Raw genomic sequence first — 55,373 nt, forward strand, 5'->3', positions numbered from 1 at the left:
TCGGGCGCCGGTGCGTATGCCGTGAGCAGTGCTTTGGTCTCCGGTGCGAGGCCCGTCCGCACAAGGGCACGTGGGGCGGCCTCAACGAGGTCCTGCACGCCCACAACTGAGGTTCCGAACTCGGGGCTCCGCCCCGGACCCGGCCCTCGATCGCCGGACGGGCTTGATGATCAAGCCCGTCCGGCGATCGTGCTTTCGTACGCCTCCAGCAGGGCCTTCGTCCGGTCCGGGGACGCCGCGCGCAGGGGGGAGCGGACCGGGCCGGACGGGAGGTCCAGGGCGTTCAGGAGGGCCTTGGCCGTTACCGTGCCGGGCAGGCCGGCGGCCATCATCAGCTCGATCAGCGGCAGCGCCCGCTGGTGGTGGCGCGTCGCCTCCGCGTTCGCGCCGCGGTCGTAGGCGTCCAGGGCGGCGGCGATCGCCGGGCCCGCGACGTTGGCCACGGTGCTGACGTAGCCGACGGCGCCCACCGCCCGCAGCGGAAGGTTCAGCTCCTCCGAACCCGAGTAATAGGCGAGGCCGGTCGCCGCGATGACCTTCGCGCTGCCCAGCAGGTCGTTCGCGCAGTCCTTGACCCCCGCGATGCGCGGGTGCTCCGCCAGCCGCAGCATGGTGTCGGGCTCGATCCGGGTCCCGGTGCGGGCCGGGATGTCGTAGAGCATCACCGGCACCCCGACCGCGTCCGCCACCGTGCGGAAGTGCTCCGCGACGTCCTCCTGCGGCGGTCGGCTGTAGTAGGGCGTCACCACCAGCACCCCGTGCGCCCCCGCCGCCTCGGCCGCGCGTGCCAGCTCGACGGTCTGCCGGGTGTCGGCGGATCCCACCCCCGCCGTGATCCGCGCCCGGTCGCCCACGGCCTCGGCCACCGCGGTGACGAGCGCGGTCTTCTCCGCGGCGCTGGTGGTCGGCGACTCACCCGTCGTCCCGTTCAGTACGAGCCCGTCGCAGCCGCCGCGCGTGACGAGATGGTCGGCGAGCTCCTGCGCCCCGTCGAGATCGAGGCCGCCGTCGGAGTCGAAGGGGGTGACCATCGCGCAGACGGTACGGCCGAAGGGGCTGGTGGGCATCGTGGCACTCTCCAAGCGGTAGGGGTTCTCCGCCGGATTCTCAGCCCCTTCGTCCGTACAGGTCTATTTAATTGTTCTGCCGGTTACCGTTGAGTATTCCTACTGAATGGTGTCACGGCTTCCAGCGCAGCACCTGCGGGTCGTGGTCGCTCGCCTGGTCCGCGAACTCCGCGTTGATGTGCACGATGTCGTAGTCGACCGAGCGCACGTGACGGCTGGTCAGGATGTGGTCCAGCACCTGGGAGTTGCCCTGGAAGACATAGCCGTAGCGCTCCTTCCGCGGCAGCCGGTCGACGAGGTCGGTGAGGGCGCCGCCCGAGGTCAGGGCCTTGAGGGCGGGGGAGAACTGGTAGTCGTTGAGGTCGCCCGCGACGATCACGTTCGCCCGCTTGTCGGCCGCGAGGAGCTGCTTGACGAAGGTGTTCACGGCCTTCGACTGCGCCACGCGCTGCACCTCGGAGGTGCGGGCCGGGGGCTGGAAGCGGCTGTCGAGACCCTGGTCGCCGCCCTTGGAGTTGAAGTGGTTGGCGACGACGAAGACCGGGTTGCCCCGGAAGGAGAACTCGCCGACCAGCGGCTTGCGGCTGTTCTTCCAGGCCTCGTTGGCCGGGTCGATGCGGCCGGGCGAGGCCGAGAGCTTCGCCTTGCCGCCCTCGCGGGTGACCGTCACCGGGGTGGTGGCGTCCCCGCCGGGGATCTCGGTGAAGGAGACCCGCGCGGGGTTGTAGAGGAAGGCGGTACGGATGTTGCCGCCCGGCTGGCCGCCGTCCTGGCCGTTGGCCGGGTTGATCTGCTGCCAGCGGTACGCGGGCCCGCCGGCCGCCGCGATGGCGTCCGTGAGCTTCTTCAGCGTCTGCCCGGCGTCCACGACGCCCTTGTCGGTCGTCCCGTCGTCGTCCTGGACCTCTTCCAGGGCGACGATGTCGGGCGAGGCCAGGTTGTTCACCAGCGCGGCCGCCAGCCGGTCGAACTTCGCCTGCGGGGTCTTGGGCGAGAGGTTCTCCACGTTGTACGTGGCGACCGCCAGCTCGTCGCTCTTCTGCTTGCGCGTCGTCTCGCGGGTCAGCCCCCGGTCGGCGAGCGTCCCCAGCTCGGTGGCCTGGAGGGTGTAGCCGCCGAAGTTGTCGTAGTCCAGCGGGCCGGCCGTGGTGCCGGTCAGCGAGTCACCGACGTTCGCGACCGGGAACGGGCGCTGTGTGAACGGGATCAGCGAGGCCACCTTGACCCGCCCGACGCCCGGGGCGCGGTAGGAGCTGTAGAGCGAGCCGCCGCGCGCGGTGCGGTCGCGGTGGGTCTCGGCGGTGATCCACAGTTCCTTGTGCTCGTTGGTCGCGGCCACGACGGGCGCGTCCTTGACCGAGACCCGCATGCCCTCCAGCGACTCGTAGCGGTCCAGGGCGTAGCTGTTCGGCTTCAGCCGCAGCCCCTCGATGGAGCCGTCGCCCGCGCTCGGCGCGTACCGGTCCGGGATGCTGGAGGGGCGCAGCGCGAAGGCCGCGGGCAGCGCGTTGCCGGAGGAGTGCACCGTCCACGACGCCTTGGAGAGCTGGGTGACCGACTGCAGGCCCGCCGACTCCCCGCCCGGGTAGTACTCGGAGACCGCGCCGGAGACCGTCACCGCGTCACCGACGGCGAGCGCCGGGGTGTCCTTGCCGGTGAAGACGAAGATCGCCTCGCTGGTCGCCGGGTCACTGTCGGCCTTCGGGTCCTGGAACCAGAAGCCGCGCGCGGAACCGAAGGCCCGCACGGCCGTCACGACACCGGGGACGTCCGTCACCTGCTGGCCGGCGAGCGGGGAGACGCGGGTGCTGCCCTGGATGTCGTGGATCCGGATCTCGGCGGCGCTCGCGGACTGCGGGACGGCGAGCAGCCCGGCGGCGAGCGCGGCGGCTATGAGGGAACCGACGGTCGCGGTTCTGCGCAGGGGGCGAGCAGTGGGCACGAGGGCCTCCGGGTGATGAGGGGCGATGAGATGGGTTGCTTTTGCGGATCGCGAAGGGTGAAGAAGGGGTGCCCGAGCGGGCGGTGACGCGAAAAGCAAGATCTACGCGCGTCAATGTCTTGTGTGATCAGGCCAGTTGTCAAGGTTCCGTGGGTAACCGGCGGTCGACGGATCCGTGAACCGGTCGGCATGGTGCGAAACCCGTCTAGGCTTGGGCACCGCGCCCGGCCGATCCGATCCGGCGCGGCCGTCACGACGAGGAGATGACCCCCCTGATGTCCGGAGACCGCCCGACCATGCCGCCGGTGCGGCTGCACACCGACGCCGAACTCGCGCGTGACGCGCTCTCCGCGCCGCTGTTCGCCCGCGCCGCGAAGCTCGCCCGCTGGGCCGGCGAGGGCACCCCGGTCGGCGCGGGCGGCGAACTGCTCGCCGAACAGCTGCTCACCGCCACCGAGCTGCTCGGCCTGAAGGGCGAGGAGGACGGCACCGCCTACGCCGCCGAGGCGTGGCAGCTCGCGCTGGACACCGGGCTCGTGGAGTTCACCGAGGACCCGGACGCCGACGACGAGGCGGACGCGGACCAGCCGTCGGCCACCGCGAGCGCGGGCGAGGAGCTGGACACGCTCACCGGCGGCAGCCCCCAGGACGTCCTCGACCTGTGGCTCGGCGGCCTGGAGACCGTGCTGGCCGACGCGGCCGCCCCGGACCTGGGCGACCTGGTCGACCAGATCTCCGAAGGCGGCGAGCTCGACCTCGACGCCCTCGACTGGAACCCCGAGGAGGAGGCCGACTTCCTCGACGGCGTCCTCGGCAACCTCTATCTGCTGACCGCGCTGGGCGAGGGCGGGCCCGACCGGCCCGTACCGCTGCCGGCGCTCGCCGCCTCCATGATCGTCCCGGATGACATGGACGAGCCCACCGACGACATCCTCGAAGAGGTCTCCGACGCGATGATGCGGCTGGACGACCAGTTCCGGCTGCTCGCGCCGACCGGCCTGGTGGAGTACCAGCCCGTCGACGAGGCCCTCATCGAGGAGATCGACGGCGAGGGGCACATCCGCGAGTCCGTCGACGGCGTGACCTCCGAGGTCCCCGAGGAGGAGGACGTCACCCGCTACGGCATGGTCGCCCTCACCCCGCTCGGCGTCTTCGCCGTACGGGCCCGGATGCTCGACGCGGGCATCGACGCCCCGGCCGTCGGCGACCTCGCCGACAAGGGCGCGGACACGCTCCTCGCGGCGCTCCCCGGCCACCCGGAGGAGGCCGCCCGCGCCGAGGCCGAGGCCTGGCTCGCCCGCCGGGCCCCGCAGGACGCCGCCCGCGAGCTCCTCGCCGCCGGGCGCGGCGACGACCTGGACGCCCCGCAGCGCCGCCTGGCCTGCCAGCAGACCCTCTCGCTGGTCGGCACGGAGGCCGAGCCCGCGCTGCGCGAGGTCCTCGACGACCCGCAGCTGGGCGGCCTCGCCCGGGTCTGGCTGGCCGAGCACGGCGCCACGGACATCCCCGAGCCGGGCGAGACGATGGTGTTCTGGCTGACCGTGGACACGATCGCGGCACAGCTCGCGGCCGAGGGCGACTCGGAGGAGCTGCGCGGCCTGGTGGAGAGCCTGGTCGGCCGGCACAGCGGCTTCTTCGACTCGGCCTGGCGGGTGGACCACCCCGCCACGGCGGACGTACTGGAGGCCATGGGCAGGCTCCACCCGGACAAGAAGGTGGCCAAGGAGGCCCGCAAGGCGGCCTTCAAGGCGCGCTCGCGCCGCTGAGCGCCTCCTGAACGTCTCCGACGACCGCCGCCCGGTCTCTCCGCACGACGCGGTCTCTCCGCACGACCCGGACGACGGATCGAAGTCCTGTGCAGCGGCTCACTCCTGAGGGGGAGTGAGCGAGGCGGAATGACCGATGCCGTACGGCCTTGTCCGTACGGCATCGGATCGGTCCATGGATGACGGCTCGTGTTCACCTCCTGTTCGGTGGGGAGAGGGAACGTAAGCGCCGCCCCACGGCCGCACCCCGTGCGGTTCAAGGGCGCAGAGCGACGATCCGGCCATCCCTGGAGACGAAGATGACCATCAGCCGCAGAGACTTCGCGAAGCGATCCGCCTACACCGGCGCGGGGGTCGCCCTGGTCGGCAGCGTCGGTGTCCTCGCCACCGCGCCCGGCGCGCTGGCCGCGGACAGGGCAGGGGAGACCGCGGAGGGCGCGGCCGGGCACAGCCGCCGCACGCTCGGATACGGCCCGCTCGTGTCCGACCCGAAGGGGCTCCTCGCGCTGCCCGCCGGATTCTCCTACCGCGTCATCACCCGTACGGGCGTCACCAAACTGGAGTCCGGCGAGCTCACGCCGTCCAACCACGACGGCACGGCCGCCTTCGCCGGCTCGCGCGGCAGCACCCTGCTGGTCAACAACCACGAGCTGGGCGGCGCGCGCGAGAAGTGGCCGCACCCGGTGCCGCTCGCGACGGGGCTCGTCTACGACCCCGCCGCGGCGGGCGGCTGCACGGTCGTCGAGGTCGCGGGGCGCGGGGGCCACGTGGCCGAGTGGGTCGGCATCGCCGGTACGTCCACGAACTGCGCGGGTGGCAGCACCCCTTGGGGCACCTGGCTCACCTGCGAGGAGACCGAGGACAAGGCCGGTAAGAACGGCATGACCAAGGACCACGGCTATGTCTTCGAGGTCGACCCGAAGGACCGGCGCGCGTGCCGCGACCCGAGGCCGGTCAAGGCGCTCGGCCGCTACGCCCACGAAGCCGTCGTCGTCGACCCCAAGCGCGGTCACCTCTATCTGACCGAGGACGCCTCCGGCCCCAACGGGCTCTTCTACCGCTGGACCCCGCCGCAGGGCTTCGAGCACGGGCGCGGCCGGCTGCGCACCCTCGCCGACGAGGCGGGCGCCCTGGAGGCGTTCAAGTGCTTCGACTCCGGCGGCCGTTTCGTCGACGACCTCTCGCGGGCCACCGAGCCCGGCACGGTCTACGGCGTGGACTGGGTGGAGGTGCCCGACCGCGACGCGAAGAGCGTCTCGGTGCGCAAGCAGTTCAAGGACGGCGAGGTCACCCGCGCCCGCAAGCTCGAGGGCATGTGGTGGGGCGACGGCGGCGTGTACGTCGTGTCCTCCTTCGCCCGTGAGGAGAGCCCGGCCCAGCACGACGGCCAGGTGTGGTTCTACAACCCCCGCCGCCGCACCCTGACCCTGAAGGTGCGCTTCGGCGTCAACAAGACCCCGGAGCGCGACGGCGCCCTCGACGGCCCCGACAACATCACCGTCTCGCCCTACGGCGGCCTGGTCATCGCCGAGGACGGCAACGGCGTGCAGCACCTCTTCGGCGCCGTCGACGACGGCCGTACGTACCCGATCGCGCGCAACGAGCTGAACATCGGCAGCGCGGACAAGCCGGAGTACAGCGAGTTCACCGGGGTGACCTTCTCGCCCGACGGCTGCACGCTCTTCGCCAACATCCAGGACCCCGGCATCATGCTCGCCATCACCGGACCGTGGCGCCGCCAGGGCACGCGCGACTGACCGGCCGGCCCCGGGGAATCCTGAGCGGTCACCGCTGTTGAAAGGGAGGTGACCTTCAAGCTCTCCGTCCTCGACCGCTCCCGCACCCGGCAGGGACACGACCCGGGCGAGGCGCTGCGCGACACCGTCCGGTTCGCGCGGCGCGCCGAGGAGCTCGGCTACCACCGCTTCTGGGTGTCGGAGCACCACAGCGTGCCCGGCGTGGCGGGCTCGGCGCCCACGGTGCTGGCGGCGGCGGTCGCCGCCGCCACCTCGCGCATCCGGGTCGGCACGGGCGGCGTGATGCTGCCCAACCACCGGACGCTGGTGGTCGCCGAGCAGTTCGGGGTGCTGGAGTCGCTCTTCCCCGGCCGGATCGACATGGGCCTCGGCCGGTCCGTCGGCTTCACCGACGGCATCCGCCGGGCGCTGGGCACCGACAAGGAGGCCATGGCGGACTTCGGGGACCAGCTCACGGAGCTGGCGGCCTACTTCACGGGCGGCCCGCGCCCCCACCCCGAGGTCCACGCCCGCCCCGCCGAGGGCCTGCGCGTCCCCGCCTTCGTCCTCGCGGGCGACTCGGGCGCCGACCTCGCCGCCTCGGCGGGGGCGGCCCTGGTCATCGGCGGCCTCCAGGGCGAGGACCGGACGCTGGCCGCCGTCGACCGCTACCGCACGGCCTTCCGCCCCTCCGCCTGGCGCCGTCACCCGTACGTCGTGCTCGCGGGCAACGTCGCCGTCGCCGGGACCACGGAGGCCGCCCGCCGCCTGCTGATCCCGGAGGCCTGGGCACTGGCCCACTCCCGCACGCACGGCGTCTTCCCGCCCCTGGCACCCGCCGAGGAGATCGAAACGCTGCTCGCGGGGGCGAGCGAGAGGGAGCGCGGCTTCTACGAGGCGGGCCTGCGCGGCCATGTCTTCGGCACGGAGGACGAGGTCGCCGCCGCCCTCGACGCGCTGATCGCGCGCAGCGGCGCGGACGAGCTGCTGGTCACCACCAGCTCCTACGACCGGGAGGCGCTGCTGGATTCGTACGGGCGGCTGGCCGCGCTGGCGGGGCTTCCCGGACAGGCAGGGGCCGGCCCGGAGCGCGCCGGCGCCGGGCTCGGCCGGGTCGCGTAGGGGCGTGAACCGAGCACCGCCGCGGCCGGTCCGGAGAAGTCCGGCCGTCCGCGCACGGTTGCGGTTAGCGTGCGTGCATGACGCTCTCCCATGATTCAGGCGATTACTGGGAAACCACCGGGGCCGCGCGCACCTTCACCCATCCGCTAGACCCGGAGCTGCTCTCCCGTTACTTCTCCCCCGACGACCGCATCCTGGACTACGGCTGCGGCTACGGACGGCTGTTGGCGCAGCTGGCCGAGCGGGGATACCGCGACGTGCGGGGCGTGGAGCCTTCGGCGGCGCTCGTCGACCGGGGGCGCAAGGAGCATCCGGAGCTGCGGATCACGCACTTCGAGGAGCCGCCGCTGCCGTTCGCGGACGGGGCGTTCGACGCGGCGCTGCTGTTCGCCGTGCTGACGTCCATCCCCGACGCGGAGGACCGGGAAGGGGCCGTCGCGGAGGTCGGGCGGCTCGTGCGCCCCGGTGGGGTGCTGTACATCAGTGACGTGCCGCTCCAGACCGACGAGCGCAGCGTGGGCCGGTACCGCGCGCAGGAACGGGAGACCGGTGCCTACGGCGTCTTCCGGATCGAGGACGGCGGGGTGTTCGTGCACCAGTCGCAGGAGAGCTTCCACGCGCTGCTCGGCCGGCACGGCTTCACCGTCGAGACCGAGGAGCGGCGCCGGACCCCGACCCTGGACGGTCACACGGACCTGAGCATGCAGGTGATCGCCCGCCGTACGCCCTAGGCGAGGGTGGCACGTCCTACGATCGGCGTATGGCCAAACGCACTCACTCGCTGTCCCTGTGGTCCCAGGACTCCGTGCTGTCGATCGGCTCGCGGGGCTCGGTGCTCTCCATCGGCTCGGTCGGGTCCGTCCTGTCCGTCGGCTCGGTCGGCAGCGCCCTGTCGTTCGGCTCGATCGGCTCCGCCCTCTCGGTGATCTCGGTCGGGTCCTGGCTGAGCACCGGCTCGCTGCTGTCCGCCCAGTCGCGGTGGTCGGTGCTGTCCGCGCGGTCCCACGGGGGCTTCCTGGCTGCCGGGGTGGTGACGACCGTCGCCTGTGCGACGCTGGCGCACAGGGCGGGGCGGGGCGGGAAGCGCTGATTCGCCGCTGAGGAGGAGCCGACGCTCCGACTCGCGGAGGGCGCGGGGCGGGACGGCCGGGTCGCGAGCAGGAGGCGGCTCTCCCTCTCCCGGCCGAGAACGGCCTGAACGGTCTGCCGTTCAGGCCGACGTGCGAGGGCGTGCGACGCGGAATTCTGGTCGTATGTCCCACTTGGCAGAGCACTCGGTAGAGCCGGTTCCCCCGCACGTCGTCGCGCCGCAGGTCACACCCCTGCGGTGCGGCGGACGCCGGGACGACCACGCCACCCGCCGCGCCTGAACCCGACCCGGACGAGAGGCGTTTCCGCCAAATGGCGGAGACGGATCGTCATACCGGGCGAGGCGGTAGGCGGCCGTTCCGCACCATCCTTGACCCATGAGCCACCCGATAGGCCCTTCGCCGCCGGCGGTGGGCGGCATCCCGCCGACACCCGTCACCTACCCTGTACGGATGATCATCGGACTGCCGGCGCCCGCCGCCGACGGCCGTGCCGCATGACGGCCCCCCTCCGACGCCTGGCGGGCGCGACGTTGGGCCGCCGCGCCCGGCTGCGCTGGGTGCATCTGCTCCTCGGCGGCGCGCTGTTGATGCCGTACTTCCTGCTGGCCAATGTGGTCCTGTCAGTGATCCACGCCGGCAATGACACGTTCCTTCTCATCTCCCCCGTCTGGCAGTTCATCACCTTGGCGGTGGCCCTCGTGCCGGCCGCGTTGACCGCGCTGTTCCCGCTCGTACGGCCGTTGGAGTCCACCGCGGCGCGGGCGCTGTGCGCTCCGCGGGGCGCCGAACTGGCCACGCGGCCCAGCGACTCCTGGGCCGCGCGCGGGCGGACGGCCGGGTGGTACACCCTGCACCTGGCGGCCGGCGGCATCGTCAGCGGCATGTCGTTGTCCGCGCCCCCGGCGGCCCTGCTGCTGATCGCCCTGCCCTTGTGGGGGTCTCCCCGCGTCGAGCAGATGGTCTGGACCCGGTACTTCGACGGCGCCGGGCTGTTGCTGGCCCCGCTGGCCGGCTTCGCGCTGCTCGCGCTCGTCGTCGGCACGTCCTGGGCGGCCGGAACACTGCTGGCCCGCTCCGCGCCCGTGCTGCTCGGGCCGACGGCGGCGGACCGGCTCGCCGCCGCCGAGCGGCACGCCCTGCGGCTGGCCGAACGCAACCGGCTGGCGCGCGAGCTGCACGACTCGGTCGGGCACGCCCTGAGCGCGGTGACGCTGCAGGCGAGCGCCGCGCGCCGGGTCCTCGACGCCGACCCGGAGTTCGCGCGGCAGGCGCTGGCCGCGATCGAGGAGACGACGCGCGCGGCCGTCGGCGAACTCGACACCGTGCTGGGCCTGCTGCGCGAGGAAGGACCCGCCTCCGCGGCGCCCGCACCCACGCTCGCCGACCTCGACGCCCTGCTGGCCCGTACCCGCGCGGCGGGCTGCGAGGTCACCCTCACCGCGTCCACCGCGCTGGAGAAGGTGCCGCCGGTCGTCTCCCGCGAGGCGTACCGCATCGTGCAGGAAGGGCTGGGCAACGCCCTGCGCCACGCGGGGCAGGTCCCCGTGCGGCTGCGGATCGCCGTACACGACGACGACCTGGAGGTCGCCTTGGAAAACCCCGTGTCCCCGGAGTCCGGCAGCACCCGAGGCCGCCCCGGCGGCGGCCGCGGACTGACCGGCATAGCCGAGCGCGCCCGGCTGCTGCGCGGCGCCAGCACCTCGGGCGCGACCGACGGCACCTGGCGGCTGGCCGTGCGGCTGCCGCTGGAAGGCGGCGTCCGATGAGCGCCCCCGCCCGCCCGCTGCGCATCGTGCTCGCCGACGACGAGCGGATGGTGCGCACCGCCCTGCGCGCGATCCTGGGCGCCGAGCCGGACCTGGAGGTCGTCGGCGAGGCCGAGACCGGCGCGGAGGCGGTGTCGGTCATCCGCGAACTGCGCCCCGACGTGGTCCTGATGGACGTCCGGATGCCGCAGATCGACGGCATCCGCGCCACCGAGCAGGTGCTGGCCACGATGACCGAGCCGCCGCGCGTCATCGTCGTCACCACCTTCGAGAACGACAGCTATGTGTACGACGCGCTGCGCGCGGGAGCCAGCGGTTTCCTCCTCAAGCGCTCGGGCGCGGAGGAGCTCGTCTCGGCCGTACGGCTGGTGGCCCGCAGCGACTCGCTGCTCTTCCCCGCCGCGGTGCGCGCCCTGGCCGCCGAGTACGCGGGGGCCAGGACCGCGCGGGACGCGGCCGCGGCGCTCCGCGCGCGGCTGTCGGAGCGCGAGGCGGCGGTGCTGCGCCTGATGGCGACGGGCCTGTCCAACGTGGAGATCGCCGACCGGCTCGCGGTGGGACCGGCGACCGTGAAGACGCACGTCGCGGGGGTGCTCGCCAAACTGGGCGTACGGGACCGCACACAGGCGGTCATCGCCGCCTACGAGTGCGGCTTCGTCACGCCGGGATGAGGGCGGCGGCCGTCGGCGAACGGGCTCTCCACGGGTAATGGAACCGCAAAGCGCGGTCGCTCGTTACCCGGGACATGACCGCTATGACACCCGGCTCGAACATCCCTCTCTCCGTCGCGCGCGTGACGGTGGACGTCACCGCCCCCGTGCGGCTCGACGTGTCGGGCCTGCTGCTCACCGCCGACGGCAAGGTGCGCTCCGACGACGACTTCGTCTTCTACAACCAGCCCAACGGACCGGGCGTGACCCACCGCGCGGCGGCGGGCGGCACGGGCGACTCGATCACCGTGGACACCACGGCCGTCCCCGCCGACATCGACAAGATCGTGGTGACCGCCAGCCTGGACGCCCCGGGCGCGACCTTCGCGGGCACCGAGCCCACCGCGACCGTGCGCGGCGCGGACGACGGCAGCGTCATCGCGACCTTCACCCCGCCCCGGCTCGGCACCGAGACGGCGCTGGTGACCATCGAGGTGTACCGGCGGGCGGGCGCCTGGAAGGTGCGCGCGGTCGGTCAGGGCTACGCCAACGGCCTGGCGGGCATCGCCACCGACTTCGGCGTGAGCGTGGAGGAGCCCGCTCCCGTGGCCGCCCCCGCGCCCCCGGTGCAGGCCCCGGCCGCACCCGTCGCCCCGCCGGTGCAGGCCCCGGCGCCCCCCGCCGCGCCCCCGGCCCCCGCGGCCCCGGGGAAGATCAACCTCGACAAGGGCCGGGTCAGCCTCCAGAAGAACCAGACGGTCTCCCTCGTCAAGGGCGGCCGCCCGCTCACCCAGTCCGTCAAGATGGGCCTCGGCTGGGAGCCCGCCTACGGCAGCAAGGCCATCGACCTCGACGCCTCCGTGATCGCCTACGGCCCCAGCCGCAACATGATCGACGCCTGCTACTTCGGCAAGCTCCAGATCCTCAACGGCGCGATCCAGCACTCCGGCGACAACCTCACCGGCGAGGGCTCGGGCGACGACGAGGTCATCACCGTCCACATGGGCGGCCTGCCCGCCGAGGTGTCCGGCCTGGTCTTCACGGTCAGCTCCTTCAACGGCCAGAAGTTCACCCAGGTCGCCAAGGCCTACTGCCGGCTGATGGACGCCCAGACCGGCGAGGAGCTGGTGCGCTTCGACCTCACCGGCGCGGAGCCGAAGACGGGCGTGCTGATGTGCAAGTTCATCCGCCAGTTCTCCGGTGAGTGGGAGATGACGGCCATCGGCGAGTACGTGAAGTCGCGCACGGTCCGCGACCTGGTCAAGCCCGCCGCCGGGGCGCTGTAGGACGCTGGGGGAGAAGGGGCCCGGATCGCCGGCGGCGGAAGCCGACCACGACCCGGGCCCTCGCTCTTCAGACGCCGCCCCGGTTCCCGGCGAGGGCAACCCGTGGCCAAACCCCGCGTACTGCCCATGGACGGGCAGATCGGCACGCCGCATAGTGGGTGGATGGAGAGCTTGGCAAGCGCCCACTTCTCGCCCGAGACGACCTATCTCAACACCGCGTCCACCGGCCTCGTCCCCGCCCGGGCCGTCACCGCCATGACCTCGGCCGTCGAGGCCGCCGCCATCGGGCGGCCCGTCGTCGGGGAGGGATTCGCGGCCGTGGAGGACGCCCGGGGCTCCTTCGCCCGGCTCGTCGGCGTGCCCGCCCGGCAGGTCGCGGCCGGCGGGTCGGCCGCGGTCTATTGCGGGTTGATCGCCCAGTCCCTGCCGTCCGGAGCGGAAGTACTCGTCGCCGAGGGCGACTTCGCTTCGCTCGTCAACCCCTTCCACGTGCGCCGCGACCTCCAGCTGCGCACCGCGCCGCTGGAGAAGCTCGCCACCGAGATCCGGCCCGGTACGGCTCTCGTCGCCGTCAGCGCGGTCCAGTCGGCGGACGGGCGGATCGCCGACCTCGAGGGGATCGGCGCGGCCGCCCGGGCGCACGGGACCCGTACGCTCGTCGACGTCAGCCAGGCGCTCGGCTGGCTGCCGTACGACGCGAGCGCGCACGACTTCACCGTCGGGGTCGGCTTCAAGTGGCTGCTGTGCCCGCGCGGCGTCGCCTTCCTCACCGTCCCCGAGGACCTCGGCGGGCTCACGCCCGTCTTCGCCGGGTGGGTCGCGGGGGAGGAGCCCTGGAACAGCTGTTACGGGCCGGTGGAGCGGCTGGCGGAGTCCGCGCGGCGGTTCGACGAGAGTCCCAGTCTCTTCTCCTATGTCGCCGCCGGTGACAGTCTCGCCCTCATCGAGGAGCTCGGCGTCGAGCGCATCCACGGCCACAACCGCGCCCTCGCCGACCGCTTCCGCGCCGGGCTCGACGCGCTCGGCCGCCGGGCCGTGCCCGCCGACGGCTCCGCGATCGTCGCCGTCCCCGGGCTCGGACACGCCGTCGAGCGGCTCACCGACGAGGGCATTCCGGTCAGTGACCGGGCCGGGAACCTCCGCGCGGCGTTCCACCTCTACAACACCTCCGCCGACGTCGACCGGCTGCTGGAGGCGCTCGCCCGGTACTGAGCGCGGCCGGTACGGCCCGTGCGCGGTGTGCGGACGGGCCGTACCGATGGCGTTCCGCTCAGCGCACCGGGGTGAAGTCCCGCGCCCCGACGAAATCGGGCCGCGGTGCCGGCGCCGCGAAGGGCGGGCCCGCCGCGTTCTCCACGCTGTTGAAGACGATGAAGACGTTGCTGCGCGGGAAGGGCGTGATGTTGTCGCCGGACCCGTGCATGCAGTTGCAGTCGAACCAGGTCGCCGAGCCGGCCGGGCCCGTGAAGAGCTTGATGCCGTGCCGCGCGGCGAGGTCCGTCAGGGCCTCGTCGGACGGCGTGCCCGCCTCCTGCATCCGCAGCGACCGCTTGTAGTTGTCCTCGGGAGTCTCGCCCGCGCAGCCGAGGAACGTCCGGTGCGAACCGGGCATGATCATCAGCCCGCCGTTGGTGTCGTGGTTCTCGGTGAGCGCGATCGACACCGACACGGTCCGCATGCCCGGCAGTCCGTCCTCGGCGTGCCAGGTCTCGAAGTCCGAGTGCCAGTAGAAGCCGGAGGCGCCGAAGCCGGGCTTGACGTTGATCCGCGACTGGTGGACGTAGACGTCCGAGCCGAGGATCTGGCGGGCTCTGCCCACCACCCGGGGGTCGCGCACCAGATCGGCGAAGACCCGGCTGAGCCGGTGGACCTCGAAGACCGACCGGATCTCCTGCGACTTCGGTTCGACGACCGCCCGCTCGTCGGCCCGTACCGCCGGATCGGCGATCAGCCGGTCGAGCTCGGTGCGCAGGACCGTCACCTCGTCCGGGTCGACGAGCCGGTCCACCGTCAGGAAGCCGTCGCGGTCGTAGTCCCGCAGCTCGGCGGCAAGGAGCGGGCCGGGGGCGTCGGGCGCGGACCACACCACCGGGTCGAGGCGCGGGGTCGACACCTCAACGGCGCCGCGGGTGGGGTACCGGTCGGTGACCGTGGCCATGGTTCAGCCCTCCTCCGTCAGCAGCGGGTAGACACCGTTCTCGTCGTGGTCCTCCCGCCCGGTGACCGGCGGGTTGAAGACGCAGACGCAGCGGAAGTCGGTCTTCGGGCGCATCGTGTGCCGCTCGTGGCCGTCGAGCAGATACATCGTGCCCGGCGTGATCCAGTGCTGCTCACCCGTCTCGTCGTTGGTGAGTTCGGCCTCGCCCTCCACACAGAGCACCGCCTCGATGTGGTTGGCGTACCACATCGACGTCTCGGTGCCCGCGTAGAGCGTGGTCTCGTGCAGGGAGAAGCCCACGCGCTCCTTGGCGAGGACGATGCGCTTGCTCTCCCAGGTGCCGGACGCGGCCTTGACGTGCCGGTCGGTGCCCTCGATGTCCTTGAAGGATCGGACGATCACGGTGGTGCCTTTCTCTCGGTTACGGGGGGAAGGGGGTCAGGCCGTCTCGCGGACCGCCCGGGCGAGGATGCGCAGCCCCTCGTCCAGTTCGTCGGGCGAGACGGTCAGGGCGGGGAGGAGCTTGACGACCTCGTTGCGGGGGCCGGACGTCTCGATGAGCAGCCCGAGCTCGAAGGCGCGGGCCGCGACGGCCGAGGCGCGCTGCGGGTCGCCGAACTCCAGCCCCCAGACCAGACCGCGGCCGCGGTGGGTGGTCTCCAGGCCGGGGTGTTCGGCGCGGATCGCGATCAGCGCCTGCTCGATCTGCTCGCCCCGGACGAGGGTCTGCTTCTCCAGCTGCCCGTCGGCCCAGTAGGTGTCCAGGGCCGCGGCGGCGGTGACGAAGGCGGGGTTGTTGCCGCGGAAGGTGCCGTTGTGCTCGCCCGGCTCCCACACGTCCAGCTCCGGGCGGAACAGGGTGAGTGACATCGGCAGCCCGTAGCCGCCGATCGACTTCGACAGGGTCACGATGTCCGGGGTGATGCCCGCCTCCTCGAAGGAGAAGAAGGCGCCGGTGCGGCCGCAGCCCATCTGGATGTCGTCGACGATCAGCAGCATGTCGCGGCGCTTGCACAGGTCGGCCAGCGCGCGCAGCCACTCCGGGCGGGCCACGTTGATGCCGCCCTCGCCCTGCACCGTCTCGACGATCACGGCGGCGGGGGTGTTCAGGCCCGATCCCTGGTCCTCCAGCAGGCGTTCGAACCACAGGAAGTCCGGGACCTGGCCGTCGAGGTAGTTGTCGAACGGCATCGGCGTGCCGTGCACCAGCGGGATGCCCGCCCCCGCCCGCTTGAAGGCGTTGCCGGTCACCGCCAGCGAGCCGAGGGACATGCCGTGGAAGGCGTTGGTGAAGGACACGATCGCCTCGCGCCCCTTGACCTTCCGCGCCAGCTTCAGCGCCGCCTCCACGGCGTTGGTGCCCGTCGGGCCGGGGAACATCACCTTGTACGGCAGGTCACGCGGTCGCAGGACGTTGTCCTGGAAGGACTCCAGGAAGGCCCGTTTCGCCGTCGTGCCCATGTCGAGGCCGTGCGTGATGCCGTCCCGTTCCAGGTAGTCGATCAACGCCCGTTTCAGGACGGGGTTGTTGTGGCCGTAGTTCAGCGCCCCGGCGCCGGCGAAGAAGTCCAGGTACCGGTGCCCGTCCTCGTCGAACAGGTAACTGCCCTGGGCGCGGTCGAAGACCGCGGGCCAACTGCGGCAATAACTGCGGACCTCCGACTCCAGGGTCTCGAAGACACTGAGCGCGGGCGGGGTGATGGTCACGGCGTTCTCCAAGCGGTGTGAGGGGATGTGCGGGCGGGGCTTTCAGGCCGCGAGCGGGCCGCCGAGCGGGCCGATGCGGTGCAGCACTTCGGGCTCGTGCCCGGTGCCCGGGAAGAGGCCGTCGTCGAAGAGGACCTCGCGCTCGACGCCCGTGCGGTGGCGCTCGGCGAACGAGCCGAACAGTCGGTTCGAGGCGGTGTTGCCGGGCGTGATCGTGGTCTCGACGGTGCGCACGTCCTGCTGTGCGGCGACGCGTCCGACGAGCCCGTCCAGCAGCGCGGCGGCCAGCCCCCGGCCCCGGTGCGGCCGGTCCACCGCCACCTGCCAGACCACGAGGGTGTGCGGCCGGTCGGGTCGCAGGTAGCCGGTGATGAAGCCGACCGGCTCGCCGTCCCGGTCGCGCGCCACGACGGAGGTGGCGGCGAAGTCGCGGCACCACAGCAGATAGCTGTACGAGGAGTTGAGGTCCAGGGCCTCGGAGTCGCGGGCGATGCGCCAGATGGCTGCTCCGTCCTCGACGCGCGGCGCGTCGAGAACCAGGCCCTCCGGCATTTCCCTGAATTCGCCGGGGCCACGTACGGGGTCTGTTTGTGCGGCTGCATGTGCGGCGGTCATGGGGATCGAATTTACCCAGGTAAATCAGAAAATGCATCGGGAGATGGGGTTACCCGAAAGAGGGTCCCCGTGTTATCGCGCGGGGCGCAGGCGCGCATGAGACCGGCCGATCATGGGGTGGTTTGGTCCGTATTATCCGGACAATCCAGACGGATTGTGGGGTCTGTCACAACGGCTGGGGGCATGTCGGGGTGCGTTCCCATTCACGTTGGGGAAGCAATAAAATCCCTGCGTTTAGGGTCGCGGAAAGCGGGCATGAGAATGGCGGGAAGCTGTCGCAAAGGGAATTCGGGGGATGTCTCCGAGAATTCTGGAAGCGTTATGCGGGCCGCCTGGGACGGAGTGCGGCGCGACGTCGGCGCACGGTCGCCGGCCCGCCCGCGGGGCCCCTTCGCGGACGGGAGGGGCCGGGCTCGTACCGCGGTGCACCCGGCTCGTACAGTGCGGTCCATGAGCGACGGCGGTGTGCTGCACATCAAGGGGCGGGTGCTGGTCGGGGCGGACCCGGAGAGCGGGGTGCGCGACGAGCTGTGGGTGGTCGGCGGGAGGATCACCTTCGACCGGCCGACGGGGGCGCGGGACGTCACCACGGTGGAGGGATGGGCGCTGCCCGGCCTCGTGGACGCGCACTGCCATGTGGGGCTCGACGCCCACGGCCCGGTCGACGAATCGACCAGCGAGAAACAGGCGTTGACCGACCGCGACGCGGGCGCGCTGCTGCTGCGCGACGCGGGCTCCCCGTCCGACACGCGCTGGATCGACGACCGCGAGGACCTGCCGCGCATCATCCGCGCGGGCCGCCACATCGCCCGTACGCGCCGCTACATCCGCAATTACGCCCATGAGATCGAGCCCGCGGACCTCGTCGCGTACGTGGCGCGCGAGGCGCGGCGCGGTGACGGCTGGGTCAAGCTCGTCGGCGACTGGATCGACCGCGAGACGGGCGATCTGTCGTCGTGCTGGCCGCGTGGCGAGGTCGAGGCCGCCATCGCCGAGGCGCACCGGCTGGGCGCGCGGGTCACCGCGCACTGCTTCGCCGAGGAGTCGCTCGCCCCGCTGGTGGAGGCGGGCATCGACTGCATCGAGCACGCGACCGGGCTGACCGAGGAGACGATCCCGCTCTTCGCCGAGCGCGGCGTCGCGATCGTGCCGACCCTGGTCAACATCGCGACCTTCCCGCGCCTCGCCGAGGGCGGCGAGCGCAAATTCCCGCGCTGGGCCGACCACATGCGCCGGCTGCACGCGCGCCGCTATGAGACGGTCCGCGCCGCCTACGACGCGGGCATCCCGGTCTACGTCGGTACGGACGCGGGCGGTTCGCTCGCCCACGGACTGGTGGGCCAGGAGGTCGGCGAGCTGGTCAAGGCGGGCATCCCGGCGTCGGCCGCGCTCTCGGCGGCGTCCTGGGGCGCCCGTGAATGGCTGGGCAGGCCGGGGCTGACGGAAGGCGCGTCGGCGGACCTCGTCGTCTACGGCGCGGATCCGCGCGCGGACGTCCGGGTGCTGGGGACGCCGAGCCGGGTGATCCTGCGGGGGCGTGTGGTGCGGTAGGCCTGGTCGGCTGTTTCTTCGACTGCGGGGTGCTCTCGTGTGCATCTCCGCTGCGCGGCGGTGTCCTCAAGCGCCGGACGGGCTTGTTGTGGCTGAGCTCAGCCGCCAAGCCCGTCCGGCGCTTGAGACGCGCCCTCAGGGCGCTCGCCGCCGCAGGCGGCACAGACGGCCCGCAGGCGGCACAGACGGCCCGCAGGCGGCAGGACGGGCCGCAGGTCGCACAGAACCGAACGTGAATGCGAAACGCACTCGTTCGACTGAACTGGCGTCGGGTGACTGTCCGTTCACCCTCCGGTGCGACAACCATGACGGAGTCGAGGCCGTCGGCGCGCGATGTCCCCCATTGGCGCGCCGGCGGCTCCATTCTCCCGTGGGGGTTCCACACACGTGTCCAGCACCACCAGCTCCTCCTTCGGCATGCCCGCACGCAGGCTCGCCGCGGCAGCCGCGACGGTCACCGCCACCGCCCTGGCCGCGGGCCCCGCCCTGCTCGGCGCGGCACCCGCGTACGCCTCCAGCGCCGTCGGCCACCACACCGCGCTCACCCGCACCATCACCGGCGACGGCACGGCCGACGCGGCCGTGCTGCGCACCGCGCTCGACGTGGCCCTGCTCGACAGATCGGTCCACGTGCCGCTCACCGCCTCGCTCAACGAGGTCCGCGCACCCGGCAACGCCGCGAAGACCGCGCTCGGCGTCACCCTGGCCGGCGTCGAGCAGGGCAGAGCCGTCACCATCCTGCGCGCCGAGGCGGCCTCCGCCCGCGCCACCGCCGACGGGCGCGCCGCGCAGGGCTACGCCAACCTCCTCCACGCCCGGGTGCACGTCCCCGGGCTGCCTCTGCTCTCCCTCGTCGAGGTCCAGCAGGTCACCTCGAAGGCCGTGTGCGAAACGGGGAAGAAGCCGGTCGCCACGTCGAATCTGCTCGGCGGCGTCACGGTCCTCGGCAAGAAGGTCACGGTGAGCACCGCCGGTACGACGAAGGTCGCGGTGCCCGGCGTCGGCGAGGTCCGGCTCGATCTGTCCAGGACGGTGACCACCTCGCGTACGGCCGCCGCGACGGCACTCGACCTGAAGGTCTCCGTCAACCCCCTGAAGCTGAACGTCGCCGAGGTCGAGGGACAGGTGACCCTCGCCCGGGCCGGCTGCCGTACGCCCAAGGGCCCCGTGGACCGGTCGACGCCGAGCGGGCCCGCCGCCACCCCGGACCACGGCGGCACGGACACGAAGACCCAGACCGGGGCCGGTGCCAAGCCCGTCACGGCGGACAACCTCGCCGAGACCGGCGGCAGCTCCGCCACGCCGTACGTCGCGGGCGCGGCCGGGCTCCTCGTCGTCGCGGGCGGCGGCACGCTGATCGCCACCCGCCGCCGTGCCGCTGCCCGCAGGGAGGGCTGAGCTCCGGCCGTGACCCGCGGGGCCGGGGCGTCGGACCGTGCGGAGGTGTTCCCAGCCGCACCCGGGACCCGTCCGGCCGGTGGCAGCCGACGGCTCGTCCGCCGTTGCGGGGCCCGGCGGGCCGCAGGCGCGGCCCGTCCGCGCAGCGGCATCCCGGCGAAGCGCGGGCCCGCGACACGGCGCTCGTGTCGCCCACCCCGTCAACCGGCCGGCCAGGCCCTAGCGGTCGGTCAGCGCCGTCGCCAGCGCCTCCGTGAAGCGGTCCGTGGTCGCCCGGTCCCGGACCGCCAGACGCAGGTAGTCCGGGCCCAGCCCGGGGAAGGTGTCCCCACGCCTGACCGCGAACCCCAGCCCCCGCAGCCGGGACCTGACCCCCGCCGCGTCCGGCAGCCGGAGCAGCAGGAACGGCCCGGCCGCCGGACCGCACACGGACACCTCCGTGAACTTCGCCAGCCGCCCTTCCAGATAGGCCCGGTCGGTCGCGATCCGGTGCGCCGCGTCGGTGGCCTCGGCGAGTGCGGGGGCAGCGCTGCACACCTCCGCGGCCGCCAGCGCCGGCGACGACACCGGCCACAGCGGCTGCGCCCGCTCCAGCCTGGCTATGGTGCCGGGCGAGGCCAGCACGTAGCCGATGCGCAGCCCCGCCAGGCCCCAGGTCTTGGTGAGGCTGCGCAGCACGATCAGCCCCGGCAGGTCCGTACGGGACGCCAGGGACTCCTGCTCGCCCGGCACCGCGTCCATGAACGCCTCGTCCACCACCAGCGTCCGCCCCGGACGCGCGAGCTGGGCCAGGGACTGCGCCGGGTGCAGCACGGATGTGGGGTTGGTGGGATTGCCGACCACCACCAGATCCGCGTCCCCCGGTACCGCCCGCGGATCCAGCCGGAATCCGTCCTCCGGGTCCAGCAGTACCCGGTCCACGGTGTGCCCGGCGTCGCGCAGCGCGGCCTCCGGCTCGGTGAACTGCGGGTGCACGACGACGGGTCGGCGCACGTCGAGCGCCCGGGCGAGCAGCACGAACGCCTCAGCCGCACCCGCCGTCAGCAGCACCCGCTCCTCCGGCAGCCCGTGCCGCGCGGCCACCGCGCGCCGCGCAGCCCGCCCGTCCGGGTACGCGGCGAGCCCGTCCAGCGACGCGACCAGGCGCTCCCGGAGCCACACCGGGGGAGTGCCGGAACGGACGTTGACCGCCAGATCCGTCAGTTCCGCCCCGCCGCCCCGCACTTCGGCGTCACCGTGATGACGCAGATCGGGTTCCGTGGATGTGTGCATGGCCTTGGGCCACCTTTTCGCCTTGGTGCGGATCGGTACGGGGGAGACGCGTGGGCTCCTGCCGGTACCGGCAGGTACGGGCAGGACCGTCCCACGTTACTGACGAAGACCGAAGGCCCGTCACCCGGGTCCGGGCAACGGCGAGGGCGACGAGAGGGGCCCGGGGCCCGCGATCGCGCACGTGACCCGCGCCGACTTCCGTTTGCCCACGACCAGCACCCCGCCGGGGCCGGCGGCCAGCAGCGCGGCGGCCTCGGCCACCCCCGGCGTCCCCACGGCGGCGAGCACGGCCGCCGACGGCCGTGGCACCGGCACCGCGGCCAACTCCCCGGCCCCGTACGCCAGCAGCGGCACCCCCAGCCGCCCCGCCGCCGCGACCAGACCCGCCTCGTCGGCCTTCACGTCCGCCGTCGCCAGCGCGACGACCGCGACGACACAGCCCGTGCCCCGCCCCGCCTCCGCCAGCGTGCGCGCGATCAGCGACACCACCTCCTCGACGCCGGCCCCCCGGCGCGCCCCGACCCCCACGAACAGCGGCCCGGTGGCGCGCTCGACGCCGCCCTCGTGAGCCGGCGTCACCGGCGCGGCAGCCCCGCCACGAACCGCTCCGCCGTGCCGGGCGCGCCCGCCCAGTGCACATGCAGATACGACGCGTGGACCCCGCCCCGCACGAAGCCCTCGACGCGACGCTCCGGGGAGGTGAACCCCCACGCGGGCGTCGCGCCCGCGCCCGGCTCGATCACCGTGCGGTGGAACTCGTGGCCGCGCACCCGCGTCCCGGCCGCGGCCAGCGGGTTGTCCGCGATCGCCACGGCCTCGCGGTAGCCGAGGGTCAGGCGCTCCGACATCCGCGCCTCCGCCGCGAGCACCCCGCACATCGGCTTCCCGTCGAGGGAGCGGGAGAGGTACAGCAGTCCCGCGCACTCGGCGGCCACCGGCGCCCCGCTCGCCGCCAGGTCGGCCACGGCCTTGCGCAGGGGCTCGTTGGCGGACAGCTCCGGGGCGTACATCTCGGGGAAGCCACCGCCGATGACGAGGCCGGCGGTGTCGGGGGGCAGCTTCTCGTCCCTCAGCGGGTCGAACGTCACGACCTCCGCGCCCGCGGCGGTCAGCAGCTCCGTGTGTTCCGCGTACGAGAAGGTGAACGCGGCACCGCCGGCGACGGCCACGACGGGACGCGTGCCGTTCGGCTGCGGCCCGGCGGCCTCAACGCCGGAGGCGGTCCCGTCGCCCTGCGGAACGCCTGCCCGCAACGCGCCCGGGTCCCACGCCTCGTCCGTCAGCGCGGGCGCGCTGCGCGCCAGCGCCAGCAGGGCCTCGAGGTCGCAGCCCTCGCGGACCTGGGCCGCCTGCGCGGCCACCGCGTCGAGGGCCTCCGTGCTGCGCTCGGCGACCGGCACCAGACCCAGGTGGCGGCTCGGCGTGTGCACGGCCGGAGCACGCCGCAGCGCGCCCAGCACCGGGACGCCGGACTCGTCCAGCGCCTCGCGCAGCAACCGCTCGTGGCGGTCCGAGCCGACCTTGTTGAGGATCACGCCCGCGACCCGCACCTCCGGGTCCCAGGACGCGAAGCCGTGCACCAGTGCCGCCACCGAACGCGACTGCGACGACGCGTCGACGACCAGCACCACCGGCGCCCGCAGCAGCTTCGCCACATGGGCCGTCGACGCCAGCTCGCCCTGGCCGCTGGCCCCGTCGTACAGGCCCATCACGCCCTCGACCACCGCGAGGTCGCAGCCCGCCGCCCCGTGCAGGAACAGCGGCTCCACCTGCTGGGGACCGCACATGTAGGCGTCCAGGTTGCGGCCCGGGCGGCCCGTCGCGAGCGTGTGATAGCCGGGGTCGATGTAGTCCGGGCCGACCTTGTGCGGCGACACCGCCAGCCCGGCGTCCGCGAAGGCCCGCATCAGCCCGGTGGCGACGGTCGTCTTCCCGCTGCCGGAGGCCGGGGCGGCGATGACCAGACGGGGGATGTGCGTACTCACCACTCGATGCCCCGCTGGCCCTTCTGACCGGCGTCCATCGGGTGCTTGACCTTCGACATGTCGGTCACCAGATCCGCGAACTCCACCAGCGCCTGCGGGGCGTTGCGGCCGGTGATCACGACGTGCTGCGTGCCGGGGCGGTCGCGCAGCACCGAGACCACCTCGTCCGTGTCGATCCACCCCCAGTGCATCGGGTACGCGAACTCGTCCAGCACGTACAGCTTGTACTTCTCCGCCGCCAGGTCCCGCTTGACCTGCTCCCAGCCCTCGCGGGCCTTCTCCTCGTTGCTGAGCTCCCCCTCCTTGGCGTCGCGCTGGATCCACGACCAGCCCTCACCCATCTTGTGCCAGTCGACGGTCCCGCCCTCGCCCGAGGCGCCGAGCACCCGCAGCGCGTTCTCCTCGCCGACCTTCCACTTCGCCGACTTCACGAACTGGAACACCCCGATGGGCCAGCCCTGGTTCCATGCCCGCAGCGCCAGCCCGAACGCGGCCGTCGACTTGCCCTTGCCGATACCGGTGTGGACGAAGACCAACGGCCGGTTGCGGCGCTGACGCGTGGTGAGCCCGTCGTCGGGTACGACGGTCGGCTGTCCCTGTGGCATTACGCGGCCCTCCTGGAGTTCGTGTTCGTAACGGTCCTGACCAGCGCGGAGACGCTGTCCGCGCGCAGCTCGTCGAGGGTCACGACCGGTCCGCGCAGCTCGCGGCCCAGCTCGCCCGCCAGCCCGAGCCGCACCGGCCCCGACTCGCAGTCGACGACCACCGACGCCGTGCCCTCGCCCGCCAGCAGCCGTGCCGCCCGCGAGGCCCGCACCAGCGGCTCGGGGCCGCCCGTGGCCCGCCCGTCGGTCACCACGACCAGCAGCGGCCGCCGCGACGGATCCCGCAACCGCTCCAGCCGCAGCACCTCGTGCGCCTGGAGCAGCCCGGCCGCCAGCGGGGTGCGGCCACCGGTCGGCAGCTTCTCCAGCCGCGCCGCGCCCGCCTCCACCGACGACGTCGGCGGCAGCGCCACCGTCGCGCCCGACCCCCGGAAGGTGATCATGCCGATCTTGTCGCGGCGCTGGTACGCGTCGAGCAGCAGCGACAGCACCGCGCCCTTGACCGCGCCCATCCGCTTACGGGCCGCCATCGAACCGGAGGCGTCCACGACGAACAGCACGAGATTGCCCTCGCGTCCCTCGCGCACCGCCTCCCGCAGATCGTCCCGGCGCACCACCAGGCCCGGTCCCGAACGGCCGCGCGCCCGCTGGTGCGGCGCCGCCGCCTGCACGGTCGCCGCCAGGTGCAGCTTGGACAGGGCGCCCCGGGGGCGGCGTGCCCCCGTGGTCCGGCCGTGCGCGGTGCGCGCGCGGGAACGTCGCCCGTCGGCGCCCTCGCCGAGCCCGGGCACGTCGAGCTTGCGCGTCCGGAACGGCTCGGCGGCCCCCACGACGACGCTCTCGCCGTCCTCGGACCGATCGGACCGACCGGACTGACCCGCCGGGTCCGGCTGATCGGCCTGGGCACTCGGCGCGTCCTCGGGGGCGGCCGACGGCTCACGGGGGGCGGGCGAGTCCACCCCGCCGTCGTCGCCCCGCGCGGGCTCCTCCCGCTGCTCCGGGACGTCCGGGGTGCCCGGCTGCCCGTCCTCGGGGTTCTCCCCGCCGCCGGGGCCGTCGTCGGGCCCGCCGTCCGGGTCCTCCGGCTCGGGCTCCGGCTCGTCCTCCTCGAACTGACGGAGGATCTCGTCCAGCCGGTCCTCGTCCAGCCCCGGCGCGTCGAAGGGGTTGCGCCGACGCCGGTGCGGCAGCGCCAGCAGCGCCGCCTGCCGCACGTCCTCGGCGGTCACGTCCGTACGCCCCGCCCAGGCGGCGAGCGCCGTCGCCGTCCGCGCGGTCACGATGTCCGCGCGCATGCCGTCGACCTCGAACCCGGCGCACACCGCGGCGATCCGGCGCAGCGCGCCGTCACCCAGCCGTACACCCGGCAGCAGCGCGCGGGCGGCGGCGATCCGCTCGCGCAGCGCGTCCTCCTCGGCGGCCCACTTGGCGGCGAACGCCGCCGGGTCCTCGTCGTAGGCGAGCCTGCGGCGCACGACCTCGACCCGCTCGTCGGTCTCCCGCGAGGCCGCGACCTCCACGGTCAGCCCGAAGCGGTCCAGCAACTGCGGTCGCAGCTCGCCCTCCTCGGGGTTCATCGTCCCGACGAGCAGGAAACGGGCCGCGTGGCGGACGGAGACGCCCTCGCGCTCGACGTAGGAGGAGCCCATGGCGGCGGCGTCCAACAGCAGGTCGACCAGGTGGTCGTGGAGCAGATTGACCTCGTCGACGTACAGCACGCCGCGGTGCGCGTCGGCCAGCAGGCCCGGCTCGAAGGCCTTCACGCCCTCCGACAGGGCCCGTTCGATGTCGAGCGCGCCGACGAGCCGGTCCTCGGAGGCGCCGACCGGCAGTTCGACCATCCTGGCCGCGCGCGCGTCGCCGGCCGCGTCGGCGCCGTCGGGGTGCGGGCCGTCGGGGCAGGCGGGATCGGGCAGGGCGGGATCGCAGGAGAAACGGCAGCCGGTGACGACGTCGACGGCGGGCATCAGCGCCGCGATGCCGCGCACCATCGTGCTCTTGGCGGTCCCCTTCTCGCCTCGGACGAGCACACCGCCGATCGACGGCGAGATCGCGTTGAGCAGCAGGCCCAACCGCATGTCGTCCATCCCGACGACCGCGGTGAACGGGTAGGTGGCCGAGGCCATCAGCGGGTACCCCCTTCAAGGGCTTCAAAGGAATGGCTCTGGTCGGGCGCGTCGGAGGCGGCGGCGTTCACCGTGGTGTCCGCCGCACCGTCCGACGGTTGTGCGGGCACGGCCGGCCTCTCGCCCGCGGGGGCGTCGGCGGGGTGGGCGGGCGCACCGGGCGGGACGAACGGCAGCCCGGCCGGCACGCCCCCCTCGATCAGCCGCAGCAGCGCGTCCGTGTCCGCGTGCCGCTCGATCAGGTCACCGAGCCGGTCCAGCTGTTCCTCACGCAGCGCCGCGAAGCTCGTGTCCGGCGCCGGTACGAAGGCCCGGCCCGCCGCGTCCGCCACGCGCCGCAGGAACGCCCGGCGGAAGCCGTCGCTCTCCAGCGAGCCGTGCCAGTGCGTGCCCCAGATCGAACCCACCCGGCAGCCGTCCAGGCCGCGTCCTTGGCCATCGGAGATGAACGCCTCGTCCCCGCCGGTCACCTCCGCGACGCCGTGGTGGATCTCGTAGCCCTCCACCCGCTCGCCGAGCGCCTCGCCGACCGGTCGCGCCAGCGTCTTCTCCCGGGCGAACCGCACCCGCACCGGCAGCAGCCCGAGGCCCTCGACCGTGCCGGCCCGGGACTCCACGTCGTCCTCGATGCGTTCGCCCAGCAGCTGGTAGCCGCCACAGATGCCCAGCACCGGACGGCCCTCCGCCGCGCGCCGGGCGATGGCGTCCGCGAGCCCGCGCTCGCGCAGCCAGGCCAGCGCCTTCACCGTTCCCCGGGTACCCGGCACGATCACCAGGTCCGCGTCGGCCAGCTCCTCCGGGCGGTCGACGAAGCGCACGATCACGCCCGGCTCCGCGGCCAGCGCGTCCACGTCCGTGAAGTTCGACATCAGCGGCACCGCGCAGACCGCGACCCGCAGCACGTCCGCGCCGTGCGGCGGGGCCACCACCGACTCGCGCACCGCGCCGCGCATCGAGACCCGCAGACCGTCCTCCTCGTCGATGCCGAGGCCGTGCGCGAACGGCAGCACACCCACGGTCGGCCGGCCGGTGAGGTCCCGCAGCATCGCGAGGCCCGGCTCCAGGAGCGTCACATCGCCCCGGAACTTGTTGACCATGTAGCCCGCGATGTGCGCCTGGTCCGCGCGGGACAGCAACGCCGTCGTACCGAAGAAGGACGCGAAGACCCCGCCCCGGTCGATGTCGCCGACCACGACGACCGGCAGCCGGGCCGCGCGCGCGATGCCCATGTTGACGATGTCCGTGCGACGCAGATTGATCTCGGCCGGACTGCCGGCGCCCTCACAGATCACCGCGTCGTGCGTGCGCCGCAGCTCCTCCAGACACTCCGTCACCGTCCCGAGCAGCGCCTCCCGCCGCCCGCCGTACAGTGACGCGCCCGAAGACCCCCCGGGCCCGTCGGAACCCCCGGGCCCCCCGAAGTACCCGCGCGCGCTGAGCTCGCCCACCGGCTTGCCCAGCAGCACCACCTGGCTGCTGCGGTCGCTGCCGGGCTTGAGGAGCACCGGGTTCATCAGGGCGCTGGGCTCGACGCGGGCGGCGGCGGCCTGCATGGCCTGCGCCCGGCCGATCTCGGCGCCCTCGCGCGTCACGAACGAGTTCAGCGACATGTTCTGCGCCTTGAAGGGCGCGACCTTGACGCCCTTGCGGACCAGCCACCGGCAGATCCCGGCGGTGACCACGCTCTTGCCCGCGTCCGAGGTGGTCCCGGCCACCAGCAGGCCCCCGCCCAGCGGGCCCGTGGGCCCGCTCCTGTCCGCTGTCACCGGTTCCTCCTGCGCTGCGTGGGAGATATGACCCGCTGTGGGATCCGTAGTGCTGTCCGTACGGCCGGGACGGCTGCCGGAAGTCTGCCCAGGGCGCGGCCGGTCGCCGCACCGCTCGTGGAGCGCGTCGCGGCCCGCGCGCCGGTGAGGGCGTACCGCCCGGCGATCGCGACCCCGAGGGCCAGCAGCGACACCCGGCGCGAGAGCCGCACCGCGCGCTCGATGTCGGCCGCCCGGACCGGGCGCAGCTCCGCGCCCAGGACGGGGCGGTGCTCGACGCGGCCCGCGTAGGCGAGGGTGCCGCCCAGCCGGACGCCGAGCGCACCGGCGAAGGCGGCCTCGACGGGGCCCGCGTTGGGGCTGGGGTGCCGGGCGGCGTCGCGCCGGGCCACCCGCCAGGCGCCCCGCGGATCGGGGCCGGCCAGGACGGCGAGGGCGGCGGTGAGCCGGGCGCCGGGCCAGCCGACGACGTCGTCGAGACGGGCCGAGGCCCAGCCGAACCGCCGGTAGCGCGCGGACTTGTGGCCGACCATCGCGTCCAGGGTGTTGACCGCGCGGAAGCCGACGAGCCCGGGCACACCGCCGAGGGCGCCCCAGACGAGGGCGCCCACGACGGCGTCGGAGGTGTTCTCGGCGACGGATTCGACGACCGCCCGCGCGATCTGCTGCCCGTCCAGCGCCTGCGGGTCACGGCCGCACAGATGCGGCAGCCGCTCCCGGGCGACGTCCAGGTCCCCGGCCTCCAGGGCGCCGCCGACGGCCCGGGCCTCGCGACCCAGGGACGTGCCGCCGAGCACGGCCCAGGTGGCGGCGGCGGTCAGCGCGACGTGCGCGCGGGGGGAGTTCCGTACGGCACGGGTCAGCAGCCCGGCGGCCGCGGCGGTACCCCCCGCGCACAGCAGGGTGTGCAGGGCGCCGTAGCCGCGGTGGTCGCGCCACAGCCTCTCCTCGAGGCCTTGCGCGGCGCGCCCGAAGGCGGCCACGGGATGGCCGCGGCGGGGGTCGCCCACGAGGAGGTCGCCGAGAAAGCCGAGCGCGGCACCGGACGCGAAACCGACGTGATCGGCACGCATCGGATCAGACCGCCGTCACGCCTCGGAGGGGTGCGCGGAAAGCGGGGGGAGGGGGTGTGGGGCGGCAGCCGGGCATCGCGATGTGTCCTCACTCAGGGTCCGCGCCCTGGTTCGACGTGACCGGCGACCAGAGTCTCCTGGCTCCCGGATCGGCGCCGCCCCCGGTCTTCCAGCTCGCTTCGACGAGCCGTGACCCCTATGGACCCACGGGGTGGGGGAGCGCTCCCCGGTGACAGTGGCGGGACCGCGCCGGACTCGCACCGGCTTCCTCTTGCTGTCGCCGTTTGGCCCCGGAAGTCCACCACGGCCCGGGAACGGCCGTCAACTCACGTTTGACCTGCGGCCATGGCCGCCCCGGGCCTTCTCGGCGGACCGTCGTCAGCGGACGATCAGGCGACGATGAGGTAGATGCCGTACGCGACGGCGGCCGCGCACAGCGCGAAGCAGGCGTACGCGCCGGTGCGCGCCGTCGCGGTCGGCGCGGTGGTGGCCGCCGCCGCGCCGGCGGCGCCGTCCCGCGTGCCCTGGGGCTTGCGGGACGTGCCGACGATGCCGAGGGTGAAGACGCCCACCATCGCGACGGTGACGACGAGGCTGACGCCGAAGACCTGGCCGAGAGCTGCCCAGTCGATGTTCATTGCGTTCTTCCTTAAGGCTGGCTGGTCCGGCGTCAGCCGGTCGCGGCGGCCGGGGCCCGCTCGGGCTCGCGGTGAGCCGCGGCGGCCGGGGCCGGGACGGGGCCGGCCGGCGGCGGGGCGACGGCCTGGAGGGCGGTGGTGACGACACCGGCGGGCTCGGCGTCCGCAGTGTCGAGCTCGTTGACGTTGTCGTGCGTCACGGGCTTGCGACGCGAGGCCAGCCAGATCGCCCCACAGACGGCGACGGCGAGCACGGCCACCGTGGCGACGCCCCAGTCGCCCTGGTCGGCGAGGAGCGCGGCACCGGCACCGACGAGGCCGGCGGCGGGGAGGGTCAGGCCCCAGGCGGCGAGCATGCGCCCGGCGGTGGACCAGCGCACCACGCCGCCCTTGCGGCCCATGCCCGCGCCCATGACGGCGCCGGAGCAGACCTGGGTGGTGGAGAGCGCGAAGCCGATGTGGGAGGAGGCCAGGATGGTGACGGCGGCACCGGTCTGGGCGGCGAAGCCCTGCGGCGGCTGGATGTCTGCGAGACCCTTGCCCAGGGTGCGGATGATGCGCCAGCCACCGAGGTAGGTGCCGAGCGCGATGGCGATGCCGGCGGAGGCGATGACCCACAGCGGCGGGTCTGCGTCCGCGCCCAGTGCGCCGCCGGAGATCAGGGCGAGGGTGATGATGCCCATGGTCTTCTGGGCGTCGTTGGTGCCGTGGGCGAGGGAGACCAGGGCGGCCGAGGCGATCTGGCCGGCGCGGTAACCCTTGGCGCTGGCCTCGGGGTCGGTGTTGCGCGCCAGGCGGTAGGTCAGGCGGGTCGCCAGCACGGTCGCCAGGCCGGCCACGATCGGGGCGACGACGGCGGGGATGAGGACCTTCATGACGACGGCGTCACCGTGGACGGCGTCCATGCCCACCGAGGCGATGGTCGCGCCGATCAGGCCGCCGAACAGCGCGTGCGAGGAACTGGAGGGAAGGCCCGCGAGCCAGGTGAGCAGGTTCCAGACGATCGCGCCGACCAGTCCGGCGAAGATGATCTCCGGTCTGATGCCTGATTCGTCGACGATGCCCTTGGAGATCGTGGCCGCGACCTCCACGGACAGGAACGCGCCGACGAGATTGAGCACGGCCGACATGGCCACCGCGGTCTTGGGCTTGAGCGCCCCGGTGGAGATGGTGGTGGCCATGGCGTTGGCCGTGTCGTGGAAGCCGTTCGTGAAGTCGAACACCAAGGCCGTGACGATCACGATCCCGATGAGAAGCGTGATGTTTTCCATTCACCCAGGCAATCAGCTCGATGGTCAGTACGCGGCGACCGTAGGGACCCTGGGTGAACGGAAGGTGAACTGGAACGGGCTGAGCAGTGACGCGAAACGGAGGCGGATAACGATGACGGTGACCGGAGATCGGATAGCCGCATACGGGGAGATCCCGCGGACATGGGCGGACGTGGTCACCACGGCCCGTCGCACCACCTCGGAGGGCCTGGTGGTGGGCACCTCCGGCAACGTCTCCGCCCGGGTCGGCGATGTTGTTCTTGTCACTCCCTCAGGAGTCCCCTACGACCGGCTCGGCCCCGACGACGCCGTCGGCGTCGACCTCGACGGCCGCCGGGTCCTCGGCGAGCTGACCCCCACCAGCGAGCTGCCCATGCACCTCGCCGTCTACCGCGCCACCGACGCCCGGGCGATCGTGCACACCCACGCCGTCCACGCCACCGCCGTCTCCACCCTCGTCGACGAGCTGCCGCTGGTCCACTACATGGCGGCGGCCCTCGGCGGACCGGTCCGGGTCGCCCTCTACGCCCTCTACGGCACCGAGGAACTGGCCGGCCACCTGCTGGACGCCCTCGACGGGCGCACCGGCGCCCTGCTGCGCAACCACGGCACGGTCACCTACGGCAGCACCCTCGACCAGGCGTACGACCGCACGGCCCAGCTGGAATGGATGTGCCGCCTCTGGCTGACCGCCGCCACCGTCCCCGGCCACACCCCGACGCTGCTGACCGGAGCCCAGGTCGCCGAGGTCGCCGAGAAACTCCGCGGCTACGGGCAGCGCTGACCCCCGCCACGCCCCGGCGTCCGTGGCGGTGACGAGAGACGGGAGGGGCCGCCCACTGGCCGCGGGCGCCGGGGCCGCCCACACTGGAAGGGATGCGCCCGCGTACAGCGGCGGCCCCTCTCGTCACGGCCGCCACGACCGTACTCGGTGCCGGAGCGGCCGTCCTGGCGGCCGGACGGTACGCGAGCGACGCCGCCCTCAAGCCCGCGCCGGGCCGCCCGCCGCCCGGCGAACCACAGCTGACGGTGCACGCCACCGGGGACGGCACGGTCACCCTCACCCGCAGCCTCGCCAGCGAGCGCCCCGGTACGTACGGGCTGGTCGCGCGTGGCCTGCACGCCGTCGTCGGCCCCGTCGTGGGGGACGAGCACCCCGCCGACTGCGTCGTGCGCCGCCTGGAGCGCGTCACCCACGGCATGGTGCTGCCGGGCACGCGCGCGTGGCTCACCCCGCAGGTCTACTCCGGCAATCCGCGCGACGCCCTCGGCCTCGACCACGCCGACGTCGAGGTGCCCGGCGAGCTCGGGCCGCTGCCCGCCTGGTTCGTGCCCGGCCCCCGCGACACCTGGGTGATCACCGTGCACGGCATCGGCACCACCCGCGAGCACCCCATGGTCGTCATGCCGTTCCTGCGCGCCCTGCGGGTCCCCGTCCTCGACGTCGCCTACCGCGGTGACCCCGGGGCTCCCCGCCCGAGGGACGGAATCAGCCGATTCGGCGCCGCGGAATGGCGCGATCTCGACGCGGCCATCCGCTACGCCCTCCGCTACGGCGCGCGCCGCGTCGTCCTGCACGGCTGGTCCACCGGCGCCACCATGGCCCTCCTGGCCGCCCTGGACTCCGCGCTGTGCCACCGCGTCGTGGGACTCGTCATGGACTCGCCCGTCCTCGACTGGCCCCTGCTGGTGCGCTCCTTCGCCACCGCCCACCGGGTCCCCGCCGCGCTGCTCCCGTTCGCCGTACGGGCCGCCGAGGGCCGCACGGGCCTGGCCCCGGGCGGGCTGATCACCGCCACCGACCCCGCCCGGCTGACCGTTCCGGCCCTGCTCGTGCACGGTCCCGGCGACACCCTGGCGCCCTGGGAGCACTCCCGGGCGCTCACCGCGCGCCGGCCGGAGCTGATCCACCCGCACACCGTCCCGCACGCCCCGCACGCCGCGATGTGGAACGCGAACCCCGCGGGCTACGAAGAGGCGCTGCGACGCTTCCTGACGCCCTTGATCTGAGGCTCGCTCCGAGGCTCGCTCCGAGGCGGAAACGGGCTTGGAAACGGGCCTGGGAACGGGCTCGGAACCGGGCCCGGAACCGGGGGGACGCGAGGGCACCGAGGGGCCCCCGAGGCCGGACGCGAGCATTCCGTACCGCCGGTTACCGGCCCTGAACGGCTGGATAGTTGATCCCGATTGGGTTTTCGGAGCGTCAACGGCAAGACTGCTCCTGTGACGTCCCGTACTCCGCGCGACTCCCGGCTCAGACTGGTCCCCCGACAGCCGATCGCCGCTGCCCGCCGGGCCGTGGCGAACCGCGGCTCCCGACCGGCGCCCCGCCCGCCCGCGGGCACCCCCGCGCCGACGGAACTCGCCCGGCAGGCCAGAGGCGGCCTCACCGGCGCCGTCCGGCTGGCCCGCTGGGTGGCCGCCGAATGCGGCCGCGGCACCTCGCTGCGGCCCGGCGAGGCCGGCGGACTCTGCGACGACACGGCCCGGCGGGCCGCCGACGCGCTGCGGCTCACCGACCGGCAGGTGCGCGCCGACTGGGACCGGGCCCGCCTCGCCGGTCTCGTCGAACTCCACGGTGACACCGCCCGCCCCGGCTGGCGGCTCCAGGCCTGGGACCGGGACGACAGCGCCGTGCTGCGCGGCTGGGTCGCCCTCTTCGACGCCTGGTCCCTCGCCCACCCGGAACCCGCCGGGACGGACCCGACCATCGCCGCCGAGGTCGTCGAGGCCGCCCCGCAGCTGCTGTCCGTCATGCACCTCTCGGCGGGCCCGGTCTCCGTCGCGATGCTGCTCGACATCCTCCAGCAGCGCGTCGCCGAGATCCGCGCCGAACGCTGCGAGGTCCCCTACGGCAACCCCGCCGTGCCGTGGCCCCAGCCCGCCCCGCCCGCCCCGCCCGCACCGGGCGCGGCGGACCCGCTGGCCGGGCTGCTCGACTGGGCCCTCGAAGGGCTCGCCTCCGTCGGGGCACTGGTCATGCGGGGCGGGCAGCACGCGCCGGCCGCGGCCCGTGCCGGGTCCGACGCCGGTCCCGGGTCCGTCGTCGGCGACACCCGCGAGGCCCTCCTCACCCCCCTCGGCAACTGGGCGGTCTGGGTCAAGCTCGAGCGGATCTGCGTCGCCGCCCAGAGCCCCGCCGGGAACATCGAGCTGTCCGCCGAGGCCATGCTGCGCGGCTGCGCCGACCTCACCCCCGGTCCCGCCCGCGCCGAGTACCGGGCCTGGCTCGCCGCGAGGCCCGTGCGCAGCGCCGTCCACGACCTGCTGGAGGCGGCCCGCGGCGACGACGCGCTGGTCCGCGGGCTCGCCTTCGAGGCGCTGCGCGCGGTGGGCGCGCCCGCCGAGCCCGCCGTGCGGGCGGCGGCCCTGGAGCCGTGCGTGCGGCCGTACGCGCTCCTGTGGCTCGCGGAACACGAGGGGCACGACCCGGAGGAGGCGGCCGCCGAGGTCCTCACCCGGGAGGAGGCGACCTGGCTGTGGGTGGACACCGCCGCCGCCGTCGCCGACCACGGCGAGAGCCGGCTGCTCGTCCGCCACCTGGACTCGGCCGTGCAGGGCACCGTGCCGGGCCTGCTGGAGGAGATCCGCGCCGTGGGCCACCCCCGCACCGTCCAGGTGCTGGTCGCCCTCGCCGCGGCCCACCCCGACCCGGCCCTCGCCAAGGCGGTGCGCCGGGCCGCGTTCCAGGTCCACCGGGGCGGGGTGTAGACGCCGGATCCCCCGTACGCCCCGTACGGCACCCCCGGGCGGCCCTACCCGCCCGAGCCGAACGGGGCGTACGTCCCGAAGCTCCAGACGTTGCCCTCGGCGTCCTTGGCCATGTAGTCCCGGGATCCGTACTCCTGGTCGGTGGGCGGCAGCAGGATCTCCACGCCGTGCTCGGCGGCCCGGCGGTGGTGGGCGTCGGTGTCCTCGACGAGCACATAGACGCCGGTCGGCCCGCCGTCCCCCATCGCCTCGGCGAACACGCCCTTGCGGCCCTTCGAGCCGAGCATCACCATGCCGTTGCCGTAGGCGAGCTCGGCGTGCAGAACGGTGCCGTCCTCGCTCTCGTAGACGGCGGCCGCGGTGAAGCCGAACGCCTCGGTGAGCTGCTTGATCGCCGCCTTCGCGTCCCGGTACAGCAGCGTCGGGTAGACGGTCGGCGGGCCCGCGGGGGCAGCTGCCATGACGATCACTCCTCGGGTGTGGTGACTGACCTGAGTATCGATGAATCACCCCATATCCGCCCCTTTCGCTACGCGCCCGCGCACGGCCCCCGCCCGGGCGCCGTAGAAAATCGGCTTGCGCGACACCGCTAGACTGGTCGTATGGCTTTCCTCCTCGTGCATTAGACGGCGTCATAGCGACCCAGCCCGTCCCCACCGCCGTCCCATCTGCCCTGGAGTAGTCCCCCCGTGATCACCGCCTCCGGCATCGAGCTGCGCGCCGGCGCACGCATCCTCATCGAGAACGCCTCCTTCCGCATCGCGAAGGGCGACCGCATCGGCCTCGTCGGCCGCAACGGCGCCGGCAAGACCACCCTCACCAAGTGCCTCGCGGGTGAGGGCACCCCCGCCGGCGGCACCATCGCCCGCTCCGGCGAGGTCGGCTACCTCCCGCAGGACCCGCGCACCGGTGACCTCGACGTCCTCGCCCGCGACCGCATCCTCTCGGCGCGTGAGCTGGACTCCGTCCTGCGCAAGATGCGGGAGAACGAGGAGCGGATGGCGAACGGCAAGGGCGCCACCCGCGAGAAGGCGATGAAGAAGTACGAGCGCCTGGAGACGGAGTTCCTGACCAAGGGCGGGTACGCCGCCGAGGCGGAGGCCGCGACCATCGCCGCCGCGCTCGGACTGCCCGACCGGGTGCTCGGCCAGCCGCTGCACACCCTCTCCGGTGGTCAGCGCCGCCGTGTCGAGCTGGCCCGGATCCTCTTCTCGGACGCCGACACCCTGCTCCTCGACGAGCCGACCAACCACCTCGACGCCGACTCCATCGTCTGGCTGCGCGACTACCTCAAGACCTACCGCGGTGGCTTCATCGTCATCTCGCACGACGTCGACCTCGTCGAGACCGTCGTCAACAAGGTCTTCTACCTGGACGCGAACCGCTCGCAGATCGACGTCTACAACATGGGCTGGAAGCTCTACCAGCAGCAGCGCGAGGCCGACGAGAAGCGCCGCAAGCGCGAGCGCCAGAACGCCGAGAAGAAGGCCGCGGCCCTCAATTCGCAGGCCGACAAGATGCGCGCCAAGGCCACCAAGACCGTCGCCGCGCAGAACATGGCCAAGCGTGCCGAGCGGCTGCTGTCCGGCCTCGAGGCGGTACGGGTCTCGGACAAGGTCGCCAAGCTGCGCTTCCCCGAGCCCGCGCCCTGCGGCAAGACCCCGCTGATGGCGGAGGGCCTCTCCAAGTCCTACGGCTCGCTGGAGATCTTCACCGACGTCGACCTGGCCATCGACAAGGGCTCCCGCGTCGTCATCCTCGGCCTCAACGGTGCCGGCAAGACCACGCTGCTGCGTCTGCTCGCCCGCGCCGAGAAGCCCGACACCGGGAAGGTCATCGAGGGCCACGGCCTGAAGATGGGCTACTACGCCCAGGAGCACGAGACGCTCGACCCCGAGCGCACCGTCCTGGAGAACATGCGTTCCTCCGCGCCGGACCTGGACCTCGTCGAGGTCCGCAAGACGCTCGGTTCGTTCCTCTTCTCCGGCGACGACGTCGACAAGCCGGCCGGGGTGCTCTCCGGTGGCGAGAAGACCCGCCTCGCGCTGGCGACCCTGGTCGTCTCGTCCGCCAACGTGCTGCTCCTCGACGAGCCCACCAACAACCTCGACCCCGCCAGCCGCGAGGAGATCCTCGGCGCCCTGCGCACCTACAAGGGCGCGGTCATCCTCGTCACCCACGACGAGGGGGCCGTCGAGGCCCTCGAGCCCGAGCGGATCATCCTGCTGCCGGACGGCGTCGAGGACCTGTGGGGCCCGGACTACCGCGACCTGGTCGCGCTGGCCTGATCCACTGCGTATGGATCATTCGGCCGACACGTGATCCTTCATCTGAGTGAGTAGGGCTCGTACCACCATGCCGCCCGGCACTCCGGCGCACGCGCTGCGCCGGGTGTCGGGCGCCGTTCGCGCCGGTGGTGACGAGGCCCCTTCTGACCTGCCTGTTCGTCGCACCACCCGTACGGTCGTACGGGTGCAAATGTTCGGAATCGGCTGTTCCGAGGCCCGTCAGCGCGGGAAATCGCGCAAACCTCCTGTCATCGACCTTGCCGAATGGGTGGCCAGGAGGCCGCCTAGGGGTGATCATGAGAGACAAGAGCGCATCTCCCATGAGGAGGCACGGGTGGCCGAGACTCTGAAGAAGGGCAGCCGGGTAACCGGCGCCGCGCGCGAAAAGCTCGCGGCAGACCTGAAGAAGAAGTACGACTCCGGTGCGAGTATCAGGGCGCTGGCCGAAGAGACCGGTCGCTCCTACGGCTTCGTCCACCGGATGCTCAGCGAATCCGGCGTGATCCTGCGAGGTCGCGGCGGAGCGACGCGCGGCAAGAAGGCCACCTCGGCCTGACGCCACGCACCATGGGGCACCGTCGGTGTGGACAGTGCCACCCGGTCGGTCGAGCAGTCGACCGGGTGGTTACTGTGCAGTCAACTTAACTGTGACTGCGGCTGGTTCGGAGGCCCCCATGACCGCCCCCAAGACTCTGCTCGACCAAGACGGCGTACAGCTCACCGTCGATGACGCGGTTGCCACCGTCACGCTCGCCAACCCCGCCAAGCGCAACGCCCAGTCGCCTGCGCTCTGGCGGGCGCTGGCCGAGGCGGGACGGCTGCTGCCGGGCAGCGTGCGGGTCGTGGTGCTCCGTGGCGAGGGCAAGTCCTTCTCCGCGGGCCTCGACCGGCAGGCCTTCACGCCCGAGGGCTTCGACGGCGAGCCGTCGTTCCTGGACCTGGCACGCGGCTCGGACGAGGCGCTGGACGCCGAAATCGCCACCTACCAGGAGGCGTTCACCTGGTGGCGGCGCAACGACATCGTCTCCATCGCGGCCGTGCAGGGCCATGCGATCGGCGCGGGCTTCCAGCTCGCCCTCGCCTGCGACCTGCGCGTCTGCGCGGACGACGCGCAGTTCGCGATGCGTGAGACCAGCCTGGGCCTGGTGCCCGACCTCACCGGCACGCACCCGCTGCTGTCGCTGGTCGGCTACGCCCGCGCGCTCGAGATCTGCGCCACGGGCCGCTTCGTGCACGCCGAGGAGGCCGAGCGCACGGGCCTCGCCAACCTGGTCGTCCCGGCCGCCGAACTCGACGCGGCCACCCAGGACCTGGCCGCCGCCCTCCTCGCCGCCCCGCGCGACGCCGTCGTCGAGACCAAGGCGCTCCTGCGGGACGCCTCCGGCCGCACCTACGACGAGCAGCGCACGGCGGAGCGGGCGGCCCAGGCCCGTCGGCTGCGCGACCTGGCGGGGCTGGGGGAGTAGGGATACCAGCGGGTAGCGCGGGCCGCCGCGGCGTCAGCGGGCCGCGCTCACGACGGGATCGACGGCCGTCACCACGACGGCGACCGTGACCGGGCCCGGGGCGCCGTCGGCCGTCGCCGCGGCGACGGCCCCGCGGACCGCCGCGGTGACGTCGAGGGCGCGCCGGCCCTCCGCCACCGCGATCTCGACCTGCGTATGACGGCCCGGCTCCTCGTCCGTGCGGTCCCGGATCCGCACGGCGTGGGCCGTGCCGCCGAGCACCGGTGCGAGCCGGGCCACGCCCGGCACGGCCCGCACTGCCCGGGCGGCGGCGCCGTCGTCCTCCGCACCGACCGTGTCCTCCGCACCGACCGTGTCCTCCGCTCCGGCCGCGTCCTCCGGCGCCTCCCCGGACCCGGCGCCCGCCACGGCCTCCGGGCCGTCGAGCAGCGCCGTCGCCCGTAGATCCACCGCGTCGAGGTCCAGCCCGAGCGCCTCCGACGCCGCCGACCACAGGACCGCGCGCAGCCGGCCGGCCACGGTCGGCAGCGGCTCGTCCACCGTGGCCGCGAAGTCCGCCGTCAGGCGCAGCGGCCCTGCCGACAGGGCGCTCGGCGGCGCCGGGACCGCCGCGGGCACCGCCGTGGCGGGCTCGGCGAGCGCGAGCCGGACCGTGCCCAGCCAGACCCCCGGCAGGGCGGCCGAGGCCGCCCGTCGCAGGGCGCCCACCGCCGCGTGCTCCGTGATCCAGGCGCCGTCCGCCGCGCCGCCGAGGGGCAGCAGCCTGCCGAGCCCGAGCTGCTGTCGTACCGCCTGTGTCAACCGGTCCGCGGCCACCGTCACCCCTGAAGTCCGTCGTCAGCGGGACCAGCCTGCCGTACGGACGGGCCGGCGGCCGGGTGACCCACCCGAATGGCGGGCACGAGCCCCACGTTCACCTCTTCGCCGGAGCGATGTCGGCCGACCGCGCTTAGGGTGGCAAGTGGACCGGCGAACGTTTTTCCTTCCCCCAGGGAAAGAGGCGATTGACGATGACCGACACCGCACAGCGCAACCGGCCGGAGGGCTCGGGCGGCCCCGGCGGCTCGGCCAAGGAGCCCAAGGCCGCACCGGCCGACCGCGGCCGGACGACCATCGCCGACGGCGTCGTGGAGAAGATCGCGGGACTCGCCGCCCGTGACGTGGTCGGCGTCCACGCGATGGGCAGCGGCATCTCCCGCACCTTCGGTGCCGTACGCGACCGGGTGCCCGGCGGCGCCAAGTCCGTCAGCCGCGGGGTGAAGGCCGAGGTCGGCGAGGTCCAGACCGCGCTCGATCTGGAGATCGTCGTGGACTACGGCTTCGCCATCGCGGATGTGGCCCGCTCCGTGCGGGAAAACGTCATCTCGGCGGTGGAACGCATGACGGGCCTGGAGGTCGTCGAGGTCAACATCGCCGTGAGCGACGTCAAGCTGCCGGATGAAGAAGAGGACGAGCCGGAGCCGAGGCTCCAGTAAGGAGCACACGATGAACATGGCTGCGGTCGGCCTGATCGCCGGCATGGGGCTGGCATTCGCCGGGTACTTCGGTGGGTTCGGGGCCTTTCTGCTGGTGGCGGCGTTGGGTGCCGTCGGGTTCGTGGTGGGCCGGTTCCTGGACGGGGACCTGGAGCCGGGCGACCTCTTCCGGACGAGGGATCGCGAGGGACGGCGGTAGTGGCGGTTTCGGCGCGGCGAGGGGTGCGGTGAGGACGCGTGGTGGAACCGGCTGAGCGCGGTGCGACCCATATCGCCGACCGGGTGGTCGCGAAGATCGCCTCACAGGCGGCACGGGAGGCGCTGAGCGCCGCGGCGGCGGACGCCCACACGCCCCCGCACGCGTCGGTGGTCGTCCGCGACGACTCGGCCCGCGTGCGGGTCTTCGTGGAGCTGGGGTACCCCTGCGACATCGGCGCCCAGTGCGGCGCGGTACGCCGCCGGGTCGTCGAGCGGGTGCGGGGGCTGGTGGGCATGGACGTCCCGGAGGTGGCGGTCACGGTGGAGCGGCTGCACTCTCCGCAGACGCTGGGCGCGGACGCGGAGCGGGTCCGATGAGCGGCCCGGAGCCGGGCGGCGGCCCCCCGACGCTGGAGAAGAGCGGGCCCCCCGGAGCTCCCGAGGCGGCCGCCCCGCAGGCCCCCGAGGACGGCGGTCGCGCCGGGCGCTTCTGGTCGGCGCGCCGGCTGCCCGCAGCCCTCGTCGCCCTCGTCGTGCTGGGCGCCGCAGGGGTGCTCCTCTACGACGTGGCGGCGGTACGGGCGGGCCGGCCCGCCATGAGCTGGCGCCGGCGCCTCGCGGACGAACTGGCCACCCGCCCCCTCGACAACGCCTGGGTGATCGGGGGCGCGGCGGCCGCCGCGCTGATCGGTCTGTGGCTGCTCGTCCTCGCCGTGACACCGGGCCTGCGCGGGGTGCTGCCGATGCGGCGCGACACCCCCGACGTACGGGCCGGGCTCGACCGGCGGGCGGCCGCGCTCGTCCTCCGCGACCGGGTCATGGAGATCTCCGGCGTGCAGTCGGTACGGGTCGACGTGGGCCGGCACCGGATCAGGACCCGGGCCCGGTCGCACTTCAGGGACCTGGAGGAGGTGCGGGCGGACGTGGACACGGTACTGGCCGACGGCGTACGGGAGTTGGGGCTCGCCCGGCACCCGCGGCTGTCGGTACGGGTGAGCCGACCGGTGAAGAGGTGAGCGCGCGATGCTGAGGACCGTCAACCGGGTGCTCGTGGGACTGGCGGGCGTGGTGCTGCTGGCGCTCGGCGCCGCGGTGCTGATCGGCGCGCTGGACCTGCAGCGGCACTGGAACGTCACCCTGCCGTCCGCGTGGCCCTTCGACGGGCCGCACGATGTGCTGCTCTCCCGCGCCGACCGCCGCACGTGGCGGTCGCAGGGCTGGTGGTGGCCGGTGGTCATCGCCGCCCTCGCGGTCGCGGTGCTGCTCGCCCTGTGGTGGCTGCTCGCGCAGCCGCGGCGGCGCCGGCTGCGGGAGGTGCTCGTCGACAGCGGTGACGGCGAGGGTGCGCTCGTACGCGGCCATGCCCTGGAGAGCGTGCTGGCCGCCGAGGCGGAGTCGCTGGACGGGGTCGACCAGGCGCAGATCACCTTGAGCGGGAGCCGGACGGCCCCCGAGGCCCGCGTCGGTCTGACCCTGGCCCCGCACGCCGCCCCCGCCTCGGCCCTGCACCGGCTGTACACCGAGGCCCTGACCCACGCCCGGGCCTCCGCGGGCCTCACCCGTCTCCCGGCGGAGGTCCGGCTCCGGGCGGTCCGGCACCGCGCGGAGCGGGTCGGCTGAGACGCGTCTCAGTCCGTGCGGACGTCGGGCCGCTCGCACCCCTCCGCGTCGAGGAGCAGCGCGGTCGTCACCAGCCCGATGTGGCTGAACGCCTGCGGGTAGTTGCCGAGCTGTCGCCGGGCGACGGGGTCGTACTCCTCGGAGAGCAGACCGAGGTCGCTGCGCAGGGTCAGCAGGCGTTCGAACAGACGTCGGGCCTCCTTCCGCCGGCCGGTCAGATGCAGGGCGTCGGCCAGCCAGAAGGAGCAGACGAGGAAGGTCCCCTCGTTGCCGGGCAGCCCGTCGACGGGCTTGTCGTCGACGGTGTAGCGCCGGACGAGCCCGTCGTTGGTCAGCTCCCGGTGGATCGCGTCGACCGTGCCGACGACGCGGGGGTCGTCGGGGGGCAGGAAGCCGACGCGGGGGATGAGGAGGGTGGCGGCGTCGAGCTCGGTGGAGCCGTAGGACTGGGTGAACGTGCCGCGCTCGGGGTCGTAGCCCTTCTCGCAGACCTCGCGGTGGACCTCGTCCCGCATCTGCTGCATCCGGGCGAGGTCGCCCTTGAGCTTCGGGTCGTGCTCCAGGATGCGCACGGCCCGGTCGGCGGCGACCCAGGCCATCACCTTGGAGTGGACGAAGTGCCGGCGCGGGCCGCGGACCTCCCAGATCCCCTCGTCGGGCTCGCGCCAGTGCTTCATGAGGAACTCCATGAACACCCGCAGGACGCTCCACGCGTGCGGCTTGGCGTTGAGCCCGCCCCGGCGGGTCACGTAGAGGGAGTCGATGACCTCGCCGTAGACGTCGAGCTGGAGCTGGTTGACCGCGCTGTTGCCGACCCGTACCGGGGCGGACCGCTCGTAGCCGGACAGCCACGGCAGCTCGGTCTCGGGCAGCCGGCGCTCGCCCGCGACGCCGTACATGATCTGGAGGTCGGCGGGGTCCCCGGCGACCGCCCGCAACAGCCAGTCGCGCCACGCGGCGGCCTCCTCGAGGTAGCCGACCGAGAGCAGGGCGCCGAGGGTGAGGGTGGAGTCGCGCAGCCAGCAGTAGCGGTAGTCCCAGTTGCGGACGCCGCCGATGTCCTCGGGCAGGGAGGTGGTGGGGGCGGCGACGATGCCGCCGGTGGGCGCGTAGGTGAGGGCCTTGAGGGTGATCAGCGAACGCATCACCGCCTCCTGGTACGGGCCCTGGTAGCGGCACCGGCAGGCCCACTCGCGCCAGTCCTCCAGGCTGTGCCGCAGGGACTCGTGCGGGTCGAGGAGTTCGGGGCGGGGCTCGTGCGAGGGGTGCCAGGTGAGCACGAAGGCGACCTTCTCCCCGGCGCCGACGGTGAACTCGGAGCGGGTGCTGAAGCCCTTGCCGAAGGTCCGCACGGGCGGTTCGCTGCGCAGCCACGCCGAGTCGGGCCCGGCGACGGCGACCCGGTGGCCGTCGGCCCGGCGGACCCAGGGGACGACGTTGCCGTAGTCGAAGCGCAGCCGCAGCACGCCCACCATGTCGACGGAGCCGCTGACGCCCTCGACGATGCGGACGACGTCGGGGGCGCGGTGGCGCTGGGGCATGAAGTCGGTGACCTTGACCGTGCCGGATCCGGTCTCCCAGACGGTCTCCAGGATGAGGGAGTCCTCGAGATAGGCGCGCCGGGTGCACTCCCCGGCGCCCTGGGGGGCCAGCCGCCAGTGGCCGTTCTCCTCGTCCCCCAGGAGCGCGGCGAAACAGGCGGGCGAGTCGAACCGGGGCAGACAGAGCCAGTCGATGGATCCGTCGCGGCCGACCAGGGCGGTGGTCTGGAGATCGCCGATGAGCGCGTAGTCCTCGATGAGTGGTGCCACGCGAAGCGTCTTCCCTGATCGCGGGGGACCTACTCCGGGGCTACTCCGCGAGGGAGGCGGCCGGCTACGCGACGGCGGCGGTCCCGGCGCTCGGGCGGTCCGCCGCCTTGGCGGCCTCGGCGGCGCGGTCGCGTCGCTCGCGGCGGACGAGGATGAACCAGCCGACGGGCACGAAGCCGGAGAACAGCCACCACTGGACGGCGTAGGCCATGTGCGGGCCGATCTCGCTGTGGTCCGGGGCCGGGACGGGCTTCGGCTGCCCCTCGGGGACGGGCCCCACGAGTTCGGCGTAGCCGCCGAGGAACGGCCGGTGCTGCGCCTTGGCGCGCTGCTCGCTGCTGATCAGCATGACCTGGCGGTCCGGCAGGCCCTCGGTGTCCTTGATGCCGCTGCCGGTGGTCTCGTCGGCCCGCAGCCGGCCGACGACCGAGACCTTGCCCTTCGGCGCCGGGGGGATGCGCGGGAGCTTGGTCAGATCGCCGTCGGCCGGGATCCAGCCGCGGTTGACGAGGAGGGCCGGGCCGCTGTCCGTCACCAGCGGGGTGAGGACGAAATAGCCCTGGTTGCCGTCGGCGTCGGTGCGCAGCCGGACCACGACCTCGCCCTTGGTGTCGTACGTGCCGCTCGCGGTGATCCGGCGCCAGACGTCGTCGTGCGGCACGGGCCGGCCGGGTGCGGCGAGCCGGGTGACGGGGACGGGGTCGGCGCCGAGGCTCTGGGCGATCTGGTCGTTCCGGGCGACCCGGTGCTCGTGGCGGTGGTACTGCCAGAAGCCCAGCTTGATCATCACCGGGATCAGGGCGAGCCCCACGAGCGTGAGGATCACCCATTGCCGGGACAACAGGAAGCGATACACACATTTGACGGTACCTGGCGTGGTTCGCCCCCCGGCCATCGGGTGCCGCCGTCGTGCCTCAGGAGCCGCCGGACGTACCGGGCGCCGGGGTGACGTGCAGCAGCAGCTGCATGAACGCCGCCTCGTCGATCACCGGGGTGCCGAACGAACGGGCCTTGGTGGTCTTGGACGTGGGGGAGTCGGGGTCGTTGGTGACCAGCAGGCTGGTGAGGCGGGAGACGCTGGTGGCGATGTGCAGCCCGGCGTCGATGGCGCGGTCCTCCAGCAGCTCGCGGTCGATGGATGTGTCGCCGGAGAACGCCACCCGCATGCCCTGAATGAGCTGTTCGCCCGGTTCGTAACGTCCCGGGTTGGGATACGGGCAGGCGGGCCGCTTGCGGCTGGCCCGCCAGGTCGACTGCCGGTAGGACGGCTGGTAGCCGACGGTGGCCGAGCGCGCGGGCGCGGGCCCGTCGGACCACTCGGTCAGCGGCTGGCAGGCCAGCAGCGGCAGCCGCAGCCCGGCCTGGGCCGCCAGCCGCAGGCTGGGCCGGAACGCCTCCGCGAGCACCCGCGCGTCGTCCAGCGCGTGGTGCGCGCGCTGCTGCACGACGCCGTAGTGCGCGGCGAGCGACTCCAGCTTGTGGTTGGGCAGCGGCAGTCGCAGCTCCTTGGAGAGCGCGATCGTGCACAGCCGTTGACGCACGGGCGCGGTCGCCCGGGCGCGGGCGAACTCACGGGCGAGCATCGACCAGTCGAAGGCCGCGTTGTGCGCGACGAGGACCCGGCCGTCGAGCCGTGCGGCCAGCTCGCCGGCGATCTCCGGGAAGAGCGGCGCACCGGAGAGGACCTCGGTGGTCAGACCGTGGATCCACACCGGTCCGGGATCGCGCTGGGGGTTGACCAGCGTGTACCACTGGTCCTCCACCTGGCCTCTGGCGTCCAGCTGATAGACCGCGGCCGACACTATCCGGTCGTCCCGGGCGAGCCCGGTGGTCTCCACGTCGACGACCGCGTATCCGTCGGGATACGCGGTCGGCCACGGGGTCGGCGATTCGGCGGCGGCGCGGTCTTCGAGCATGGTCACAGAGAATACGGGCCCGCACTGACAGCGTGGGCCCGGCCCCGGGCCCGTAAAGACCCCGCCGATGTGACGTGTTCCACTCCGCGCGGGGCCCGTCGGGGTCCCCCTCGCCGGCCTCCGTCACCCGGACGGTGGACACCGCCCGCGGCCGGCGACCTGCCGGCACCGGGTCGGCGCCCGGTCCCCGCCGCCGCGCCCCACCGGTGCCGCGAGGTGGGGAACCGCGGGTAACACTTGTCCGGTACCCGACGGTAACAACCCCTAGCGGCACGGCCCGTGGCGCGTTTATGGTGCGGCCATGCCGCACCTTCCCGATGTCGTGTTGTGGTCCATACCGGCCTTCGTCCTGCTCACCGCAGTGGAGTTGGTGAGCTATCGGCTGCGTCCCGCCGAGGAGAGCGGCGCCGCGGGATACGCCGCGAAGGACGCGGCGACCAGCGTCGGCATGGGGCTCGGCAGCCTGGCCTTCGACGCGCTGTGGAAGATCCCGATCGTCGCGGTCTACGCCGGGATCTACGAACTCACACCGCTGCGCGTCCCCGTGCTGTGGTGGACGCTGCCGCTGATGCTGCTGGCCCAGGACTTCTTCTACTACTGGTCGCACCGCGGGCACCACGTCGTCCGGATCCTGTGGGCCTGCCACGTGGTGCACCACTCCAGCCGGAAGTTCAACTTCACCACCGCGCTGCGCCAGCCGTGGACCTCGCTGACCGTGTGGCCGTTCTACGTGCCGATGATCGCGCTCGGCGTGCATCCGGCGGCGGTGGCGTTCTGCTCGTCGGCGAACCTCGTCTATCAGTTCTGGGTGCACACCGAGCGGGTCGGCAGACTGCCCCGGCCCTTCGAATACGTCCTGAACACACCGTCCCACCACCGGGTGCACCACGCCTCGCAGGGCGGTTACCTGGACCGCAACTTCGGCGGCATCCTGATCGTCTGGGACCGGCTCTTCGGCTCCTTCGTGCCGGAAGGGGAACGTCCGGTCTATGGCCTGACGAAGAACATCGACACCTACAACCCCTTGCGCGTCGCAACGCACGAGTACGCCGCCATCGCCCGCGATCTGCGGGCGGCGCGGGGCTGGCGTGAGCGGGCCGGGCGGGTGTTCCGGGGGCCGGGATGGCAGCCGGCCCCCTTGTCGGCCGCCGGGGACGAGACCCCCACCGGGGACGTGCCGCCCGCCGGCGCGCAGGCGCCCGGGTCCCGGGCCGCCGCCCCCGAGCGCGTCGCGTGAGACGACTCCGCACGCCCCGCGCGCTGCTGATCGCCTTCGCCGCCGTCGCCGTCGTCCACCTGTGCGCGCTCGCCGTCGGCGTCCCGGCCCTCGTCCAGGTCACCAAGCCCGTGTTGATGCCGCTGCTCGCCGCCCGTGTCGTCGCCCGCGGCGGACCCCGGCCGCTCGTCGCCGCGCTGCTGTTCGGGTGCGGCGGCGACACCCTGCTCCAGATCGGCGGCGACACCGTCTTTCTGCTGGGCATGGGCTCGTTCGCGGCCGGGCACGTCTGCTATCTGGCGTTGTTCGCCCGGCTCGGCGCGGCGGGCGGGGCACGTACGTACGCCCTGGCGGGTGCGTACGGGGTCGCCTGGCTCGGTGTCGTCCTGGTGCTGTGGCCGGACCTGGAGGCGGGGCTGCGGGTGCCCGTCGCCTGTTACAGCCTGCTGTTGACCGCGATGGCGTGCGGCGCGACCCGCGCGGGGGTGCGGGCGGGCGCGGGCGGTGCGCTGTTCCTGCTGTCGGACACGCTCATCGCGGGCGGCATCGCCGAGTGGCCGCAGGCACCCGTCCCACAGTTCTGGATCATGCTCACCTATCTCGCCGCCCAGTACCTGCTGGCGGAAGGGCTGTCGCGGCCGGGACCGCCCGGCCCGGCGCCCGGAGGGAAGCCGGGCCGGGAAGGTGGAAGGGGCCGGGCCGCGTGGCGCGGCCCGGCCCCCGTGGCTCACCGTCCGGATCAGTCCTGGACCGCGTCCAGGGCGTCGACGATGCCGTAGCCGTAGAAGCTGTTGACGTGCTGGTTGCCGACGCAGGTGGCGTCGATCCTGCCGTCACCGTCGGGGTCGTACGCGGTGGGGCAACCCGGGTTGTCGGCCTGGGCCTTCAGGAGCCACTGGAGCTCCTGCGGGCTCGACTTGGGGTGCGTGCTCTTCAGCAGCGCCGCGACACCGGCCACGTGCGGGGCGGCCATCGAGGTGCCCTGGAGGTAGGCCCAGTCGCCGCCCGGCATCGTGGAGAGGATGCGGCCGTCCTTCGCGGGCAGCCCGGGCACCTGGTACCGGTCGCCGCCGGGGGCCGCCACATCGATCTGACCCTGGCCGTAGTTGGAGTAGTACGACTTCAGCGACTTGACGCCGGTGGCCGCGACGGTGACGACGCCCGGGAGCTGCGCCGGTACGTCGAGGCACTTCGACGGGTCTATCTTCCGCGGCAGGGGAGTGGTGTCGTTGGGGCTGGAGGCGTCGGTGATCTCCTTGGCCGCCAGGTCGTGCGCGGAGTTGCCCGCCGAGGCGACGTTGATCGTGCCCTTGTCCTGGGCGTACTTCGCGGCCCGGCCGACCGACTCGCGGATCGCCTTCTGGTCCGGGTCGTCGTCGCAGTTGTAGAGCCACGGGTCGACGTAGTAGCTGTTGTTCGTCACGGCTATGCCGTGGTCGGCGGCGAAGACGAACGCGCAGACCACGCTCTCCGCGTAGAACAGCGAGGTCTTGTCCTGGCTGACCTTGATGCCGGAGACCTTCACGCCGGGCGCGACGCCGGCCACGCCGACGCCGTTGCGGGCGGCGGCGATCGAACCGGCCACGTGCGTGCCGTGGTAGTCCTCCGCCGGGTCGAACGGGCGCCAGGCACCGGGGCTGGTGTCCGCCTTGCCGGTGACGCAGCTGGCCGACTGGCTCCGGGAGAAGTTCGGCTTGAGGTCCGGGTGGGTGTCGTCCACGCCCGTGTCGATGACGCCGACCGTGACGTTCCTGCTGCCCGGGTTGATCTTCGCGGCCTTGTCCGCCTTGATGGCGGCGAGGTCCCACTGGAGGCCCTCCAGCGGCTCCGCGCCGGCGGTGGCCGAGCGGGCCGCGCTCCGGGCGGCGTCCTTCGGCAGCTTCACCTTCTCGGGCTTGCCGACGTCGGTGGTGGCGGCGGGGGCGAGCGGCGCGGTGCGGGTGGCGCCCGCGGACGTCACGCCCGGCACCGCGCGCAGGGTCTTGGCGAACTCGGGGTTCTTGGAGTGGGCGACGATGACGCCGATCCGGTCGTAGGCCGCCACGATGCTGCCACCCGCCTGGGTGACGGCCTTCTTCACCTTCGCGACGGTGCCGCGGGCGGTGTCCGTGTTGACCACGTACGACAGCTGCGGGCCGTCCGTGGTGACGGGGGCCTGTACCGCGAACGTGCCCTGCGGGGCCGCCGCGGCCGCGCCGGGCAGGAAGCCGAGCGACGCGGTGAGCGCCAGTCCGACGGGGACGGCCAGCAGGGCGTGACGCCGTCTGGAGCGCAGATGAGCCATGGGTTCTCCACATCATCCGTAAAACCGCCCGGGCGCAGGCCGCACACGGACGGGTACATGACGAGTGAAGCTAGCGCCGATCTCCGGCCCCCGGCAATGAATTCCTGGAACAAAGGCCGGGAGGAACCGTCATGTCGCCGTCGCGTCACACTCCATGACGCGGCGTCAGATGTGGAGGTGGAACCGGAGCCGGTTCCTCAGGAAGGGATGCCCGGACCGCGCAGCGCGTCGATGCTCAGCGGCGGCAGCGGCACCCGCGGCCCGTACCAACGGCCGGCCGTCGGGATGGCGGCCGGCCGGCCGGTCCGCACCGCGGCTATCGGCTCCGTCAGCCTGACCATTCCGAACGGGCGTCGACCGGGCGGCGGCGGGGGAGGGGGCGGCGCAGTGCTCACATCAGGGTCAACGACACGGCAGGCGGGCGGTATTGCCTCAAACGGCGGCTGATGTCAAATTCGCCGATCACCCCTCTGTCGCAATACCACGGCACCCCTCTACGATGCGTGATTCGGATCACAAGCTCGGATCAACTTCTGGATCACCGCTGACGGCTCGCGCCTCGCACCCCCTCGTCAGGAGAGACCGTGGACACCGCACCAACCATCACCCAGGAGCCGGACGAACCCGATTGCGCCGACCGCTTCACCAGGGTCCAGTCGAGCGCCGAATTCGGTGAACTGCGCCGGTCCCACCGATCCTTCGCCTTCCCGCTCACCGTGGCCTTCGTCGCCTGGTACCTGCTGTACGTCCTGCTCTCCAACTACGCGGGCGATTTCATGGGCACCACCGTGGTCGGCAATATCAACATCGCCTTCGTCTTCGGACTGGCCCAGTTCCTCACCACCTTCCTGATCGCCTGGTGGTACTCCCGGCACGCCGCCGCCAAGATCGACCCCAAGGCGGAGGCCCTCAAGGCCGGTCTGGAGGCCTCGAAGTGAGCGCCGCCATGACCGCCGTCGGCAGCGGGATCGGTTCCGTGGCGGGCACCGACCCGGCCACGGGCCTGTCCCTGGCCCAGCCGCTCGCCGCGGCGGCCGCCAGCGACCACCGCACCCTGATCATCACGCTGTTCTCCGTCTTCGTCGCCGCGACCCTCGCCATCACCGTCTGGGCGGGCCGGCAGACGAAGGACGCCACCGACTTCTACGCGGGCGGCCGGTCCTTCACGGGCTTCCAGAACGGCCTGGCCATCTCCGGCGACTACATGTCCGCCGCGTCCTTCCTCGGCATCGCCGGCGCCATCGCGCTCTTCGGCTACGACGGCTTCCTGTACTCCATCGGCTTCCTCGTCGCCTGGCTGGTCGCCCTGCTGCTCGTCGCCGAGCCGCTGCGCAACTCCGGCCGCTTCACCATGGCCGACGTGCTCGCCTACCGCCTCAAGCAGCGGCCCGTACGCACCGCCGCCGGCACCTCCACCATTGTCGTCTCGATCTTCTACCTGCTCGCTCAGATGGTCGGCGCGGGAGCGCTCGTCGCGCTGCTGCTCGGCGCCACCGGCGAGGGCTCCAGGCGCTGGATCATCGCCCTGGTCGGCGTCGTGATGGTGCTCTACGTGACCATCGGCGGAATGAAGGGCACGACCTGGGTGCAGATCGTCAAGGCCGTCCTGCTCATCGCGGGCACCTTGCTCATCACCGTCCTCGTGCTCACCAAGTTCAACTGGAACATCTCCACTCTTCTCGGTGAAGCGGCCAAGGAGAGCGGCAAGGGCAGGGCCTTCCTCGAACCCGGTCTCCAGTACGGCAAGGACGGCACCTCCAAGCTCAACTTCATCTCGCTCGGCATCGCGCTCGTCCTCGGCACGGCGGGTCTGCCGCACATCCTGATCCGCTTCTACACGGTGCCGACGGCCAAAGCCGCCCGTAAGTCGGTGAACTGGGCGATCGGCATCATCGGCGCCTTCTATCTGATGACCATCGCCCTCGGCTTCGGGGCCGCCGCCCTGGTCGGCTCCAAGAAGATCATCGCGTCGAACGAGTCCGGCAACACCGCCGCGCCGCTGCTGGCGCAGGAGATCGGCGGCGGCGCCGGCTCCACCGGCGGCGCCATCCTGCTCGCCGTGATCTCCGCCGTCGCCTTCGCGACCATCCTCGCGGTGGTCGCGGGGCTCACCCTCGCCTCCTCGGCGTCCTTCGCCCACGACCTGTGGGCCAACGTCATCCGCAAGGGGAGGACGAGCGAGAAGGAGGAGATCCTCACCGCGAAGTTCGCGGCCGTCGCCATCGGCGCGGTCTCCATCGCGCTGGGCATCTTCGCCCACCGGCTCAACGCGGCCGCCCTGGTCGCCCTCGCCTTCGCCGTCGCGGCCTCCGCCAACCTCCCGACGATCCTCTACAGCCTCTTCTGGAAGCGCTTCACCACCCAGGGCGCCCTCTGGTCGATCTACGGCGGACTGATCTCCTCCGTCACCCTGGTGATCTTCTCCCCGGTCCTCTCCGGCAACGAGAAGGCGCTCTTCCCCGGAATGGACTTCGACTACTTCCCCCTCGCCAACCCGGGCCTGGTCTCCATCCCGCTCGGTTTCCTGCTCGGCTGGCTGGGATCGCTGCTCTCCCGGGAGACCCCGGACGCGAAGAAGTACGCCGAACTGGAGGTGCGCTCCCTGACCGGCTTCGGAGCGCACTGACCCCTCCCACCCACCACGGCCCCTCCCGGGACCGGTCCGTACACCCGCGTCAACGAACTGTTGAAGGCCAAGGCCATCGCGTACGCTGCGGAACAATTGAACGAACTACCGTTCCAGTCCCGGGAGGGGCCCTGCCGTGCTCATCGACACCTATGGTCGCGTGGCCACGGACCTGCGCGTCTCCCTGACCGACCGGTGCAATCTGCGCTGCACCTACTGCATGCCCGAAACGGGGCTGCAGTGGCTCGCCAAGCCGGATCTGCTCACCGACGACGAGATCGTCCGCCTCGTCCGCATCGCCGTCACCGACCTCGGCATCACCGAAGTCCGCTTCACCGGCGGCGAGCCCCTGCTCCGCCCCGGCCTCGTCGGCATCGTCGAGCGCTGCGCGGCGCTCACCCCCCGCCCCCGGCTGTCCCTCACGACCAACGGCATCGGCCTCGGGCGCACCGCCGAGGCGCTCAAGGCGGCCGGACTGGACCGCGTCAACGTCTCCCTCGACACGCTGCGTCCCGAGGTCTTCGCGACCCTGACCCGGCGCAGGCGCCACCAGGACGTGCTGGACGGTCTCGCCGCCGCCCACGCCGCCGGACTCACCCCGGTCAAGGTCAACGCCGTCCTGATGCCCGGCCTCAACGACGACGAGGCGCCCGACCTGCTGGCCTGGGCCGTCCGGCACGACTACGAACTGCGCTTCATCGAGCAGATGCCGCTCGACGCCCAGCACGGCTGGAAGCGCGACGGGATGATCACCGCCGAGTCCATCCTGAGCAGCCTGCGCACCCGCTTCGACCTCACCCCCGAGGCCGAGGACGAGCGCGGCGCCGCCCCCGCCGAGCGCTGGACGGTCGACGGCGGCCCGGCCCGCGTCGGCGTCATCGCCTCCGTCACCCGCCCGTTCTGCGCGGCCTGCGACCGCACCCGGCTGACCGCCGACGGCCAGATCCGTACGTGTCTGTTCGCACGGGAGGAATCGGATCTGCGCGGGGCCCTGCGCTCCGGGGCCCCGGACGAGGAGATCGCCCGGCTGTGGCGGCTGGCGACCACGGGCAAGAAGGCCGGCTCGGGTCTGGACGACCCCGCGTTCCTCCAGCCGCAGCGCCCGATGTCGGCGATCGGGGGCTGATCCAGCCCGTCCGGCGTTTGAGGACGCGCCCGCAGGCGCTCGCCTACGTAGGCGGCGCAGACACCCGCAGGGCGGCAGCCGGCGGAATTCCACCGGGTTATTGCCGGGTCAAAGCCCGGCTTATCGGCGAGTGCGCTTTTATCGGCGAAGCCTAATGGTGAGGGGAAGCCTCCCACTCCTCCAGCGTGACCACGTCTTTGAGAAAACCGCGCAGATCCAGAAAGTTGGACAGATGTTCGCGGTGTTCTTCACAGGCGAGCCAGGTCTTGCGTCGCTCGGGGGTGTGCAGCTTGGGGTTGTTCCAGGCCAACACCCACACCGCTGCGGCACGGCAGCCCTTGGCGGAGCAGATCACGGCAGTATCAGGGGAGTTCACCCAGCAGACTGTAATCAAGCCCGGCCGGACATGGCGACGCCGGGCAGCCACGGGGGGAGCCGCCCGGCGTCGGTCTGTCGCTCCGACGGGGGATGCGGAGCGCTTACGAAGTATGTCACGGGGTGCCTGTCATAGGGCACCGAACCACATGATTGATCTGAGCTTTTCTTGAGCTTTGCAGACGACCCGGCGGAGTGTTTTTCGGGCCCGCCGTATCAGCCGTGGTCACGGGCTTGATCAGCCCGGTCGGAAGGTTTTGCTTCCGGAGCGGATTCCGCGGTGCGGTGTGTCGGACCTGACATCAGCACCGGGCGGGTCGGCGCCGGAACGAACGTACCGGGCAGCGAAGGGGCGTTCTCCCGGCCCGCGTTGGCGATCACTACGGCCACATAGGGCAGCAGGGCGCCCAGGATCAGCGTTCCGATGGCCACATGGCGCTCGATATTCCACAGCACCACGGTGAGTATCACGGAGAGGGTGCGGATGAGCATCGAGATCACATACCGACGCTGACGGCCGCGCACGTCCTCGGCGAGGCCCTGCCGAGCCCCGGTGATTCGGAATACCGCCGTCCCACCGTGCTTCCGCATCATGTTCCACCACCCGCCCGCTGTGCCGACGGCCCCCGTTGTCCAGGACCTCTTCAACGTTACGCCGCGCCCCTGCCGGATACGAGAGCGGGTGCCCTCTACCGCGCGCCCCTCCCACCACCGTCGCCGCCATACGCCGTACAGGCCGCTCCGACGTGCGCCGTATGGGTGGCGGCCCCAGAATGGCGGAGCACGCCACATCGCGCCCCGAAGGAGGCGACATGAGCTGGTTGTGGGCCATCATCGTCGGTCTGGTCCTGGGCCTGATCGCCAAGGCGATCCTGCCGGGCAAGCAGCAGATCCCGATCTGGCTGACGGTCATCTTCGGCATGATCGGCAGCCTTCTCGGCAACTGGGCGGCCACCGGGCTGGGCATCAACGAGACCAAGGGTGTCGACTGGGGCCGGCACCTGCTGCAACTGCTCGGCGCGGTGATCGTCGTCGCGGTCGGCGACCGGCTGTGGGTCGGGACGCGCGGCGGAGGCGGCCGACGCGCCGCCTGAGCGCCAAGTCCAGGCGGGGAAAGCCGAGGGCGGCCGTGCGCTGATGCGCACGACCGCCCACGGCCTGCCTTTACGGTGCCGTCGTTGCCGCCTGCGGCGGCGAGCGCCCTGCGGGCGCGTCCTCAAGCGCCGGACGGGCTGCTATCGGCTGAGCCTCAGCCGACCAGCTTGTCCGGCGCTCGAGGACACCGCCGCGCAGCGGTGGTGCACCCCACGATCCGCCGGACGGGCTAGCGCAGCTCGGCGATCTTCCGTCCGGCCTTGAGGTACACCGTCACCTCGGCACCGGAGGCCACCTCCAGCTTCGCCAGCGTCTCCGTGACCACCTCGCCCAGCGGGCGGATGGCCTCGGCCTCGGCGAGCACGACCGCCTCCTGGCCGGCGGCGGACTCCACGATGAGCCGCAGCCCGTTCTGCTTGGCGACCCGGCGGGCGGCCGAGGCGCTGGGCTGGAACTCCAGCACCTTGCTGAGCACGGCCGTCGCGGCCTCCGCGCCGTGCTCAGCCAGCTCCACCACCGGCAGCGTCTCGACGTCGGTGAAGCTCTTCTTCGAGAACTGCGCGATGAACCCGGCGCGCGCCGCCATCGCCGCCTCGATGCCGTACAGCGCCGCCACGACCTCGCCCGCGAGGACCTTCTTGAGGTCCATCGGGTGCAGCGACTTCTCCTCGATCCGGCGGGTCGCCGCCGCGATCTCGGCGTCCGTCCACTCCGTCCAGGCCCGCAGGTACGGCTCCATCAGCCGGTCCGGCACCGACATGATCTTGCCGAACACATCGTCGGCGGGCGCGCTCAGCCCGACGTAGTTGCCCTTGGACTTGGACATCTTCGCGCCCGTGCCGTCCGTGCCCTCGATCAGCGGCATCGTGACGACGAGCTGCGGCTTCTGGCCGCGCAGCTCCATGAGCTTGCGGCCCATCTGCAGGTTGAGCAGCTGGTCGGCGCCGCCCAGCTCGACGTCGCAGTCCAGCGCGACCGAGTCGAGGCCCTGCGCGATCGGGTAGAGCAGCTCCGACATGGTCAGCCCGGAACCGGCGGCCAGCCGGGTGCGGAAGTCCTCGCGCTGCAACAGCTGCGAGACCGGCACCTGGGCCATCAGCCCGAGCAGCTCGGGGAAGGTGTACGGCGCCAGCCACTCGCTGTTCTGCCGGAAGCTGACCTTCTCGAAGTCGAAGAACGGCCGGACCTGCTCGCGGTAGCCCGCCAGGTTCGCCGCGATGTCGTCGTCGGTCAGCGGCGGACGCTCCGCCGTACGGCCCGTCGGGTCACCGATCTTGGCGGTGAAGTCACCGATGAGCAGAGTGACGTCATGGCCCATGCGCTGGAAGCGGCTGAGGATGATGACCGGCACGGCGTGCCCGAGGTGCACGTCGGCGGCCGTCGGGTCGATGCCCAGCTTGATGTGCAGGCCCTTGCCCGCCGCCCGGCGCTCCTCGATCCGCTGGGCCAGCTTCTCCACGCCCGGCAGCACCTCGACGGCACGGGCGGCGATCAGCTCGGCCTGCTCCTGTGCCGACAGATCCGTCAGGTCGAGATAGCGCCGCGAGCCCGTCTCCGTGAGCAGCCGCTGGACGG

54 protein-coding genes and 1 riboswitch (1 of these 55 cut by a window edge) are annotated in these 55,373 nt (G+C 72.9%); of the genes, 29 read left to right on the forward strand and 25 right to left on the reverse strand.

Annotated features, from left to right (window positions below):
• Positions 1–170: 170 nt before the first annotated feature.
• Both dapA and FHS38_RS04580 read right to left on the reverse strand, forming a co-directional pair.
• Positions 171–1,067 carry a 4-hydroxy-tetrahydrodipicolinate synthase gene (gene dapA, locus FHS38_RS04575; RefSeq protein WP_184730824.1) on the reverse strand — a complete coding sequence of 299 codons (897 nt, stop codon included), beginning with the start codon at positions 1,065–1,067 and terminating at the stop codon, positions 171–173.
• Between the two features lie 112 nt (positions 1,068–1,179).
• On the reverse strand, positions 1,180–3,009 hold the full coding sequence (locus FHS38_RS04580) for a DUF8508 domain-containing protein (protein ID WP_184730826.1): 1,830 nt from the start codon (positions 3,007–3,009) through the stop codon (positions 1,180–1,182).
• A 275-nt stretch (positions 3,010–3,284) separates the two neighbouring features.
• Here FHS38_RS04580 and FHS38_RS04585 point away from each other — a divergent pair, with 275 nt between their 5' ends.
• From FHS38_RS04585 to FHS38_RS04625, 10 genes are all read left to right on the forward strand, one after another.
• Positions 3,285–4,775: a hypothetical protein gene (locus FHS38_RS04585; protein ID WP_184730828.1), complete on the forward strand. Its 1,491-nt coding sequence runs from the start codon at positions 3,285–3,287 to the stop codon at positions 4,773–4,775.
• Between the two features lie 299 nt (positions 4,776–5,074).
• Positions 5,075–6,532 (forward strand): alkaline phosphatase PhoX, encoded by a 1,458-nt coding sequence (locus FHS38_RS04590; protein ID WP_184730830.1) that lies wholly within the window; start codon positions 5,075–5,077, stop codon positions 6,530–6,532.
• A 48-nt stretch (positions 6,533–6,580) separates the two neighbouring features.
• Positions 6,581–7,633, forward strand: coding sequence for an MsnO8 family LLM class oxidoreductase (locus tag FHS38_RS04595; protein WP_184730832.1), 1,053 nt, complete (start codon positions 6,581–6,583; stop codon positions 7,631–7,633).
• 77 nt (positions 7,634–7,710) lie between these two features.
• A complete protein-coding gene (locus FHS38_RS04600) occupies positions 7,711–8,364 on the forward strand; it encodes a class I SAM-dependent methyltransferase (protein ID WP_184730833.1) in 654 nt (217 codons plus the stop codon).
• Positions 8,365–8,393: 29 nt separating this feature from the next.
• Positions 8,394–8,723: a hypothetical protein gene (locus FHS38_RS04605; protein ID WP_184730835.1), complete on the forward strand. Its 330-nt coding sequence runs from the start codon at positions 8,394–8,396 to the stop codon at positions 8,721–8,723.
• Positions 8,724–9,099: 376 nt separating this feature from the next.
• Positions 9,100–9,222 (forward strand): hypothetical protein, encoded by a 123-nt coding sequence (locus FHS38_RS35060; RefSeq protein ID WP_260420553.1) that lies wholly within the window; start codon positions 9,100–9,102, stop codon positions 9,220–9,222.
• On the forward strand, positions 9,219–10,490 hold the full coding sequence (locus FHS38_RS04610) for a sensor histidine kinase (protein WP_184730838.1): 1,272 nt from the start codon (positions 9,219–9,221) through the stop codon (positions 10,488–10,490). Before FHS38_RS35060 ends, FHS38_RS04610 begins: the two co-directional genes overlap by 4 nt.
• Positions 10,487–11,161 (forward strand): response regulator transcription factor, encoded by a 675-nt coding sequence (locus FHS38_RS04615; protein WP_184730840.1) that lies wholly within the window; start codon positions 10,487–10,489, stop codon positions 11,159–11,161. Before FHS38_RS04610 ends, FHS38_RS04615 begins: the two co-directional genes overlap by 4 nt.
• An 83-nt stretch (positions 11,162–11,244) precedes the next feature.
• Complete coding sequence (locus FHS38_RS04620; protein ID WP_184731172.1) at positions 11,245–12,426, forward strand: TerD family protein; 1,182 nt, start codon at positions 11,245–11,247, stop codon at positions 12,424–12,426.
• Between the two features lie 126 nt (positions 12,427–12,552).
• Positions 12,553–13,638, forward strand: coding sequence for an aminotransferase class V-fold PLP-dependent enzyme (locus tag FHS38_RS04625; protein ID WP_184731174.1), 1,086 nt, complete (start codon positions 12,553–12,555; stop codon positions 13,636–13,638).
• A 58-nt stretch (positions 13,639–13,696) separates the two neighbouring features.
• Here FHS38_RS04625 and thpD read toward each other — a convergent pair whose 3' ends face one another.
• From thpD to ectA, 4 genes are read right to left on the reverse strand one after another with little or no spacing between them, the layout of a single operon-like run.
• Positions 13,697–14,584 carry an ectoine hydroxylase gene (thpD, locus tag FHS38_RS04630; RefSeq protein ID WP_184730842.1) on the reverse strand — a complete coding sequence of 296 codons (888 nt, stop codon included), beginning with the start codon at positions 14,582–14,584 and terminating at the stop codon, positions 13,697–13,699.
• A gap of 3 nt (positions 14,585–14,587) precedes the next feature.
• Positions 14,588–14,986 carry an ectoine synthase gene (locus FHS38_RS04635; RefSeq protein WP_184730844.1) on the reverse strand — a complete coding sequence of 133 codons (399 nt, stop codon included), beginning with the start codon at positions 14,984–14,986 and terminating at the stop codon, positions 14,588–14,590.
• 36 nt (positions 14,987–15,022) lie between these two features.
• Complete coding sequence (ectB, locus tag FHS38_RS04640) at positions 15,023–16,291, reverse strand: diaminobutyrate--2-oxoglutarate transaminase (protein WP_184730846.1); 1,269 nt, start codon at positions 16,289–16,291, stop codon at positions 15,023–15,025.
• 42 nt (positions 16,292–16,333) lie between these two features.
• On the reverse strand, positions 16,334–16,906 hold the full coding sequence (ectA, locus tag FHS38_RS04645; protein ID WP_184730848.1) for a diaminobutyrate acetyltransferase: 573 nt from the start codon (positions 16,904–16,906) through the stop codon (positions 16,334–16,336).
• 450 nt (positions 16,907–17,356) lie between these two features.
• On the opposite strand from ectA, the gene FHS38_RS04650 reads away from it, so the two are divergent.
• Both FHS38_RS04650 and FHS38_RS04655 read left to right on the forward strand, forming a co-directional pair.
• A complete protein-coding gene (locus FHS38_RS04650) occupies positions 17,357–18,457 on the forward strand; it encodes an amidohydrolase family protein (protein ID WP_184730850.1) in 1,101 nt (366 codons plus the stop codon).
• 417 nt (positions 18,458–18,874) lie between these two features.
• Positions 18,875–19,855, forward strand: coding sequence for an SCO1860 family LAETG-anchored protein (locus FHS38_RS04655; RefSeq protein ID WP_184731176.1), 981 nt, complete (start codon positions 18,875–18,877; stop codon positions 19,853–19,855).
• A gap of 219 nt (positions 19,856–20,074) precedes the next feature.
• Here the strand turns inward: FHS38_RS04655 and cobC are convergent, their stop codons facing one another.
• The 9 genes from cobC to FHS38_RS04695 form a co-directional block, all read right to left on the reverse strand.
• The gene (cobC, locus tag FHS38_RS04660) at positions 20,075–21,127 is read right to left on the reverse strand and encodes an Rv2231c family histidinol phosphate aminotransferase CobC (RefSeq protein ID WP_189222432.1); all 1,053 of its coding nucleotides are present in this window, start codon (positions 21,125–21,127) and stop codon (positions 20,075–20,077) included.
• A 120-nt stretch (positions 21,128–21,247) separates the two neighbouring features.
• Entirely contained in the window at positions 21,248–21,706 is a 459-nt protein-coding gene (locus FHS38_RS35065; protein ID WP_373301875.1) for a cobalamin biosynthesis protein, read from the reverse strand.
• The gene (locus FHS38_RS04665; protein ID WP_184730852.1) at positions 21,703–23,115 is read right to left on the reverse strand and encodes a cobyrinic acid a,c-diamide synthase CobB; all 1,413 of its coding nucleotides are present in this window, start codon (positions 23,113–23,115) and stop codon (positions 21,703–21,705) included. Before FHS38_RS04665 ends, FHS38_RS35065 begins: the two co-directional genes overlap by 4 nt.
• Complete coding sequence (cobO, locus tag FHS38_RS04670) at positions 23,109–23,717, reverse strand: cob(I)yrinic acid a,c-diamide adenosyltransferase (protein WP_184730854.1); 609 nt, start codon at positions 23,715–23,717, stop codon at positions 23,109–23,111. Before cobO ends, FHS38_RS04665 begins: the two co-directional genes overlap by 7 nt.
• On the reverse strand, positions 23,717–25,843 hold the full coding sequence (locus FHS38_RS04675) for a putative cobaltochelatase (RefSeq protein ID WP_184730855.1): 2,127 nt from the start codon (positions 25,841–25,843) through the stop codon (positions 23,717–23,719). Before FHS38_RS04675 ends, cobO begins: the two co-directional genes overlap by 1 nt.
• Positions 25,843–27,576, reverse strand: a complete 1,734-nt coding sequence (locus FHS38_RS04680; protein ID WP_229822889.1) for a cobyric acid synthase — start codon at positions 27,574–27,576, stop codon at positions 25,843–25,845. Before FHS38_RS04680 ends, FHS38_RS04675 begins: the two co-directional genes overlap by 1 nt.
• A gap of 29 nt (positions 27,577–27,605) precedes the next feature.
• Complete coding sequence (locus FHS38_RS04685) at positions 27,606–28,682, reverse strand: cobalamin biosynthesis protein (protein ID WP_184730857.1); 1,077 nt, start codon at positions 28,680–28,682, stop codon at positions 27,606–27,608.
• A 131-nt stretch (positions 28,683–28,813) separates the two neighbouring features.
• Positions 28,814–28,952, reverse strand: a riboswitch (cobalamin riboswitch).
• A 119-nt stretch (positions 28,953–29,071) separates the two neighbouring features.
• The gene (locus tag FHS38_RS04690) at positions 29,072–29,320 is read right to left on the reverse strand and encodes a hypothetical protein (protein WP_184730859.1); all 249 of its coding nucleotides are present in this window, start codon (positions 29,318–29,320) and stop codon (positions 29,072–29,074) included.
• Between the two features lie 32 nt (positions 29,321–29,352).
• A complete protein-coding gene (locus FHS38_RS04695; protein ID WP_184730861.1) occupies positions 29,353–30,591 on the reverse strand; it encodes an inorganic phosphate transporter in 1,239 nt (412 codons plus the stop codon).
• A gap of 112 nt (positions 30,592–30,703) precedes the next feature.
• Between FHS38_RS04695 and FHS38_RS04700 the strand changes: the two genes are divergently transcribed.
• From FHS38_RS04700 to FHS38_RS04710, 3 genes are all read left to right on the forward strand, one after another.
• Positions 30,704–31,375 (forward strand): class II aldolase/adducin family protein, encoded by a 672-nt coding sequence (locus FHS38_RS04700; RefSeq protein ID WP_184730864.1) that lies wholly within the window; start codon positions 30,704–30,706, stop codon positions 31,373–31,375.
• Between the two features lie 92 nt (positions 31,376–31,467).
• Positions 31,468–32,601, forward strand: a complete 1,134-nt coding sequence (locus FHS38_RS04705; protein WP_184730866.1) for an alpha/beta hydrolase family protein — start codon at positions 31,468–31,470, stop codon at positions 32,599–32,601.
• Positions 32,602–32,814: 213 nt separating this feature from the next.
• Complete coding sequence (locus tag FHS38_RS04710) at positions 32,815–34,302, forward strand: hypothetical protein (RefSeq protein ID WP_184730868.1); 1,488 nt, start codon at positions 32,815–32,817, stop codon at positions 34,300–34,302.
• Positions 34,303–34,346: 44 nt separating this feature from the next.
• On the opposite strand, the gene FHS38_RS04715 is transcribed toward FHS38_RS04710, so the two are convergent.
• Positions 34,347–34,763 (reverse strand): VOC family protein, encoded by a 417-nt coding sequence (locus FHS38_RS04715; protein WP_184730870.1) that lies wholly within the window; start codon positions 34,761–34,763, stop codon positions 34,347–34,349.
• 228 nt (positions 34,764–34,991) lie between these two features.
• Here FHS38_RS04715 and FHS38_RS04720 point away from each other — a divergent pair, with 228 nt between their 5' ends.
• The 3 genes from FHS38_RS04720 to FHS38_RS04730 all read left to right on the forward strand — a co-directional run bounded on the left by FHS38_RS04720 (position 34,992) and on the right by FHS38_RS04730 (position 38,056).
• On the forward strand, positions 34,992–36,590 hold the full coding sequence (locus FHS38_RS04720; protein ID WP_184730872.1) for an ABC-F family ATP-binding cassette domain-containing protein: 1,599 nt from the start codon (positions 34,992–34,994) through the stop codon (positions 36,588–36,590).
• 334 nt (positions 36,591–36,924) lie between these two features.
• Positions 36,925–37,146 carry a helix-turn-helix domain-containing protein gene (locus FHS38_RS04725; protein WP_184730874.1) on the forward strand — a complete coding sequence of 74 codons (222 nt, stop codon included), beginning with the start codon at positions 36,925–36,927 and terminating at the stop codon, positions 37,144–37,146.
• A gap of 118 nt (positions 37,147–37,264) precedes the next feature.
• On the forward strand, positions 37,265–38,056 hold the full coding sequence (locus FHS38_RS04730; protein ID WP_184730876.1) for an enoyl-CoA hydratase/isomerase family protein: 792 nt from the start codon (positions 37,265–37,267) through the stop codon (positions 38,054–38,056).
• A gap of 33 nt (positions 38,057–38,089) precedes the next feature.
• Here the strand turns inward: FHS38_RS04730 and FHS38_RS04735 are convergent, their stop codons facing one another.
• A complete protein-coding gene (locus tag FHS38_RS04735) occupies positions 38,090–38,878 on the reverse strand; it encodes a hypothetical protein (protein ID WP_308433636.1) in 789 nt (262 codons plus the stop codon).
• Positions 38,879–39,066: 188 nt separating this feature from the next.
• On the opposite strand from FHS38_RS04735, the gene FHS38_RS04740 reads away from it, so the two are divergent.
• From FHS38_RS04740 to amaP, 5 genes are read left to right on the forward strand one after another with little or no spacing between them, the layout of a single operon-like run.
• The gene (locus tag FHS38_RS04740; protein ID WP_184730878.1) at positions 39,067–39,531 is read left to right on the forward strand and encodes an Asp23/Gls24 family envelope stress response protein; all 465 of its coding nucleotides are present in this window, start codon (positions 39,067–39,069) and stop codon (positions 39,529–39,531) included.
• Positions 39,532–39,541: 10 nt separating this feature from the next.
• Entirely contained in the window at positions 39,542–39,730 is a 189-nt protein-coding gene (locus tag FHS38_RS04745) for a hypothetical protein (RefSeq protein ID WP_184730880.1), read from the forward strand.
• Positions 39,731–39,771: 41 nt separating this feature from the next.
• The gene (locus FHS38_RS04750) at positions 39,772–40,107 is read left to right on the forward strand and encodes a hypothetical protein (RefSeq protein WP_184731180.1); all 336 of its coding nucleotides are present in this window, start codon (positions 39,772–39,774) and stop codon (positions 40,105–40,107) included.
• Positions 40,104–40,745 (forward strand): DUF6286 domain-containing protein, encoded by a 642-nt coding sequence (locus FHS38_RS04755; RefSeq protein WP_184730882.1) that lies wholly within the window; start codon positions 40,104–40,106, stop codon positions 40,743–40,745. Before FHS38_RS04750 ends, FHS38_RS04755 begins: the two co-directional genes overlap by 4 nt.
• Before the next feature lie 7 nt (positions 40,746–40,752).
• On the forward strand, positions 40,753–41,349 hold the full coding sequence (amaP, locus tag FHS38_RS04760; RefSeq protein ID WP_184730884.1) for an alkaline shock response membrane anchor protein AmaP: 597 nt from the start codon (positions 40,753–40,755) through the stop codon (positions 41,347–41,349).
• 8 nt (positions 41,350–41,357) lie between these two features.
• Here the strand turns inward: amaP and FHS38_RS04765 are convergent, their stop codons facing one another.
• The 3 genes from FHS38_RS04765 to FHS38_RS04775 form a co-directional block, all read right to left on the reverse strand.
• Positions 41,358–43,160 (reverse strand): glycoside hydrolase family 15 protein, encoded by a 1,803-nt coding sequence (locus FHS38_RS04765; RefSeq protein WP_184730886.1) that lies wholly within the window; start codon positions 43,158–43,160, stop codon positions 41,358–41,360.
• A 64-nt stretch (positions 43,161–43,224) separates the two neighbouring features.
• Positions 43,225–44,016, reverse strand: coding sequence for an SURF1 family cytochrome oxidase biogenesis protein (locus FHS38_RS04770; RefSeq protein WP_184730888.1), 792 nt, complete (start codon positions 44,014–44,016; stop codon positions 43,225–43,227).
• A gap of 58 nt (positions 44,017–44,074) precedes the next feature.
• Positions 44,075–45,076 (reverse strand): DEDDh family exonuclease, encoded by a 1,002-nt coding sequence (locus FHS38_RS04775; protein WP_184730890.1) that lies wholly within the window; start codon positions 45,074–45,076, stop codon positions 44,075–44,077.
• A 301-nt stretch (positions 45,077–45,377) separates the two neighbouring features.
• On the opposite strand from FHS38_RS04775, the gene FHS38_RS04780 reads away from it, so the two are divergent.
• Both FHS38_RS04780 and FHS38_RS04785 read left to right on the forward strand, forming a co-directional pair.
• Positions 45,378–46,313, forward strand: coding sequence for a sterol desaturase family protein (locus FHS38_RS04780; RefSeq protein WP_184730891.1), 936 nt, complete (start codon positions 45,378–45,380; stop codon positions 46,311–46,313).
• Positions 46,310–47,071: a lysoplasmalogenase gene (locus tag FHS38_RS04785; protein ID WP_229822886.1), complete on the forward strand. Its 762-nt coding sequence runs from the start codon at positions 46,310–46,312 to the stop codon at positions 47,069–47,071. Before FHS38_RS04780 ends, FHS38_RS04785 begins: the two co-directional genes overlap by 4 nt.
• Here FHS38_RS04785 and FHS38_RS04790 read toward each other — a convergent pair.
• Together FHS38_RS04790 and FHS38_RS04795 are read right to left on the reverse strand one after the other, a co-directional pair.
• Positions 47,032–48,576 (reverse strand): S8 family peptidase, encoded by a 1,545-nt coding sequence (locus tag FHS38_RS04790; RefSeq protein ID WP_184730895.1) that lies wholly within the window; start codon positions 48,574–48,576, stop codon positions 47,032–47,034. The two genes, FHS38_RS04785 and FHS38_RS04790, sit on opposite strands and share 40 nt — an antisense overlap.
• Positions 48,577–48,773: 197 nt before the next feature.
• Positions 48,774–48,917 (reverse strand): hypothetical protein, encoded by a 144-nt coding sequence (locus FHS38_RS04795; RefSeq protein ID WP_184730898.1) that lies wholly within the window; start codon positions 48,915–48,917, stop codon positions 48,774–48,776.
• Positions 48,918–49,160: 243 nt separating this feature from the next.
• On the opposite strand from FHS38_RS04795, the gene FHS38_RS04800 reads away from it, so the two are divergent.
• The 3 genes from FHS38_RS04800 to moaA all read left to right on the forward strand — a co-directional run bounded on the left by FHS38_RS04800 (position 49,161) and on the right by moaA (position 52,328).
• Positions 49,161–49,514 carry a DUF485 domain-containing protein gene (locus tag FHS38_RS04800; RefSeq protein ID WP_184730900.1) on the forward strand — a complete coding sequence of 118 codons (354 nt, stop codon included), beginning with the start codon at positions 49,161–49,163 and terminating at the stop codon, positions 49,512–49,514.
• Positions 49,515–49,522: 8 nt separating this feature from the next.
• On the forward strand, positions 49,523–51,202 hold the full coding sequence (locus FHS38_RS04805; RefSeq protein ID WP_229822887.1) for a monocarboxylic acid transporter: 1,680 nt from the start codon (positions 49,523–49,525) through the stop codon (positions 51,200–51,202).
• Positions 51,203–51,338: 136 nt separating this feature from the next.
• Entirely contained in the window at positions 51,339–52,328 is a 990-nt protein-coding gene (gene moaA / locus FHS38_RS04810) for a GTP 3',8-cyclase MoaA (protein ID WP_184730902.1), read from the forward strand.
• Between the two features lie 151 nt (positions 52,329–52,479).
• Here moaA and FHS38_RS04815 read toward each other — a convergent pair whose 3' ends face one another.
• Complete coding sequence (locus FHS38_RS04815) at positions 52,480–52,704, reverse strand: hypothetical protein (RefSeq protein WP_184730904.1); 225 nt, start codon at positions 52,702–52,704, stop codon at positions 52,480–52,482.
• A 215-nt stretch (positions 52,705–52,919) separates the two neighbouring features.
• Positions 52,920–53,204, reverse strand: a complete 285-nt coding sequence (locus FHS38_RS04820) for a DUF3099 domain-containing protein (RefSeq protein WP_373301874.1) — start codon at positions 53,202–53,204, stop codon at positions 52,920–52,922.
• A gap of 311 nt (positions 53,205–53,515) precedes the next feature.
• Here FHS38_RS04820 and FHS38_RS04825 point away from each other — a divergent pair, with 311 nt between their 5' ends.
• Positions 53,516–53,797, forward strand: a complete 282-nt coding sequence (locus FHS38_RS04825; protein ID WP_184730906.1) for a GlsB/YeaQ/YmgE family stress response membrane protein — start codon at positions 53,516–53,518, stop codon at positions 53,795–53,797.
• 230 nt (positions 53,798–54,027) lie between these two features.
• Here the strand turns inward: FHS38_RS04825 and tyrS are convergent, their stop codons facing one another.
• A protein-coding gene (gene tyrS, locus FHS38_RS04830) for a tyrosine--tRNA ligase (protein WP_184730908.1) crosses the window boundary here: on the reverse strand, positions 54,028–55,373 show its 3' portion. It continues 70 nt past the right edge of the window; 1,346 of the gene's 1,416 nt are visible here — the last part of the coding sequence; its start codon lies beyond the right edge, outside the window; the stop codon is at positions 54,028–54,030.

The sequence above is a fragment of the Streptomyces netropsis genome, from assembly GCF_014203545.1.
Lineage (GTDB): Bacteria > Actinomycetota > Actinomycetes > Streptomycetales > Streptomycetaceae > Streptomyces > Streptomyces netropsis.

What these genes read in the sequence shown, in the direction of transcription:
- FHS38_RS04585 (WP_184730828.1), top strand. Translation starts at nt 3,285, where the DNA reads ATGTCCGGAGACCGCCCGACCATGCCGCCGGTGCGGCTGCACACCGAC.
- FHS38_RS04625 (WP_184731174.1), top strand. Translation starts at nt 12,553, where the DNA reads ATGGACGGGCAGATCGGCACGCCGCATAGTGGGTGGATGGAGAGCTTG.
- FHS38_RS04615 (WP_184730840.1), top strand. Translation starts at nt 10,487, where the DNA reads ATGAGCGCCCCCGCCCGCCCGCTGCGCATCGTGCTCGCCGACGACGAG.
- FHS38_RS04590 (WP_184730830.1), top strand. Translation starts at nt 5,075, where the DNA reads ATGACCATCAGCCGCAGAGACTTCGCGAAGCGATCCGCCTACACCGGC.
- FHS38_RS04730 (WP_184730876.1), top strand. Translation starts at nt 37,265, where the DNA reads ATGACCGCCCCCAAGACTCTGCTCGACCAAGACGGCGTACAGCTCACC.
- cobC (WP_189222432.1), bottom strand. Translation starts at nt 21,127, where the DNA reads ATGCACACATCCACGGAACCCGATCTGCGTCATCACGGTGACGCCGAA.
- FHS38_RS04675 (WP_184730855.1), bottom strand. Translation starts at nt 25,843, where the DNA reads ATGGCCTCGGCCACCTACCCGTTCACCGCGGTCGTCGGGATGGACGAC.
- FHS38_RS04620 (WP_184731172.1), top strand. Translation starts at nt 11,245, where the DNA reads ATGACACCCGGCTCGAACATCCCTCTCTCCGTCGCGCGCGTGACGGTG.
- amaP (WP_184730884.1), top strand. Translation starts at nt 40,753, where the DNA reads ATGCTGAGGACCGTCAACCGGGTGCTCGTGGGACTGGCGGGCGTGGTG.
- FHS38_RS04790 (WP_184730895.1), bottom strand. Translation starts at nt 48,576, where the DNA reads ATGGCTCATCTGCGCTCCAGACGGCGTCACGCCCTGCTGGCCGTCCCC.
- FHS38_RS04705 (WP_184730866.1), top strand. Translation starts at nt 31,468, where the DNA reads ATGCGCCCGCGTACAGCGGCGGCCCCTCTCGTCACGGCCGCCACGACC.
- FHS38_RS04825 (WP_184730906.1), top strand. Translation starts at nt 53,516, where the DNA reads ATGAGCTGGTTGTGGGCCATCATCGTCGGTCTGGTCCTGGGCCTGATC.
- cobO (WP_184730854.1), bottom strand. Translation starts at nt 23,717, where the DNA reads ATGCCACAGGGACAGCCGACCGTCGTACCCGACGACGGGCTCACCACG.
- FHS38_RS04610 (WP_184730838.1), top strand. Translation starts at nt 9,219, where the DNA reads ATGACGGCCCCCCTCCGACGCCTGGCGGGCGCGACGTTGGGCCGCCGC.
- FHS38_RS04650 (WP_184730850.1), top strand. Translation starts at nt 17,357, where the DNA reads ATGAGCGACGGCGGTGTGCTGCACATCAAGGGGCGGGTGCTGGTCGGG.
- FHS38_RS04780 (WP_184730891.1), top strand. Translation starts at nt 45,378, where the DNA reads ATGCCGCACCTTCCCGATGTCGTGTTGTGGTCCATACCGGCCTTCGTC.
- FHS38_RS04740 (WP_184730878.1), top strand. Translation starts at nt 39,067, where the DNA reads ATGACCGACACCGCACAGCGCAACCGGCCGGAGGGCTCGGGCGGCCCC.
- ectA (WP_184730848.1), bottom strand. Translation starts at nt 16,906, where the DNA reads ATGACCGCCGCACATGCAGCCGCACAAACAGACCCCGTACGTGGCCCC.
- FHS38_RS04745 (WP_184730880.1), top strand. Translation starts at nt 39,542, where the DNA reads ATGAACATGGCTGCGGTCGGCCTGATCGCCGGCATGGGGCTGGCATTC.
- FHS38_RS04795 (WP_184730898.1), bottom strand. Translation starts at nt 48,917, where the DNA reads ATGGTCAGGCTGACGGAGCCGATAGCCGCGGTGCGGACCGGCCGGCCG.
- FHS38_RS04700 (WP_184730864.1), top strand. Translation starts at nt 30,704, where the DNA reads ATGACGGTGACCGGAGATCGGATAGCCGCATACGGGGAGATCCCGCGG.
- FHS38_RS04755 (WP_184730882.1), top strand. Translation starts at nt 40,104, where the DNA reads ATGAGCGGCCCGGAGCCGGGCGGCGGCCCCCCGACGCTGGAGAAGAGC.
- FHS38_RS04715 (WP_184730870.1), bottom strand. Translation starts at nt 34,763, where the DNA reads ATGGCAGCTGCCCCCGCGGGCCCGCCGACCGTCTACCCGACGCTGCTG.
- FHS38_RS04775 (WP_184730890.1), bottom strand. Translation starts at nt 45,076, where the DNA reads ATGCTCGAAGACCGCGCCGCCGCCGAATCGCCGACCCCGTGGCCGACC.
- FHS38_RS04600 (WP_184730833.1), top strand. Translation starts at nt 7,711, where the DNA reads ATGACGCTCTCCCATGATTCAGGCGATTACTGGGAAACCACCGGGGCC.
- dapA (WP_184730824.1), bottom strand. Translation starts at nt 1,067, where the DNA reads ATGCCCACCAGCCCCTTCGGCCGTACCGTCTGCGCGATGGTCACCCCC.
- thpD (WP_184730842.1), bottom strand. Translation starts at nt 14,584, where the DNA reads ATGGCCACGGTCACCGACCGGTACCCCACCCGCGGCGCCGTTGAGGTG.
- FHS38_RS04695 (WP_184730861.1), bottom strand. Translation starts at nt 30,591, where the DNA reads ATGGAAAACATCACGCTTCTCATCGGGATCGTGATCGTCACGGCCTTG.
- FHS38_RS35060 (WP_260420553.1), top strand. Translation starts at nt 9,100, where the DNA reads ATGAGCCACCCGATAGGCCCTTCGCCGCCGGCGGTGGGCGGCATCCCG.
- FHS38_RS04685 (WP_184730857.1), bottom strand. Translation starts at nt 28,682, where the DNA reads ATGCGTGCCGATCACGTCGGTTTCGCGTCCGGTGCCGCGCTCGGCTTT.
- FHS38_RS04655 (WP_184731176.1), top strand. Translation starts at nt 18,875, where the DNA reads ATGCCCGCACGCAGGCTCGCCGCGGCAGCCGCGACGGTCACCGCCACC.
- FHS38_RS04605 (WP_184730835.1), top strand. Translation starts at nt 8,394, where the DNA reads ATGGCCAAACGCACTCACTCGCTGTCCCTGTGGTCCCAGGACTCCGTG.
- FHS38_RS04690 (WP_184730859.1), bottom strand. Translation starts at nt 29,320, where the DNA reads ATGAACATCGACTGGGCAGCTCTCGGCCAGGTCTTCGGCGTCAGCCTC.
- FHS38_RS04805 (WP_229822887.1), top strand. Translation starts at nt 49,523, where the DNA reads ATGACCGCCGTCGGCAGCGGGATCGGTTCCGTGGCGGGCACCGACCCG.